Source organism: Allobosea sp. 10L422 (assembly GCF_056395345.1).
In genome coordinates, this window is the sequence record NZ_JBFTJI010000009.1 from 56,571 (window position 1) to 111,024 (window position 54,454).

The window sequence follows — 54,454 nt, forward strand, 5'->3', positions numbered from 1 at the left end:
GGCTGCTCGGCCGGTGCCGCCTCGTAATCCGCCTCGATCCGGGCGACGGCTTCGTCGAGCGCCAGGCGCTCGCGCATGATCTCGGCCTCGCTCAGCGGCGGGTCGAGGCCGCGCAGCTGCGCGACGAGGGCCGTCCGCGCCCGGTCGTAGATGGAGCGGCGCGTCTCGGCGGAGTTGTCGGGCAGCCCGGCGACGGCACGCGCCAGGATCGGGTAGAAATCGGCCATTGGCCTCACTTGTCGCTGATGACGGGCCGCGTCAACCCTCGAAGGGCAAGGTCACCCTTCGAACGGATTGTGGACGAGGATCGTGTCGTCGCGCTCCGGGCTCGTCGAAAGCACGGCGACGGTGGCGCCGATCAGCTCCTCGATGCGGCGGACATATTTGATCGCCTGCGCCGGCAGATCGGCCCAGGAGCGGGCGTTGGCGGTCGAGCCATGCCAGCCTTCGATGGTCTCGTAGATCGGCTCGACGCGGGCCTGGTCGGCCTGGCCGGCGGGCAGGTGTTCGAGGATCTGCCCGTCGAGCTTGTAGCCGACGCAGACCTTGATCTCTTTGAAGCCGTCGAGAATGTCGAGCTTGGTGAGGGCAATGCCGTCGATGCCGGAGGTCTTGACCGTCTGGCGGACGAGGCACGCGTCGAACCAGCCGCAGCGGCGCTTGCGGCCGGTGACGACGCCGAATTCCTTGCCCTTCTGGCCGATCAGCTCGCCGATCTCGTCGAAGAGCTCGGTCGGGAAGGGGCCTTCGCCGACGCGGGTGGTGTAGGCCTTGGCGATGCCGAGCACGTAGCCGACGGCGGAGGGGCCGAGGCCCGAGCCGGTCGCAGCCTGGCCGGCGACGATGTTCGACGAGGTGACGAAGGGGTAGGTGCCGTGGTCGACGTCGAGCAGCGCGCCCTGCGCGCCTTCGAACAGGATGCGCTTGCCGGCGCGGCGCTGCGCATCGAGCAGCGCCCAGACCGTGTCGGCATAGGGCAGCACCTCGGTGGCGATCGCCTTGAGCTGGGTCAACAGCTCCTTGGCGTCGACCTCGCCGATGCCGAGGCCGCGGCGCAGCGCGTTGTGGTGGGCCAGCAGCCGCTCGATCTTGGCTTCGAGCAGGGCAGGGTCCTTGAGGTCGATGACGCGGATGGCGCGGCGGCCGACCTTGTCCTCATAGGCCGGGCCGATGCCGCGCTTGGTCGTGCCGATCTTCATGCCGGCATTCGAGGTCTCGCGGAAATGGTCGAGCTCGCGATGCAGCGGCAGGATCAGCGTGGCGTTGTCGGCGATGCGAAGGTTATCCGGCGAGATCGCGACGCCCTGGGCGCGCAGCCGGCCGATCTCCTCGACGAGATGCCAGGGATCGACCACGACGCCGTTGCCGATGACAGAGAGCTTGCCCGGACGGACGATGCCGGAGGGCAGCAGCGAGAGCTTGTAGGTGACGCCGTCGATGACGAGGGTATGGCCGGCATTATGGCCGCCCTGGAACCTGACCACGACATCGGCCTGGCTGGAAAGCCAGTCGACGATCTTTCCCTTGCCCTCGTCGCCCCACTGGGCGCCGACCACCACAACATTCGCCATGAGCGAGGTTTCCCTGCTTGTTCCGCGTTGACCGCGCAAGCACCCACGGAAATGCAAAACCCCGGCGCAAGGCCGGGGTTCGGGGCAGGTCCTTGCAAGCCCTCATGGGCCAATGTGGTCCGCAGGTCAAGGTTTCATGGCGCGGGAGCCTTGATCCTGCGGGACAAAACACCGGAGCATGGCGGGTCTGCAGCATCTGCGCAGTAATGCTGCCGCAATCGGGCGTAAGGGCTATGCAGCGGATCGGGACATCGCGCCCAGCCTGCTTCCCGATGCCGCAGGAGAGGGGAATTCATCGATCATGACCAAGCTCGACGACTGGCTCGGCCAGCACCATGCCGCGTTCACGGCGATCCGCCGCGACATCCACGCCCATCCCGAACTCGGCCTGGAAGAGGTGCGCACCGCCAAGCTGGTCGCGGACAAGCTGCGCGAATGGGGCGTCGAGGTCACGGAGGCTGTCGGCAAGACCGGTGTCGTCGGCGTCATCCGCGGCAACCAGCCGGGCGAACGCGCCATCGGCCTGCGCGCCGACATGGACTGCCTGGCGCTGGAGGAGACCACCAACCTTCCCTATTCCTCGCGCAACCACGGCCGGATGCATGCCTGCGGCCATGACGGGCACACCACGATGCTGCTTGCGGCCGCGCAGTACCTCGCCGAGAACCGGGACTTCGCCGGCACCGTCAACCTGATCTTCCAGCCGGCCGAGGAAGGCCGCGGCGGCGCCAACGCCATGCTGGCGGATGGCCTGTTCGACCGCTTCCCCTGCGACGCGATCTACGGGCTGCACAATACGCCGGGCATGCCGGCCTGCAGCTTCGGCACGACGGTCGGCCCGTTCCTCGCGGCGGCGGATTCGTGGAAGGTCACTTTCCACGGCGTCGGCGGTCATGGCGGCTCGCAGCCGCACCGCTCCACCGACATCACCTATGCGCAGGCGCATTTCGTGCTCGGCCTGCAGGGCATCATCGGCCGCAATGTCGCTCCGCTCGACACGGCGGTGATCAGCGTCGGCTACATCCATGGCGGCGACGTCAACGCCTCGAACGTCATCCCCTCCGAGCTCATCATCGGCGGCACGGCCCGCACCTATTCGCAGGACGTGCGCGACACGGTCGAGCAGCGCATCGCCGAGCTTGCGGCTGCGACGGCCCAGGCCTGGGGCTGCAGGGCGGAAGCCCATTACCATCGCGGCACGAGCCCGCTGGTCAACGAGGCCGAGCAGGTTCGGGTCGCGGTTGCGGCGGCTTCCGCCGCCGTCGGCGCCGAGCATGTCAACGGCCAGCTGCGGCCGGGCACGGGCGGCGAGGATTTCGCCGAGATGATGCTGGTGCGGCCGGGCGCCTTCATGCGCATCGGTAACGGCGTCAATCCCGACGGCTCCTTCGTCGGCCTGCACACGCCGCTCTACGACTTCAACGACGCGATCATCCCGGACGGCGTGCGCTACTGGGTCGGCCTCGTCGATCAGGAACTCGGCCAGGGCCTGCGGGCGATCGCGGCGGAGTAAGACATCACTGCGGCCGGCGTCGGAGATGCCGGCCGCATCTTTGACGGGGTGCCCGTCGTTTCCGGCGCTTGCGCTGCCGGTGGAACGGACCTAGGCGACGGGCTCAGCAGCGGAGCCATGCGATGAAGACCCTTGCCATCTCGACCCTGACGATCTGCGGCATCGAGGAACTGCCGGGCAACAGCGCCCGCGAGGTGACGCATGTGCTCTCGGTGCTCGATCCCGACCGCGCCGAGATCGAGGCCTTCGGCACCTATGGCGAGCATCATCGCGTGACGCTGCGCTTCCACGACATCATCGATCCGCGACCCGGGATGATCATGCCGGAGCCGGGGCATGTCGATGAGGTTCTTCGCTTCGGCGAGGGCTTGCAGGAAACGGCGGCGGCCCGCGTGAAGGGGCATCTGCTGGTCCACTGCCATATGGGCATTTCGCGCTCCACGGCGGCGATGCTGACGTTGATGGCCCAGGCCGATCCCGCCGAGGGCGAGGACGCACTGTTCGAAAGGCTGCGCCATATCCGCCCGCAGGCCTGGCCGAACTCGGTGATGATCGGATTCGCCGACGAGCAGCTCGGCCGGAGCGGGCGCCTGACCGAGGCGCTCCGTCGGCACTATTCCCATCAGCTCAAGGTCCAGCCGAAATACCGGACCTGGATGGCCGATCTCGGCCGGGGGCGGGAAGTGGAGATGGCGGTCTAGGACGGCGCCCTGATGCTCGGGCTTGCCCCGAGCATCACTTGCGGCAGGATGCTCCTGCGCTCGCTGCGGCCTGAGCTTCTCGGGTCTGCGCCTCGCTTCGCCAGGGAACGACGCCTGGGGGACCAGCTCACTTCGGCAGCGGCTGCTCGTCGTAGGAGAGCTCGCGGTCGCCCGGCCATTTGATGCGGTAGGCGAGCTTGAGCTCCTTCTCGGCGCCGGGGGCGAGGTCGAAGGTCCAGGACGAAACGCCGCGGCGGTCGCCGACCTGCTTCTCGGTCGGCGGCGTCGTCTGGGCGGCGATGGTCTCGACCGCGATGGCGGTGCTCTCCGAGTAGGGGATGCGCCCGAGCACCGTCACCTTCACCGGCCTCGCATGCAGGCTCTTCACCACCGTGCGGAACTCGCGCTGATCGGTGCGGCTCTGGCCGAGCCAGGCCGGCTCGTTCTCGCGGCGTTTCACCGGGGCATAGCTCACCTTGATCCGGTCGTCGGCGCCGAAGCCGAGCTCGAGCCGGTCGCCCGGCGCCACCAGCCCGAACTGGCCCATGCCGACATAGCTGCCGTCGCGATGCAGCGCGACGCGGCCGGGCAGGAGCGGGGCCTCCTCGTCATGGACGAAGCCGGCTTCCAGATAGGCCTTCTGCTCAAGCTCGGGCACGGTGCGGGCGGCGAGCGTCGCCTCCGCCTTGCGCTGGGTAAGGACCACGGTCTTCGGCGAGCCATCCTGCGGGATCGAGGCGCGGCCGGGCACCTGGAAGTTGGCCTGATAGGCGCCGGCCTCGATCGCCGCGACCTCGACCTCGGCCGGGCGCACCGGTGCGGGGGCCGGAGTGATGGCGCGCTGCGACTGTGCGGCCAGCGCCTCCGCCTCGGCCTTGGCGCGCGCGGCGGCCATTCCAGCAGGCGCCGCGCCGACACGCGCGCGGCTTTCATAGATGGCGGGTAGCTCGAAGAAGGCGACCTGCATCGGCGAGAGATCGGGCGCGCGGGTGCCGCCGGCCGAACGCGTGGTCGAGAGCGTGAGCGCTACATCGTCCCATGCCTCGCCGCTGCGCTGGCGGATCTCGGCGCGGCGCGTCAGGGCGATCTCGGGTTTTTCGGCCGTCGTGGTCAGCCGCGCTTCGTAGGTCGGCGTCCAGTTCGCACCGGTGACGCGGTAGCTCACGGTGAATTCGGCTGCAACCGGCTGCGGCGCCTCGACTGCGATGGCGACATCGCGCTTCGGCGCGCCGGGGCGGCCAGCCTGTGGGCGGGCGCGTTCGAGCGAGGCAATCTCGGCCTCGACGTCGGAAAGGCGATTGCGCACGCCGCGCAACTCGTCCTGGACCTTGACCAACGCGGTGCCGATCGCCTCGAACACGGCCGGCCAGTCGTTGACCGGCAGGGCCTTGCCGTCGGGGCCGAGCTTGTCGGGGCCGGTCTGGGCGAAGCGCTCGATGGTGGCGCGCTTGGCCTCGATCGCGGCGATCTGGCTCTCGAACTTGCCCTTGTCGTCGCGCAGCGCCTTGAGCTTGTCCTCCAGCACTATATCGAGGACCGGCTTGGCCTCGCCCGGCGTGGTGCGGACATCGACGGCGCCGACCGAGAAGGCGCCGCTGCCCTTGCCCTCGATGCGGATCGAGGCGGGGTCGATCGTCGCCGGCAGGCCGCGCAGGACGACCTGCGAGACGCCCTGCAGCAACTCCGCCTTGCCAAGCCGCGTCACCACGGCGCCGTCTGGATAGATCGTGACCCGGTCGATCCGGCTTGCGAGCTCGGTCTCGGCCGCGCTGGCGAGGCTCGGAGCAAGAAACAGGGCGGCGGCAATATAATTCTTCACGACATCATCCCCCGGAATCGCAGTCACGCGGCCACGATGAGCGCTGCCGAATCCGGCGCGCCCAAGGCCGAATTTGGCCGGAATGCGGATAGGAAGCGAGAGCGGATCGAGCGTCCTGCATTTGCAGGATCATGGGCCAGGGCGGCGAACGCCGCCGGGCTCCCCCGCGGGCGACAGCCTCTGCCGCAGATTACCAAAATGTAATTTCGATATATCTTGATTTGAGATATATCGCGATATAGTTTGTGTGGGCATGAAACACACAGACAGAGACGGTCACGACCGTCATCCCGACGCCCTCCGCGATAGGCGCGAGCATCGTCGGGGCGACCACCACGATCATCATCATGAACATGAGCGCCGCGGCCGCAGAGGCCGGCATGGCGGCCGGATGTTCGACTATGGCGAGCTTCGCCTGCTCATCCTCGCGATGCTCTCCGAGCAGCCGCGCCATGGGTACGACCTGATGCGCGGCATCGAGGAGCGCACGGGCGGCAGCTACACGCCGAGCCCCGGCGTGATCTATCCGACGCTGCAATGGCTCGAAGACATGGGCTATGCCCGCATCGCGGATGAGACCGGAAGCCGCAAGAACTTCCTCGTCACCGCGGAAGGAGCTGCGTTTCTCGTCGCCAACCAGACGGCGCTCGACAGCCTCCTGGCCCGCGTAAGCGCGGCCGGCGCGGCAACTCCCGGAGACGGCATTCCCGAGCGCGTCACGCGCGCCACGGAAAATCTCAAGATCGCCCTGCGCCTGAGGTTGCGGCGCGGAGGGCTCGACGAGCCCGCCGCCGAAGCGATCGCCTCGGCCCTCGATGCGGCGGCGCTCGCCGTCGAGAGAAGCTGAAGGATCGGCGACGCCCGGCCCGCTGGGAAGCGCAGGGCCATCTTCGCAAGTGCGATCAGTGCGCCGACAGCTTCATCATCACGAGGCCTGAGACGATCAGCATGGCCGCTGCGATACGCATCGGCGTCAGCGCCTCGCCGAGCACGGTGACGCCGACGATGAAGGCGCCGACCGCGCCGATGCCGGTCCAGATCGTATAGGCCGTGCCGAGCGGCAGGGTGCGCATCGCCAGCGAGAGCAGGGCGAAGCTGCCGATCATGGTGACGATGGTGATCGCCGCCGGCACCGGGCGGGAAAACCCATCCGATTGCTTCATGGTGAAAGCCCAGACGACTTCGAGAATGCCGGCCGAAAACAGGTAGAGCCACGCCATAGCGGTCCCCCATGAGTTGCCGGGTCGTCCCGGCACATTGCCCAGGGTGGGGGAGGTCGTGGCCTCGCTGGCGCGTACCTAGCCATCGACCGTCGCGATGGCAAGGTTGCGAGGCGGATCGAGGGCGAGGCGGTTCAGGCGCGGCTGCGCGTGCTGGCGTGCGGCTTGATGCGGTGTTCGACGAAATTGCGCAATTCGGTGACGCGGCGCTCGGTGTCGAGCACCTCCCGGTCGAGCCCATGCGCCCAGGCGAGATCCTGCCGGGTGGCCGGCTCGGCGTCGAGCGTGCGCAAATCGTCGAGCCAGGCCTGGGTCGAGGTCTCGTCCCGCCGGAAGCCTTCCTCGATCAGGAGCGGCACCATGCGCCCGAGGATCGAGGCAACCTGCTTCAGCGGGAATTCCGGATGGTACTGCACGCCCCAGAAGGTGCCGCCATTGTGCCTGATCTCGGCCGCCTGCACCTGGCTGTAGGCGTTGGAGGCCAGGATGGTCGTGCCATGCGCCGGCAGGGCTATGGTGTCGAGATGGATCGCCGGGGCGTCGAAGGCCGATGGCCTGCTCTCGAGGAGTTTGTGGTTCCGGCCCGCCTCGGTCGGCGTGATCCGGCGGGCGAAGCCGACCTCGCGCCCCTTCGGATTGGCGGTGACGGTGCCGCCCGCCGCGACCGAGCCGATCTGGATGCCCCAGCAGGAGCCGAAGCAGGGTGTGCCGCTGGCATAGATCGCCCGCATCAGCTCGACCTGCCGCGTCACCGCCGGTTCGGCCTTGTAGATATGCAGCGCCGAGCCGGTGAGGAAGACGCCGTCATAGGATTCGAGCCCGGCGGCGTCCGGCAGGTTGGCGCCCTCATCAGCCGGGAGACAAATGTCGGAGACGATGCCGGGCGCGATCGCCGCGATCTCGGCGGCGTAGGCCTCGCCATAGGCCATGCCATAAGCCTTGCGCAGCCCTTCGCGATGCTCGTGCGTGTTGCCGTCGACGAAGAGCAGGCGGAGCGGGCGAGAGCTGGTCTGGATCATCGGGGGATTTCCGCAGGGGATGCGCAGGGCGATGGGCAGGCTTGCGCCCGATCTCATAGAAGAGGGGCCTCGCGCAAGGTTATTGCATGTGCCCATTCTCGCGACAGGGCGGAAACGTGCACCCTTCCCCGACTTGGCTGCAACGCGCCTGGACCAACGCCTATCTGCTGATGATCGGGACGACGCTGATCTGGGGCGGGAATGCCGTGGCCAGCCGTTTTGCGGTCGGCAACATCTCGCCGATGGCGCTGACCTCCTTTCGCTGGATCGGGGTCTGCCTGATCATGCCTTTCCTGCTGCGGCGGCAGATCGCCGAGCATCTGCCGCAGATCAAGGCGCACTGGCCCTACATCGCCCTGCTCGGCATCACCGGCTTCACCGTCTTCAACACCCTGATGTATGTGGCGGCCTATTCGACGACGGCGATCAATATCGGCATTCTGCAAGGCTCGATCCCGGTCTTCGTTCTACTCGGCGCATTCATCGCCTATCGCATCCCGATCGGCGTCATGCAGGCGCTCGGTGTCGCCGTCACCCTGCTCGGCGTCGTGGTCACCGCGAGCCGCGGCGATGTCCATGTGCTCGCGAATCTCCGCTTTGTCCCGGGCGACCTGCTGATGATCCTCGCCTGCGTCTTCTATGCCGGCTACACGGTCGCGGTCCGCAGCCGGCCGCCGATGCCGCAGCTCGTCTTCTTCACGGTCGCCGCGGCCTTTGCCTGTCTGTTCTCCTTGCCGCTGCTCGCGGCAGAGATCGCCATGGGCCGCTTCCACATGCCGAGCCCGACGGGCTGGGCCATCCTCGCCTTCACGGTGATCGGCCCCTCGATCCTCTCGCAACTGTCCTTCATGCGGGCGATCGAGTTGATCGGGCCGGGGCGGGCCGGTGTCTTCGTCAATCTCGTGCCGGTCTTCGCGCCGATCCTCGCCGTGCTTCTCCTCGGGGAGCCCTTCGGGGTCTATCACGCGGTCGCGCTCGCGCTGGTGCTCGGCGGCATCTTCATCGCCGAGCGGCTGGGGCGGTAGACGAGCCCTTTCGTCTGCAACCGCCGTCATTCTCGGGCGAGGCGAAGCGCAGACCCGAATCTCTCGCAGGACAGGGCGCTTCTATGCCGGAGATGCCCGGGTCAAGCCCGGGCATGACGCCCCGAAATCTGCGGCCTCAGCGCAATGCCGAGACTGCGAGCCGCGCGACAGCCGCATGGGCCGCATCGCGTTCCTTCGCGTCGGCGCGCGAGCCGGCGAGGTAAACGACAATGACGAAGCGGCGCCCGTCCGGCAGCGTGGCGACGCCGATATCGTTGCTGGCGTGGTTGATGCCATCCGTGGTGAGGCCGAGCCCGGTGCGATGGGCGAGGCGCGAGCCCGCCGGCAGACCCGCCTTGATCCTCTCGGCGCCGATCTTCATTTCGGAAGCGATCTTCTCGATGAAGGCGGTATGGGCGGGGTCGCGCAGCCAGGTGCCCTTGGCGAAACCCTCCAGGAAGAGCGCGCTCGCCTCGGGCGTCGCGGCGTCGCGCTTGTCCTTCAGCGCCTTCGAGAGCGCGGCGATGCGGACTTCCGGCCTGAGCGCCTTGAGCTCGGCGCGGAAGCGCTTCTCGTCGACGGTCTCACCCCAGGCAAAGCCGCGCAGACCGTAGATCTCGGGCTGGAACTGGCGCTCGTAGCGGTCGATGGACAGGCCGGTGATGCCGCCGTCGCGCAGCATCTTCGTCACCACCTGCGGCCCGCCGATCTCGCGCATCAGCAGGTCGGCGGCGGTGTTGTCGCTCTCGCCGGCGGCGAGGCGAACGAGCTCGCTCAGCGGATAGTCGTTGCGCTCGCCCTTGAAGGCCTTGGCGAGCGGGCTGCGGAACAGCGAGAAATCCTGGCGCGTCACGGTAATCGGCTGGTCGAGCCTGAACTTGCCGGCCTCGACCTGCTGCAGCACCGCGACGGCGAGCGGCAGCTTGAACACGCTCTGCAGCGGGAAGGTCTCGGAGCCGCGATAGGACCATTGCTTGCGATCCTTGAGATCGATCAGCGCGACACCGAGCCGACCTTTCGCCTGCCCTTCGATCGCGGCGATCTCCTTGTCGAGCCTGGCTTTGTCCCAATCGGCGAGGGCGGGGAAAGCGGTGAGGCAGGCGAGAGCAGCGGCGGCGAGACGAAGGCAGGCAGGCATGGGGCGGTCCCTTGATGGCGAGGCCATCAGAGGGGAGGGACATTGCGGCAGCCTTGCGGCGGCAGGTTGGCTCAATCCGTCAGCCGCAGCGGGGCCTATCGAAAGAAAAAACATGCCGCCGCGGTTCCGATCGCGTGCGGCATTCGTCTTTGAATATGGATGCCGTGCCGGCGCCTTCACTGGCCGGGAATGGTGTCCGGCAAATGGAGGTTTGCGATATGGCGAAGAACGACGTCTCGCGCCGGGCCGTGCTGGCGGCGGGCTTTGCTGGCAGCCTCACCCTATCCATGCCCTCTCGCGCCCGGGACAAAGGAACTGCCATGGAAACCAAGACATCCGCAGCGGGCGACAGCATCGCGCTCGTCAACGTCTTCACCGTGCAGCCCGCCGACCAGCCGCGGCTTGCGGAGATCTTGCGCGAAGGCACGGACGACTTCTTCAGCAAGCAGCCGGGGTCGCTCTCGTCCTCGGTTCTGGTCGGTCGGGACGGCCGACGGGTCGTGAATTATTCGCGCTGGCGCAGCGCCGACGATATCGCGGCGTTCCGGGAAACCGAGTATTTCAAGGCCTATGTCGGACGGATCGGCTCCCTGGCCACCGTCGAGACGATGTTATGCGACATCGGATTTTCCCATGGCTGACAGAGTGGCGGGCGGTGCCGTGCGGAGCGTATTGAGCGAGACGATCGCGCGGCTGCGGCCGCGCCTTCACCGCTATTGCGCCCGGATGATGGGTTCGGCGGTCGAAGGAGAGGATGTCGTCCAGGACGCGCTCCTGAAAGCTGCCGAAGCCTGGAGCGACGCTGCCCCCGTCGAAAACCCGGATGGCTGGCTGTTCCGCATCGCGCATAACGCCGCGCTCGATGCGCTCCGGCGCCGTGCCCGCCGCACGGAACTGGAAAGCGAGGATCAGGAAGACATGGTTTCGCCTCGGCAGACCGGCTTCGATCCGCTCGCGACCCGGGCCGGCCTGCAGACGCTCGCGCGCCTGCCGGTCGCGCAACGCAGCGCCGTCACGCTGCGCGACGTGCTCGATTTCTCGGTCGACGAGATCGCGCAGCTTCTGGAACTGAGCCCGCCCGCGGTCAAAGGCCTGCTGCAGCGCGGGCGGCAGCGGCTCGCGGAGATCGCGCACGAGCCGGGAGACACACGGGCGCCGCAGCTCGCGCCGGCCGAGCGCGTGCGGCTGGAGAGTTATGTCGCCCGGTTCAACGCGCATGATTTCCACGCGGTTCGCGCGATGCTGGCGGAGGATGTCCGGCTCGATCTCGTCAACCGGCTGCAACTGAGCGGCCGTGAGGAGGTGGCGCCCTATTTCGGGCGTTACGACACCGCCACGCACTGGCGCTGCGCAGCCGGGGTCGTGGACGGAAAACCGGCCGTGCTGATGCTCGACGCACAGGATGTCGACGGGCGGCCGCTCTATTTCGTGACGCTGGAATGGCGCGGCGACGAGATCGTCGCGATCCGGGATTTCCTGTTCGCGCGCTATGTGCTGGAGAGTGCGGAAATCGTGGTGTCGGCGGGCTGAACGGGCGCTTCCTCGTCGCAGAGCGTAAGCTCCACCGGGCAGTCCTCGATGCCGAAGCATTCCGGCAGGAGCTGCTTCAGCCGCTCGCGCAGGGCGTCGAGGGACTCGGCTTCGGTGACGATGCCGAGCTCGCCGGTGTCCATGGCGTACCAGAGGCCCGCCGCCTCGTCGCGGCGGACCTCGAAACGGATCGGCGCCAGCGCCGCCCCCGAGCGGGAGGCGACGATGGCCCGCAGCGGATTGAGCACGATCAGAACCGCAGGCGCCGGGCGCGCTTGACCATCGGGATCTCGTGGATCTTGTCGAGCAGCTCGTCCGAGATCGGCTCGTCGACGGCGACATAGCAGATCGCGTCGCCGCCCGGCTTGTCGCGGCCGAGCGCGAAGGTCGCGACGTTGACGCCGGCGGCGCCCAAGAGCGAGCCGAACTGACCGATGAAACCCGGCTTGTCGTCGTTGCGGACATAGAGCATGTGCGGCGCGAACTCGGCGTCAACCGCGATGTCGCGGATCTCGACGATGCGCGGCTTGCCGTCATGGAAGACCGTGCCGGAAGCGTGGCGCGGCATATCCTCGGCCTCGACGACGATGCGGATGACGCTTTCGAGGTTGCCGGCGACCTCGCGGGTCAGTTCCTCGACGACGATGCCCTTCTCCTTGGCGATCAGCGCGGCGTTGACCATGTTGATCTCGGGCAGGAAGGGCCTGAGCACGCCAGTGATCGCGGCAGCCGAGATCGCCTTGAGGTTGAGCGCGGCGACCGCGCCCTCATACTCGATGCGGATGCCCTTGACCGGCGCCTCGGTGAGCTGGCCGAGGAAGGAGCCGAGCTTCTCGGCGAGATCGACGAAGGGCTTGATGCGCGGCGCTTCCTCGGCCGAGATCGACGGGAAGTTGACCGCGTTGGTGATCGCGCCCTTGAGCAGATAGTCGCTCATCTGCTCGGCCACCTGCAGGGCGACATTCTCCTGCGCTTCATTGGTGCTCGCGCCGAGATGCGGCGTGCAGACGACGTTCTCCAGCCCGAAGAGCGGGTTCGTCTCGGCCGGCTCCTGCGAGAACACGTCGAAGGCGGCGCCGGCGACATGGCCGGACTTGATGAGATCGGCCAGCGCCTGCTCGTCGACGAGGCCGCCGCGGGCGCAGTTGATGATGCGCACGCCCTTCCTGGTCTTCGCCAGCGCCTCGGCCGAGAGGATGTTCTTGGTCTTCTCGGTCATCGGCACGTGCAGCGTGATGAAGTCCGAGCGCTTCAGCAGGTCTTCCAGCTCGACCTTCTCGACACCCAGCGCGACGGCGCGTTCGGCCGAGAGATAGGGGTCGTAGGCGATGACGCGCATCTTCAGGCCGATGGCGCGCTCGGCGACGATCGAGCCGATATTGCCGGCGCCGATCAGGCCGAGCGTCTTCGCGGTGATCTCGACGCCCATGAAGCGGTTCTTCTCCCACTTGCCGCCCTGCGTGGAGGCGTCCGCCGAGGGGATCTGGCGGGCGAGCGCGAACATCATGGCGATGGCGTGCTCGGCGGTGGTGATCGAATTGCCGAAGGGCGTGTTCATCACGATGATGCCGCGCGCCGTCGCGGCGGGGATCTCGACATTGTCGACGCCGATGCCGGCGCGGCCGATCACCTTGAGGTTCTTGGCCTGCTCCAGCAGCTTGGCGGTCGCCTTGGTGGCCGAGCGGATGGCAAGGCCGTCATACTCGCCGATCACGGCGGCGAGCTTGTCCTTGTCCTTGCCGAGGGCGGGATCGAAGGTCACGTCGATGCCGCGGTCCTTGAAGATCTGGACGGCGGCGGGGGAGAGGGCGTCGGAAATCAGGACTTTAGGTGCGGGCATGGGAGGCTCCGGCTGGCGCCGCGCTGCACGAGGAGCGGTCTGGCGCTGAGAAGGGAAGGGGCGTCATGGCCGGGCTTGACCCGGCCATCTCGGGACGCGAAGGCGCGGGGCGGCGCCTCTTCTTGAAAGAGATGGTCGGGTCAAGCCCGACCATGACGGCCTGCTCAGGCCGCCTTCTTGCCCAGCCCCGCCTTGGCCTCGGCGAAGGCGTAGGTGATCCAGGGCAGCAGCGCCTTGACGTCGCGCGACTGCACGGTCGCGCCGCACCAGATGCGCAGGCCCGGAGGGGCGTCGCGGTAATGGCCGAGATCGTAGCCGGCGCCGGCCTTCTCGATGATCGAGACGACCTGCTTGGCGAAGGCGGCCTGCGCATCGGCCGGCAGCGCCGTCACGGCCGGGTCGGTGAACTTCAGGCACACTGATGTGTTGGAGCGCGTCTTCGGTTTCACGGCCAGGAAGTCGATCCAGTCGTTCTCGCGCACGAATTTGGCGATGACGCGGGCGTTGCCGTCGGCGCGCTTCACCAGGCCGTCGAGCCCGCCGACCTTCTGCGCCCAAACCAGCGCGTCGATATAGTCCTCGACCGCGAGCATGGAGGGGGTGTTGATGGTCTCGCCGGTGAAGATGCCCTCGATCAGCTTGCCGCCCGAGGTCATGCGGAAGATCTTCGGCAGCGGCCAGGCCGGCTTGTAGCTTTCGAGCCGGGCGACGGCGCGGGGCGAGAGCACGATCATGCCATGCGCGGCCTCGCCGCCGAGCACCTTCTGCCAGGAGAAGGTGACGACATCGAGCTTTGGCCAGTCGAGGCGCTGGGCGAAGGCGGCGGAGGTGGCGTCGCAGATGGTCAGCCCCTCGCGGTCATCCGCGATCCAGTTGGCGTCGACGACGCGCACGCCGGAGGTGGTGCCGTTCCAGGTGAAGACGACGTCGCGGTTCTTGGTGTCGACCTTCTTGAGGTTCGGCAATTCGCCATAGGGGGCGTCGAAGGTGCGGACGTCGGCGAGCTTGAGCTGCTTGACGACATCGGTGACCCAGCCGGCGCCGAAGCTCTCCCAGCTCACCATGTCGACGCCGCGGGCGCCCAACAAAGACCAGAGCGCCATCTCGACGGCGCCAGTATCGGAGGCCGGCACGATGCCGATGCGGTAATCGGCGGGAACATCAAGCACCTCGCGCGTCAGGTCGATCGCGCGCTTGAGCTTGTCCTTGCCGATCTTGGCGCGATGCGAGCGGCCGAGCGGGGCGTCGGAGAGGTTCTTGAGGGCCCAGCCGGGGCGCTTGGCGCAGGGGCCGGACGAGAAATTAGGCACGCGCGGACGCACGGCCGGAGCAGTATTCGCCATCGATGTCTCCATCCTTACAGATGGGCGCGCCCCGTTGGGGGGGCGTGTCCCGTCGATGGGGGTAGGATGGGAGGGCGGGGGGAGTCAAGCGGGCCCGAAAATAGTTGTAGCGCGAACTTTCAAATGACAGCGTGCGAACGATCAAATGGCAACAGAACGCTTTTTCGTCACCGCAACGCTGAAGCCGCAATTGCGACAAACGTGTGCAAGGTTGGGATGGCCAAGGCGACTGCGCCGAGCCCGTACATTGTAGCCGTCACGGCGCGCGAGTGAGGTCGCTCGTATGCAAAATCCTGAAAGCGGAGATAGACGATCTTCTCGGCAAAGCCCGCTGCGGCCGCCTTTTCAAGCGACATCCAATACCCCCGCTCGGCAGGGATCGCTCTCCAGATCAAGTGTACGATTGCGTCGGTGTTAGGATAGCCCAGAATGCCGGTTCGAAAGCGCCCTACATATTCGTCGTCTGCCTCAGTACTCCTGGTATAGCGGTCGACCTCAACGCCCTCCGGGATGATGATCTGGGCAGCTTCGGTGTCGCTGGACTGATCCACCAAATCGACTCCTGCTGTCTCCCAGAGCTCAGCTATGAAATTGTGCAAGAGATCGTATCGCTCCTGCCCATAGCTGGGCCTGGCGAGCCGGGGTTCGTCGCTCCAATCGTCTACTGGGCCACCGTGAACGGGTAAGCTCTTCGCCCAATAGACGTCGACCAGACGGCGAAACTCTCGCTCTAGGCGGCTTCCTACCAGAAAGCGCTGCTCGCTTTCGAGCCACTGCTGAGGCGACTCGTACCGCCTCACAATCTCCGGGCAACGCATCGCGAACACGATCGAACCGATGCCCAGCAGCGATAACCCGATGTATGTCAGGTGCAAGCGCGGGATTGGCAGAAAGCCGAGAAGCGGCGCGGGATGAGCGCCGCCCTTTGCACCGTCGAGCAGTATGGCATGCACCAAGGACGCGAACTCGTCATTCACGAGGATGAATGAGCCGATGATTGGAGCGAGGGCGGTCAATCGCACCAAATTCGAGCGACCGACGGTACGAAGCATTGCCCAGCTGGGGACCGCGCTAAAATAACTCTCACGGAGTCCCAATAATCACCTCCCGCACTCGCTTCGTCCGTCCGCCACCGCCCGCCTGGTAGCTCAGCTCGACCGTGTCGATCGAGGCCCAGGAGGACAGCTCGCGCACCTCGGGCACGTCGCTCAACGAGAGGATGAGGCGGCCTTTAAGCCGCTGTAAAGCGGCGCTGAGCCGCTCCAAATTGGCCGAGAACGAATAATCCACGGCTATAAACGTGCTCCGTGTCCTAGTACGTTGGATATATCGACCAAGCCTTGGGTGGAATATCCGCGTTCTCGGGCGAAATTCCCGACAAAACTCAGAAAAATTGCGATATATGGATTTCCGCTGTTTCAAAGCGGAGATCTCTGTGACGTTTCTTCAGCTAGCTTATCTTCTGATCGCATCCTCATACGTTTTGGCTGCGATTGCGCTTTATGCCGGGCATTGAGATTGCTCGCCGGCTTCAGATCATGCTCAGCAAGGCCTGCGTACAGCTCTCCTGTGAACTCGAAGGCTGCAACGCCAAGGTGCTGACCGCGGGGGCGGCGTTCTGGAAGAGTCTCCTAGCCAATGCCGTGCTGAAGCCGGTGGGGCGCGGGGAACCCCTCTCCCGAATGGGAGAGGGGCAGGGGTGAGGGACCGCCGCTTATCATTGGAACGCAACGGCGCCGCTACAGCACTCATCGGATAGCGCAGGCCCTCATCCCTGCCCTTCTCCCACACGGGAGAAGGGTTCCCCGCGCCTCGTGAGGGCCGGTTGAGGTAAGTGCGCGCGAGAGATGGGCAGGACGCGCGCCCTATCCGCCAACGGCCCTGCGAATGGCGGCAATGATGGCATCCCGGTTATCCACGACCTCGGCATTGCCGAAGCGAATGACCGTGAAGCCGTGTCGCTCGATTTCCTCCGTTCGCGCGGCATCGTAGTCCGCTTCCCAGCGATGCTGGCGACCATCGATCTCGACGATCAGCTTTCGGTCGATGCAGATGAAATCGACGGTGTAGCCGAGTAGGGGAACCTGTCGGCGGAACTTGAGGCCGTCGAGTTGGCGGTTTCGCAGGAGCGACCACAGGACTTCCTCCGGCTCGGTTGCGTGCCGGCGAAGCTGCCTGGCGAATTGGCGCCGTTCGGTTGTCATCGAGCGGAAGCTGAACACATTCGCCTCGACGATCAATGGCGGTCCCTCACCCCTGCCCCTCTCACTGATCTCGGGCTTGCCCGAGATCAGCACTCAAAGTGTCGAAGTCGGCAACAGCCGACTTCGATGCGGGAGAGGGGTTCCCCGCGGTTCCTTCGCGAAGACTTATCCCCGCCCGCGCAAACCGCGCCTATTMTCGGCCCACCTCGTCCCCGAGGGGCAGCCATCCGGAGGTATGCCGTTGGCGGGGCGGGGGCGGCGCCTGCGGGTGGGGTTACGACCCACTCCCGGGAGGCTTCGGGGCACCGCCCTGGGGATACTACGATCCCTGTGCGAGGAGCTCGCTGGAAGGCTCGGCCCGGTGACGGACGGCACGGCAGGGACGCGACGACCCGATGAGGGGAACTGGCGTCCGAGCCCGCCGATCCCTAGCAGCCCAGCCGTATAAGCGCGGCCCGGAGTCCGAAATCGCCGATGAGCGGAGCGCCACGGGGCGTGCGGAAGGTGGCTCAATCCTTCCGCGCCGCATCCTGGCTCAACGGAAGCGGCCCGATACCTCGCGCCTCGCGGCGCTCCGCTGCCCCTCATTCGAACCCGCCGCGTGGAAGCGCGAGCGGGATAAACCCATGCGTCATTCTCGGGCGGAGCGGAGCGCAGACCCGAGAATCTCGGGCAGGAGAGGCGCCAGAGCCTCCTTCGGGAAGAGATGCTCGGGTCAAAGCCCGAGCATGACGCAGAGAGGGCTTTTGGTCGAGGAGAAGGGAAGTCCCGCCCGTTCAATCCCCCGTCATCGTCATCTCGGCATCGACAGCCTTCATCTTCGGGTGAGCGGCGCAGAAGGCCCTGATCTTTTCCGCAACGGCGGCGGAGTATTCGCTCTTCCGATGGGCTCCGGACTTCAGATAGTCGGCGCAGCTCAGCTCCCGGTCGGTAATCCCGGCAGTGGCCGGGGCGGCCAGAGCGGCGAGGATGAGGAGGCCGGCGAAGGCGGCGAGCAAAACGCGGGAAAGGCGGGGCATGGTCTGGTCCTGAACGGGCAGCCGCATCACAGGCCTGCCTCCAGCGGCGCTCCTGCCTTGCGTCGCGCCCGCTTGCAAATGCGATTGTCGCGGCCCCGATGCGCGGGCAGGGCAGTGCGGCCGCGGGATCGTTGGCCGGAGGGGGAAGGCGGGGCCGGCATTTCGTGATAGGCAGCGGCTCATCCCGCTAGAGCATGTCCGGCGAACAGGGTTCGCCTCCAAAGCTCCAGCCTTTCGCTATGTCGCAATTCCGGACGCAAAACCGCTTCGCACTTTTGCTGGAATTGCTTGGAGGTAACGAGACCATGGCCAAGAAGACCCCCGAACAGCTCGCCCGTGAATTCGAGGGCCGCAAGGCCAAGGGGCTGGCCAAGGGCGGGGCGGCGTTCTGGCCCAACATCCTCGCCAATGCCGTGCTGAAGCTCACCGCGGCACGGGCCGCGATCACGCCGGAGGCGCTGATCGAGATGATCGAGCGCGAAAGCGAGACGCTGGACGTCTCGGTGAAGGCCGGCGCGACCGAGGCCGTCGCGCGGCTGAAGCAGGCCGTCGCCAAGGGGGCGTGAGGCGCCGCCTAGATCGCCGCGCGTCCTACCGGACGCGAAGTGGCGATCTAACTCTTTGTTCAAGCATCGGATTTGTCCGAAAAGTGGATTCCACTTTTCGGTCCGATGCTCTAGCCCGGCTCGCCGGCGATGACGCCCTTGCGCAGCAGGAAGCAGCCATAGGGGCGGGGGTCGCCGACCTGCACCACGGCGAAGGCGCGCCGCGCCGCCTCATAGAAGGCGAAGCGCTCGATGCCGGCGAGCGGTTCGGTGCGGCCGAGAGCCGCATCGATCTCGGCCTGCACAGCGCGCTGGACATCGGGGATCGCTGCGGCATCGCCGACGACTTCCATGCGCCTGACAGGCTCACGCTCGAAATCGTCGATCGGCAGCACCGAGAGGATGGCGCGGGCGGCGCGCTGCATCGTCAGCCCGGGCAGGCGGATCAGCCGGCCGCTGGTGGTGGCGCTGGCGATAGTTTCGGCCGGGTGGTTGGCGTCGACCAAAGCGAGGTCGTCGCCATGGCCCATGGCGGCGAGCACCCAGAGCAGATCGGCGGAGAGGACGGGATCGAGCGATTTCAGCATGACGGGCGGCGGCCTCTGTCGGTGAGATAGATGCGGGCGGCGTTGCCGCCGAAAAGCGCGGCGCGCTCGGATTCGCTGAGCGCGGCGGTGAGGCGCTCGGCCGCGGCGTGCCATTGGCCATAGGAGGAGCGAAGTGTCGCGACCGGCCAGTCGCTGCCCCAGAGCAGCCGTTGCGGGCCAAAACAGGCGAGAAGCTGTGACACTGCCGGCTCCAGCGTCGCGTCGGTCCAGCCCGGCCCGGCTTCGGTGACGAGGCCGGAGAGCTTGCAGGCGGTATTCGGCCGGGCGGCGAGCGCAGCGATGCCGTCGCGCCAGTCGGAGAGGTCGGCGCCGGTGAGATCGGGCTTGGCGCCGTGGTCGACGATGACGGGCAGTTCCGTCTCGCGGTCGAGGAGAGTCAGCAACGCCGGGATCTGCGGCGGCTTCACCAGGGCATCGAAGACGAGGCCTTGCGCCTTCATCGCCGCGAAGGCGGGGGCGAGGTCGGGTCGAGCGAGCCAGTGCGGATCGGGGATGTCCTGCACCATCGCGCGCAGACCGACCAGCAGCGGGTCGGCGGCGAGTGCGGCGATGCGGGCGGGGGCATCGGGCGCTTCGAAATCGGCCCAGCCCACTACCCCGGCGACGAAGGGCGTGGCGGCGGCGAGATCGAGCAGGAAGCGCGTCTCGGCCTCGGTCGGCGCGGCCTGGAGGAGGATGGTGGACGCGATGTCCTGTTCGGCGAGATGCGGGGCGAGGTCGGCAGGCCCGAAGTCGCGATAGAGGGGCTTGAGCGCGGGCGTCAGCCAGCCATAATCGCCACGGGCGAGCCGCCAGAAATGCTGGTGCGAATCGATGCGGGGCGGGCTCTTCACGGGCGGCTCTCGCGGGCGGGCTCGGCACCGGGCAGCGCCGGCGTGGCGCTACTATGTGCACGCCAACATGTTAGCTTGCAACCGGCTCGAAAGCGGATTAGCGTCCAGCCCGATCGCGGGTGGCGGAAGCGCCGCTTCAGGACATCCCGCGCGAAGGCAAGCCCGCAAAGGGCGGCATTTATAGTCCGTGGGAGGACGCCGATGACCGACAGCATTCTCAAGCCGACCCGACGCGTCCTTCTGAGCGGTGCCGCTGCCGCGCTCGCCTCGCCGCTCGTGCTGCGGAAGGCGCAGGCGCAAGGAGCGTTCGACTGGAAGAAGTTCTCGGGACAGTCGATCGACGTGCTGCTGGTCAAGAACCCGCGCTCCGAGCTGATGCAGGCGGCGGAGAAGGAGTTCACCGAGCTCACCGGCATCAAGGTCTCGTCCGAGCAGGTGCCGGAGCAGCAGCAGCGCCAGAAGGCGGTGATCGAATTCGCCTCGGGCAAGCCGAGCTTCGACGTCAGCGGCATCTCGCTGCACGTCCAGAAGCGCATGGCGGCCAAGGGCAAGTGGTTCGAGAACCTCGAGCCCTACATCAAGAACGCCGCGCTGACCGCGCCGGATTTCGACTTTGCCGATTTCGGCGCCGGCCCGGTCGCCTATGCGCGGCAGGCGGACGGGGCGCTCGATACGCTCCCGTTCTTCGTCGACTACTGGATGATCTACTACAACAAGGAGCTCTTCGACGCGAAGAGCGTCGCCTATCCGAAGACGATGGACGAGATGTTCACGGCGGCGCAGAAGCTGCATGACCCGGCGAAGGGCGTTGCCGGCTTCGTCTCGCGCGGCCTGAAGAACGCCAACATCCCGGTCTGGACCTCGCTGATGCTCGGTCAGGGCATGGAGACGGTCTCGCCGGAGGGCAAGCTGCTCACCGACACGCCCGAGGCGATCTGGGCGGCCGAGCTCTACAAGAAGCTCAACAAGGAGACCGGCCCGGTCGGGCAGGTCGGCTTCAACTGGAACGAGTGCCAGACCACCTTCATGCAGGGCCGCGCCGCGATGTGGCTCGACGGCATCGGGTTCGCCACGCCGCTGGAGGATCCGTCGAAATCCCGCATCGTCGGCAAGGTCGGCTATGGCGTGACGCCGCCGGGGCCGAAGGCGCATTATGCCGGCATGTTCGCCGACGGCATGGGCATCTCGCGCGGCTCCTCCAAGAAGGAGGCGGCCTGGCTCTACCTCCAGTACATGACCAACAAGAAGAACCAGATCGCCATGCTCAAGGCCGGCGCCGGTGCGCCCGGTCGCTCCTCGGCCTATCTCGACACCGAGACGATGCAGCAGTCGAAATTCGGCAAGCAGTATTTCGAATGCCTGCTGGCCTCGGCCAAGATCGCGCGGGCCGGCCTGCCGCAGATCGTGCCGGTCACCGAGTTCCGGGACGTGTTCGGCGTGGCGCTGACCAATGCGATCGGCGGGGCGGATGTCGCGGCCGAGCTCAAGAAGGCGACCGAGACCTTCGCGCCGGTGCTCGCCAAGAGCGAGCAGGCCTGAGGAAGACAAGCGTCATGGCCGGGCTTGACCCGGCCATCTCGTGACAAATGCGCACTCTCGAAGAGATGCTCGGGCCGAGCCCGAGCATGACGGTTCCAGACGCATGACCAGCACGTCCCTGCCAGCAAGTCTCGCCAGTGCCGCGCCTCCAGCTGCCGCGGAATCACACGATTTCACGCCGCGCTATTGGCTGTTCTCGCTGCCGGCGGTGCTGGTGATTGCGGCTGTCATCGTCTTCCCCTGGCTGTTCACGCTCTTCATGTCCGGCCAGGACTGGAAGATCGGCGGCGGGGTCGAGTTCGTCGGCCTGGGCAACTTCGCCGAGCTGGCGAAAGATGCGCGCTTCATCGAGTCGATGGGGCATACACTCTACTTCACGGTGCTGGCGGTGGTGCTGCCGATCGTGTTCGGCACCGCGGCGGCGCTGGTCTTCCACCGCGAATTCCCGTTCCGCGGGTTGCTGCGCACCATCTTCGTCATGCCGATGATGGCGACGCCGGTGGCGGTCGCGCTGGTCTGGACGATGATGTTCCATCCGCAGCTCGGCGTGCTCAACTACCTGCTCTCGCTCGTCGGCGTCGGCCCCTCGGGCTGGGTCTACGATCCGGCGACGGTGATCCCGACGCTGGTCATGGTCGAGGTCTGGCACTGGACGCCGCTGGTGATGCTGATCGTGCTCGGCGGCCTCGCCGGGCTGCCGCGCGAGCCCTATGAATCCGCGCTGATCGACGGCGCCAATGACTGGCACATGTTCCGCCACATCACGCTGCCACTGGTCTGGCCCTTCATCATGGTGGCGATCGTGATCCGCACCATCGACGCGCTGAAGGCCTTCGACACCATCTTCGTGATCACGCAGGGCGGGCCCGGCACGGCGTCGGAAACGCTGAACATCTTCCTCTATCTGCAGGCCTTCCAGTTCTACAAGATCGGCTACGCTTCGGCCGTCGTGGTGATCTTCTTCATCATCATCATCATGCTTTCGCTGCTGCTGCTCTATGCGCGGCAGAAGTCGAAGTGGAACGCGTGATGAACCGCTTCGCCAAAAAGTTCGGCTTCTGGGCATCGGTCTTCGTGCTGGTCTCGCCGGCTGTGCTGGTCTTCCTCTGGATGATCTCGCTGTCGCTGAAGAACGAGCTCGACAACACCGCCTTCCCGCCGATCTTCATCCCGAACCCGCCGACGCTGAAGAACTATGTCGACGTCTTCGCGCAGAACAATTTCGGGCTCTATCTCTGGAACTCGATCCTGGTGACAGGCGGGGCGGTTCTGCTCGGGCTTCTCGTCGGCGTGCCCGCCGGCTACGGCATCGCGCGCGGCAAGGCGCATAAATTCGCGATCCTGATCCTGGTCGCGCGCATGACGCCGGCGCTGTCCTATCTCATCCCGCTCTTCCTGCTGTTTCAGATCACGGGATTGGTGGGCTCCATCACGGCGCTGGTCATCACCCATCTCGTGATCACCATCCCGATCATCGTCTGGATCATGATCGGGTATTTCGAGAACGTGCCGATGGAGCTGGAGGATGCCTCGCGCATCGACGGCGCCACGACCTGGCAGGCCTTCCGCCATGTCGCACTGCCGCTGGCGAAGCCGGGTATCGTCGTCGGCGGCATCCTCGCCTTCATCTTCTCCTGGAACAATTTCATCTTCTCGGTCGTGCTCGGTGGCAAGGCGAGCCGGACGCTGCCCTCGGCCGTCTACAACTCGCTGACCTTCGAGCAGATCTCCTGGGGACCGCTGGCGGCGGCGGCGCTGCTGGTGACGCTGCCGGTGCTGCTGGTCACCGTGATCGCACAGCGCCAGATCGTCGCCGGGCTCTCGGCCGGAGGCCTCAAGGACGGCTAGATCGCCGCGCGTCCTGTCGGGCGCGAAATGGCGACCGAGCTCATTGTTCGAGCATCGGATCTCTCCAAAAAGTGGATTCCACTTTTCGGTCCGATGCTCCAGCAAAACCAATGCGGGGCGCTTGCGGGCGCTTCTGTCTTCATACTAACATGTCAGCTAACATTCAGCCTTGAAAGCTCCCTCACATGGCCACCGACAAGACCCGCTTCGGCCTCTCCTGCGCGATCACGACCCCGATGCGGGAGGGCGGCAGCGTCGACCTGCCGCGTCTCACCCATCACGCTCGTCACGTCCTGGCTGCAGGCTGCGACTCGGTCACGCTGTTCGGCACGACAGGCGAGGGGGCGGCGCTCGGGCTGCCGGCACGGACGGCAATGATGGGCGCGCTGATCGGGGCGGGGATCGATCCTGCCAAGCAGATCTATGCCGGCATCGCGGCTGCCTCGTTGCATGAGGCGGTCGAGCAGGCGCAGCTGGCGCTCGATGCCGGAGCAAAGGGCCTGCTCGTCGCGCCGCCCTTCTACTTCAAGGGCGTCAGCGATGACGGGCTCTATGTCTGGTTCTCGCAGTTCTTCGAGAAGCTGGGGCCTTCGGCGCGCAATGTCGTGCTCTATCACATCCCGTCGGTGACGGCCGTCGATATCAGCGTCGGGCTGGTGCAGCGGCTGAAGACGGCGTTCCCCGGCCTCGTCATCGGCGTGAAGGATTCGTCCGGCAGCTATGCCAACACCGAAGCGCTGCTGAAGGCGCATGGCGAACTCGCCATCCTGGTCGGCGACGAGCGCCAGCTCGCCAAGGCCGTGCGCAACGGCGCTGAGGGTACGATCTGCGGCGTCGCCAATCTGGTGCCGGAGCTGCTCCGCCCGATGGTCTATGAGGGCAAGGACAGTCCGGTGGTGAATGCGCTGGTCGACGAGATCTGCTCCTATCCGGTGCTGGCGGCGGTGAAGGCGCTCACCGGCCATATCCATGGCGATCCGGGCTATGGCGCGATGCGTCCGCCGCTGGAAGCGCTGGACGAAGCGACCCGCAAGCGGCTCTTTGCGGCCTTCGATTCGATCAAGCAGGCAAAGGCTGCCTGACAGGGATGCCGGAAGGAGGGATCGTGAGCGAGCCGGAGCATGAACCGCGCGAGGGCGAACCGCTGAAGCTGAGGGAGCGCGCCTATGCCTCCTTCACCGAGCGATTGCTGGCGCGCGAGATCAAGCCCGGCCAGTTCGTGACCCAGCGCGAGCTCGTCGCGATGACGGGCTTTCCGCTCGGCGCCATCCGCGAGCTCGTGCCGCGGCTGGAGGCGGAGGGCCTGATCAAGACCGTGCCGCAGCGCGGCATGCAGGTCGCCCATGTCGATCTCAACCTGATCCGCAACGCCTTCCAGTTCCGGCTCTTCCTGGAGAAGGAGGCGACGGCGCTCTACACCCAGAACGCGACGGACGCGGAGATCGCCGAGCAGCGCGCCCGCCACGAGGCGATCATCGCCCGGGCGGAAGCCGGCGGCGACGAGCGCCTGATCGAGGATGCCGAGGACGTCGACCGGCTGATGCACGAAGCCATCATCGACCATCTCGACAACGACATCGTCAGCCAGGCCTTCCGCGTGACCTGGCTGAAGATCAGGCTGATCCGGCAATATGAGACGCGCATCCAGAACCACATCCTCGTGCCGGTGATGCAGGACCATCTCAAGATCATCGCTGCGATCGAGAGCCGCGACCCGGAACGCGCCGCGGACGAAATGAGCATCCATATCGGCAACGCCCGCGCGAGGGCCATGCAGTACTGACACCACCAATCATCACGAGCCGGAAGAACCGGCCGCTTCCCGGAGGGAACAGGCAATGAAGAAGCAGACGAGGCGCGAATTCATGGCCGCTGCGGCGGCGGGGATGGCTGCGATCGCGGCGCCCAACATCCTGAGGGCGCAGGCGCTGGTGCTGCGTTGGGCCGACGGCCAGCCGGCGAGCCATCCCTCGCCGCAGAGCGCGGTTAAGGCGGCGGCCGAAATCAAGGAGAAGACCGGCGGACGCATCGACGTCCAGTCCTTCCCGAACGGGCAGCTCGGCTCCTCCCGCGACATGGTCGAATCCGTTGCGAGCGGCGCCCTGACGATGGTGACCGAGGGCGCCGCGCAGCTCGGCCAGTTCGTGCCGCAGCTCTCGATCATCGAGGCGCCCTATATCTGGAAGGACTCCGCGCATATGACGCGGGCGCTGAAATCGCCGCTGATCGACGAACTCAACAAGGCGCTGATCGAGAAGCGCGGCATGCGGATGATCGGCGTCAACTATTACGGCGTCCGCCATCTCACCAGCGGCAAGAAGCCGATCAACTCGGTCGAGGACATGAAGGGCTTCAAGCTGCGCGTGCCGGAGGTCGACACCTTCCGCGCCATGGCGGAAGCCTGGGGCGCGCGGCCGACGCCGCTGAATTTCTCCGAGCTTTATCTCGCGCTCTCCCAAGGGGCGGTCGACGGTCAGGAAAACCCGCTGCCGACCATCGCCTCGGCCAAGCTGGCGGAGGTGCAGAAATACCTCGTGCTGACCGCGCATATCATCACGCCGCGGCTGGTGATCGTGAACGAGGGCGCCTGGCAGAAGATCCCGCAAGCCGATCGCGACATCGTCGTGGCCGCCGTCGACAAGGCCGCGATCTGGCAGGACAACGAGATCCTGGAGCAGGAAAAGGGCCTGGCCGACAGCATGGCCAAGGGCGGCATGACAGTGACGAAGCCCGACAACGAGGCCTTCCGCAAGCCGGTCCTGGCGAGCGTGCCGGCCAAGTTCGAGAGCAAATGGGGCAAGGGCCTCTGGGATCGCATCCAGGGGCTGTGAAAGTGTCTGTTCCCTGCATTCCCACGCTGTCATTCCGGGGCGCTGCGTAGCAGCGAGCCCGGAATCCATGAACACCGGTTTCGATCGGTTGAGCGCGGCATTCGTCCGCTTCATCCGGCGATCATTGTGTTCATGGGTTCCGGGCTCAGGCCTTCGGCCTGCCCCGGAATGACGGTTGCGATGTCAGATCCAAGATAGCGAAAGCATCCGCATGACGCTCTGGCCCAGGCTGTTCGACAGGACGATGGAGGTGGTCGCTGCGCTCCTCCTCGTCGCGCTGCTGGTGACGGTGACGCTCGGCATCGTCACGCGGGCGCTCGGCGAGCCGCTGATCTGGACCGACGAGGTCTCACGCTTCCTGATGCTTTGGGTCGCGGTGACCGGGTGGATTCTGGCCAGCCGACGCCGCGCGCATATCCGCATCCGCTTCTTCCACGACATGCTGCCCGCGCGCGGATGGCGCTCGGCCGAGGCGATCATGCAACTCGCCATGATCGTCTTCGGCCTGCTGATCGCCTGGTACGGCGTGCATCTGGTCGAGGCCAACCACGATCTCGAGGCGACGACAGTGCCGCTGTCGATGGGGCTGCTCTACGCGCCGATGGTGCTCGCCGGGATCGTGACGGCGCTGCAGGGGGTCGGCGAATTCGTCGGCAGCCTGCGAAACTGGCGGACCTCGCCTTACGAGCCGGTGGCGGCGACGCTGCAGGAGCCGGCGGAATGAGCGCGCTGATCTTCAAGATCACGGCCGTCTGGCTGCTCTCGATCCTCGCCGGCTTTCCGCTTTTCGCCTCGATGGGGCTCGCCGCCTTCGCCTTCGTGCTGATCGGCGATCTCTCTGCCTCGATCGTGCCGCAGAAGATGGCGCAGGCGATGAATTCCTTCCCGATCGTCGCGGCGCCGCTCTTCATCCTGATGGGCAACATCCTCGCCGCGGCGCGCATCACCGACCGCATCGTCGCCTTCGCGACCTCGGTGATCGGCTGGCTGCGCGGCGGCTATGCCCATGCCTCGATCCTGACCAGCATGATCTTCGCCGGCATGGTCGGCTCGGCGGTGGCCGATGCGGCGGGCTCGGGCGCGATCGAGATCCGGGCGATGCGCAAGGCCGGCTATCGGCCGGAGACGGCGGCGGCGATCACGGCCGCCGCCGCGACGATCGGCCCGATCATCCCTCCCTCGCTGCCGATGGTGATCTATGGCGTCACAGCCGATGTCTCGATCGGGCGCCTCTTCATCGGCGGCGTCGTTCCCGGCGTGCTGATGGGGCTGTCGCTGATGGTGATGGTCGCGATGATCGCCGGGCGGCAGGGCTTCCGGAAGGAGAAGTTCGCGGGCTTCCGCGAGATCGGCCGAACCTTCGTCAGCGGCTTCTTCGCGCTGATGACGCCGCCGCTGATCCTGGGCGGCATGTTCTCCGGCATCTTCACGCCGACGGAGGCGGCCGCGGTCGCCTGTCTCTATGCGCTCTTCCTCGGATTCTTCGTCTACCGCACGTTGGAGGTGAAGCAGCTCTGGCCGATCCTGATCGACACGGTCGAGACCATGGGGCTCGTCGCCGTGCTGGTGATGGCGGCCGGCGCGCTCGGCTGGTGCATGTCGATCTCGCGCGTGCCGCAGACGCTGACGCCGCTGATCGTCGAGACGATCCAGCATCCGCTCGTCTTCCTGCTCGTCTGCAATCTCATCCTGCTCGTCGTCGGCTGCTTCATGGAGGCGCTGGCTGCGATGCTGATCCTGATCCCGATCCTGGTGCCGGCGGCGAACAGCTTCGGCATCGATCCGGTGCAGTTCGGCATCATCATGATCCTGAACCTGATCCTGGGCACGATTCATCCGCCGATCGGCGTGGTGCTCTTCGTGGTGACGCGCATCGCCAATGTCTCCTTCGAGACGATGTCGAAGGCGATCCTGCCCTGGCTGGTGCCGCTGCTGGTCGTGCTCGCGGCGATCACGCTGTGGCCGCCGCTGACGACCTGGCTGCCGAACCACATGATGGGGCCGTGAGGGAAGCCGCGATCGTTCCGTCGTCCCTCGTCACGAGGGGGCCCGAAGGGCCGTCTCGACGGCTGGTCCAGATGGATCGGGAGCCTCGCGAAGCATCCTTCGAGACACGCCCTGCGAAGCGCGCCTCGGGATGAGGCCTGAAAGGAAGAGCTCGGAAGCCTTCAGCTCTCCGGCTCGCCGCCATGGTCGAGATAACGCGCGACGGGGATCACGATCTCCTCGTCCAGCTTGCCGATCGCGGCTTCGTCCTTATCCGCGTAGGGGATCGCCTTCAGCACATAGCGGATGGCGTTGAGCCTTGCGCGCAGCTTGTCGTTGCTGCGCACGACATGCCAGGGCGCAGCGTCGGTCGAGGTCCTGCCGAGCATCTCGTCGAAGGCGCGGGAATAGTCGTCGAAGCGCGGGATGGCCTCGAAGTCGATCGGCGAAAGCTTCCAGCGCTTGAGCGGATCGTGCCAGCGCGCATGCAGCCGGGTCATCTGCATCTCCCGGCCGATGGTCAGGAAGAGCTTGATGAGGCGGATGCCGTCCCGCGCCAGCATGCCCTCGAAGACGGGGGCCTCGTGCAGAAAGCTCTCGGTTTCCGCGGGTTTGCAGAAGCCCATGACGTGCTCGACACCGGCCCGGTTGTACCAGGAGCGGTCGAAGAAGACGAGCTCACCGGATGTCGGCATCTCGCTGGCATAGCGCTGGAAATACCACTGGCCCTTCTCGGTGTCGGAGGGCTTCGGCAGCGCGACGGTGCGCGCCTGGCGTGGATTGAGATGCTGGGTGAAGCGGCCGATCGTGCCGCCCTTGCCGGCGCCGTCGCGGCCCTCAAAAACGATGACGATGCGCTCGCCCTGCCTGGAGGCCCAACGCGTCAGCTTTTGCAGCTCGATCTGAAGCGGCTCGAGCTCACGATTGTAGCGCTTGCGCTTCATGCGCTTGCCGTATGGGTAGTCCCCGCTGTGATAGGCGGCGTCGATGATGGCTTCCGGCAGCGTGTCGGCCTCGATGTCGAAGCCCCCGGGTTTGGAGGCGGCCTTCGCCGGTTTGCCGTTCTTGCCGGCAGGCGGCGCGATCGACCCGTTGGGGTTTGAACCTGAGATTTTCTTTGCCATCGCGGCCTCCCCTTCAGGCGAAGCGTAGCCGGCTGATGCGTGGAAGGGAATTGACGCCTCTTCTCGTTCCGCTCAGGAAGGGTTGGCCGGCCGGAACCGGCCGGCTCCGAGCGCTCCATGGTCGACATTGCCACTACCTCTCCCGCGACGATGCGGTCCATGATCGAGGCGCTCGGCGCCCCCGTCGTACTGCTTGACGAACAGGGCATCGCGCAGGCCCTCAGCCCTGCGATGCACGCGCTCGTTCCGGGGCTCGAGGTCGGAAAGTTCCTGGCGCTGGTGCTGCGCGACCCCGATCTCAACGATGCGATCGAGCAAGTTGCGCATAAGGGCGGACGCGACACCGTCGAGCTGGTCGAACGTGTGCCGTTCGAGCGCGCCTTCCGCATCCATGTCGCGGCGCTGGGCGGCGGGCGGCGCCGGCCGACGCTGCTCACTTTCCAGGACCTCAGCGAGCAGAGGGTGATCGAGCGCATGCGCGTCGATTTCGTCGCCAATGCCAGCCATGAGCTGCGCACGCCACTCGCTTCTCTGCTCGGCTTCGTCGAGACGCTGCAGGGGCCGGCGCGCAACGACGAGCGGGCGCGCGAGCGCTTTCTCGGCATCATGCGCGAGCAGGGGCTGCGCATGGCGCGCCTCGTCGACGATCTCCTCTCGCTCTCGCGCATCGAGCAGCGCGCGCATGTGGCGCCGGACACACCGGTCGATCTTGCCGGGATCGCGCGTGAAATCGTCGACTCGCTGACGTTGATGGGGCGCGAGCGCGAGGTCACGCTGACGCTCACCACGCCGCGCGAGCCGCTGCTGGTCCCTGGCGACCGCGACGAATTGCTGCGGCTGATGGAGAACCTTGTCGAGAACGCCATCAAATATGGCAAGCAGGGCGGCGAGGTGAAGATTGCCGTCGAGGCGGGCGAGGACGAAGCCGGCTTCTATGTTCGTGACGACGGGCCGGGGATTGCGCCGGAGCATCTGCCGCGCCTGACGGAGCGCTTCTACCGCGTCGACACCGCCGCGAGCCGGGAAGCGGGCGGCACGGGCCTGGGGCTGGCGATCGTCAAGCACATCGTTCTGCGTCATCGCGGCAGGCTCACGATCGAAAGCAAGCCGGGCGAGGGGGCGACCTTCAAGGCGATCCTGCCGCGCTTCGAGGCCCGGCGTTGAGGCGGCTGAAACGCCGCCTCAACGCTTTGTGACAGTTTTCATGACGTCATGTCATCCGGCCGTCATATAGGAAGTGTTCTGACAGGGGCGCTGTAAACAGCGACCTAGAGAGGACATCTCCATGCGCAAGATTCTCGTTCTGGCGGCCGTGGCCGCCGGGATTGCCGGTTCCGCCCAGGCTGCCGACATCACCGGCGCCGGCGCGACCTTCCCCTTCCCGATCTATTCGAAGTGGGCCGAGGCCTACAAGAAGGACACCGGCACGGGCCTCAACTACCAGTCGATCGGCTCGGGCGGCGGTATCCGCCAGATCAAGGCCAAGACCGTCGCTTTCGGCGCGACCGACGCCCCGCTCAAGGGCGAGGACCTGACCAAGGACGGCCTGATCCAGTTCCCGACCGTGATGGGCGGCGTCGTGCCGGCCGTGAACATCGCCGGCGTCGAGCCGGGCAAGCTCAAGCTCTCGGGCGAGATCATTGCGCAGATCTATCTGGGCGACATCAAGAAGTGGAACGACCCGAAGATCGTCGCGCTCAACGCCGGCGTCACCCTGCCGGATGCCAACATCAACCCGGTCTACCGTTCCGACGGCTCGGGCACGACCTTCGTCTTCACCGACTACCTCTCCAAGGTTTCGGCTGACTGGAAAGCCAAGATCGGCGCCAACCAGTCGGTCCAGTGGCCGGTCGGCATCGGCGGCAAGGGCAATGAGGGCGTCTCCGCCTCGGTCAAGCAGGTCGCCAACTCGATCGGCTATGTCGAATACGCCTATGCCAAGCAGAACAAGCTTGCCCACGCCCTGGTGAAGAACGCCGACGGCAACTTCCCGGCTCCCGAGGAGAAGGCCTTCCAGGCTGCCGCCGCCAACGCCAACTGGCAGGAGCAGCCGGGCTTCGGCATCTCGCTCAACAACCAGAAGGGCGCGGATGCCTGGCCGATCACTTCGGCGACGTTCATCCTGGTCCATGCCAAGCCGGAGAAGCCGGAAGAGGTGCAGGCCGCGATGAAGTTCTTCGACTGGGCCTACAAGAACGGCGACAAGCTGGCGAGCGAGCTCGACTACGTCGCCCTGCCGTCGAATGTGAAGGATCAGGTCCGCAGCGCCTGGAAGGGCGTGACCGACACCGCCGGCAAGCCGATCTTTTGATCGCTGCCAACTGACAAGGCGAGGCGGGCCAGTCCCGCCTTGCCGCTCTCTTCAAGCCCTCATCCTGAGGGGCGGCCCCAGCTGGCCCTCCCGCAGGATGCTCCTCAGGATGAGGGCTGGGATTGATCGGGACGGGTGACCGGCCATGGCAATCCCGGCAACGAGACCGGAGCCCCCGCGGATGACCGCAGCAACCGATATGACGAACGTTCCCGGCGCAAGGCCGGTCGTCCGCAAGGCGCCGAAGGCGGGGTTCGACCTCTTCTTCCGCAATGCGAGCTTCGCCGCGGCGCTGCTCGTGCTGGTGCTGCTCGCCGGTATCATGATCTCGATGATCATCGGCGGCTGGCCGGCCTTCCGCGAGTTCGGCCTCGGCTTCATCACCTCCAGCGTCTGGGATACGCAGAACGAGCAGTACGGCGCCTGGCCGGCGATCGTCGGCACGCTCTCGACGGCCCTGATTGCGCTGGTGATCGGCGTGCCGCTCTCGCTCGGCATCGCGGTCTACCTGACCCAGCTGGCGCCGGGCTGGTTCAAGAAGCCGGTCGCCACCGCGATCGAGCTGCTCGCTGCGGTGCCCTCGATCATCTACGGCATGTGGGGCCTGTTCGTCTTCGTGCCGCTCTTCGCGGCCTATGTGCAGATCCCGCTCTCGAACCTCGTCGAGGGCATTCCGATCGTCGGCACCGTCCTCTACTCCCGCTCCCCTTCGGGTCTCGGTATCTTCACGGCCGGCATCATCCTCGCCTTCATGATCGTGCCCTTCATTGCCTCGATCACCCGCGACATGCTGGAGCAGATCCCCTCCGTCCTGCGCGAGAGCGCCTATGGCATCGGCGCCACGACCTGGGAGGTCGTGCGCCATGTGCTGGTGCCGCAGGCCGGCGTCTCGATCATCGGCGCGATCATGCTCGGCCTCGGCCGCGCCCTCGGCGAGACGATGGCCGTCACCTTCGTCGTCGGCAACGCCAACCGCCTGTCGGCCTCGATCCTCGATCCCGGCTCGACCATCGCCTCGCGCATCGCCAACGAGTTCAACGAGGCGATGGGCCTGCAGCTCAACTCGCTGATCGCGCTGGGCTGCATCCTGTTCTTCGTCACCTTCGTCGTCCTCGTCATCGCGCGGCTCCTGGTCGCCCGGGTGAAGCGCTACTGAGGTCCTGAGAGATGAGCATGACGACCGCTTCCACGCCGCGCGAACTGCCCCACACCCCCTGGGGGCGCGTGCGCCAGTCCCGCCGCACAGCCGACCGGCTGATGAAGATCATCGCCACGGGCTTCACCTTCTGCGCCATCTTCGTGCTGTTCTGGATTCTCGGCATGCTGCTGGTGAAGGGCATCGGCGGGCTCTCGCTCGCGACCTTCACAGAAGTCACGCCGGGCCCCGGCTCGCAGGGCGGCGGCCTCGCCAACGCCATCGTCGGCTCGGTGGTGCTGACCTTTCTCGGGATCGCGGTAGCGACCCCGGTCGGCGTGCTCGCCGGCACCTGGCTTGCCGAATACGGCAAGGGCTCGAAGCTCGCGAACCTGATCCGCTTCATCAACGACATCCTGCTGTCGGCACCGTCGATCCTGATCGGTCTGTTCGTCTATGTGATCCTGGTCGAGCCCTTCCGCGGCTATTCCGGCTGGGCCGGCGGCGTCGCGCTCGGCATCATCGCGATCCCGGTCATCGTGCGCACCACCGAGGACATGCTGAACCTCGTGCCCGGCCCGCTGCGCGAAGCCGGCTCGGCCCTCGGCGCCCCGCCGTCGGTCGTCATCACCTCGGTGACCTGGCGCGCCGCCAAGGCCGGCATGGTGACCGGTATCCTGCTGGCTCTCGCCCGTATCGCCGGCGAGACCGCGCCGCTGATCTTCACCGCGCTGAACAACAATTTCTGGTTCTCGCCGACCTTGGTCGGCGGCGTCTCGAACCTGCCCGTCACCATCTACCAGTTCGCCTCCGCTCCCTATGAGAACTGGCAGCAACTGGCCTGGGCGGGATCGCTGATCATCACGGTCTCGATCCTGCTGCTCTCGATCATTGCCCGCCGCTTTGTCGCCGGCGGCAAATAAGACTTGAATCCAACCCGGTCGCGTCCGACCTTGAGGACCATGTCGATGCTTTCGACCCTTGAACTCTCCCCGCAGACGCTCGATGCCGAGGCGCCCGTCCGGATCGCGGTGAAGAACCTCGATTTCTACTACGGCGAGCACAAGGCGCTGAAGAACATCAATCTCGATTTCCGCGACCGGCACGTCACCGCGCTGATCGGCCCGTCGGGCTGCGGCAAGTCGACCCTGCTGCGCATCTTCAACCGGATCTACTCGCTCTATCCGGAGCAGAAGGCCACCGGCGAGATCATGCTCGACGGGCGCAACATCATCTCGAACGATGTCGATGTGAACGAGCTGCGCTCGCGCGTCGGCATGGTGTTCCAGAAGCCGACGCCGTTCCCGATGTCGATCTACGACAACGTCGCCTTCGGCATCCGCCTCTACGAGAAGCCGCCGAAGTCCGAGCTCGACGACCGCGTCGAAGGCGCTCTGCGCCGCGCCGCGCTCTGGGACGAGGTCAAGGACAAGCTGAAGAGCTCCGGCATGGGTCTCTCCGGCGGCCAGCAGCAGCGCCTGTGCATCGCGCGCACCATCGCGCAGAAGCCTGAAGTGATCCTGTTCGACGAGCCGACCTCGGCGCTCGACCCGATCTCGACCGGCAAGATCGAGGATCTGCTGGAGCAGCTGAAGAGCGACTTCACCATCGCCATCGTCACGCACAACATGCAGCAGGCGGCCCGCATCTCGCAGTATACCGCCTTCATGTATCTGGGCGAGGTCGTCGAATTCGCGCCGACCAACACCATCTTCATGAACCCTGCCAAGAAGCAGACGCAGGACTACGTCACCGGCCGGTTCGGCTGAAGACCGGTTTCAAACCAGCAGCCCTCATCCTGAGGAGCCGCGCGAGCGGCGTCTCGAAGGATGGTCCAGGAGGCTCCGGAACCAACCGGAGCATCCTTCGAGACGCAAGCTTCGCTTGCTCCTGAGGATGAGGGCTGAGGGTCGAGCATGCCGACCTGAAAACGACGACGCTGCACCGGCGCTAATGATCTAGAGGACACGCCGCCCATGACCGACCACATCGTCCGCTCCTACGATACCGATCTCGAAGGCATCCGCCGCAGCCTCGCCGAAATGGGCGGCATGGCCGAGCGCATGCTCGGCGATTCGACCGTGGCGCTGGTGCGCCGGGACACCGGCCTTGCCCAGAAGATCATCACGGCCGACCAGCGCCTCGACAACCTCCAGCGGGACGTCGAGGAAAAGGCGGTACTGACCATCGCCCGGCGCCAGCCGCTCGCCAACGACCTGCGCGAGCTGATTTCGGCGATCCGCATCGCCGCCGATATCGAGCGCGTCGGCGATCTCGCCAAGAACATCGCCAAGCGCGCCGTCGCCATCGCCGGCCAGTTCCAGCCGCCGCACCGCGCCGTGGTCGGGCTCGAGCACATCAGCCGCCTGGTGCAGGCGCAGCTCAAGGACGTTCTCGACGCCTACGCTGCCGGCAACGAGCAGAAGGCGCTCGACGTCTGGCGCCGCGACGACGAGATCGATGCGCTCTACACCTCGCTGTTCCGCGAGCTCCTGACCTATATGATGGAGGATCCGCGCAACATCACCTTCTGCACGCATCTCCTGTTCTGCGCGAAGAACATCGAGCGCATCGGCGACCACACCACCAACATCGCCGAGACGATTCACTATCTCATCACCGGCGACTCGCTCGACGTGAACCGGCCGAAGCTCGACACGACCAATATCGAGGTCGAGGCGATCACCGGGAACTGAAGTAGATCATCATGGCCGCACGCATCCTGATCGTCGAGGACGAGGAGCCGCTAACCCTGCTGCTGCGCTACAATCTCGAGGCCGAGGGTTTCGAGGTCGACAGCGTCGCGCGCGGGGATGACGCCGAACTGCATCTGCGCGACCACACGCCTGATCTCGTGCTGCTCGACTGGATGCTGCCGGGCCTTTCTGGCATCGAACTCTGCCGCCGCTTGCGTTCGCGGCGCGACACCGAACGCGTGCCGATCATCATGCTGACGGCGCGCGGCGAGGAGACCGAACGCGTGCGCGGGCTCGCGACTGGCGCGGACGATTATGTGGTGAAGCCCTTTTCGCTGCCCGAGCTGATCGCGCGCATACAGGCGCTGCTGCGCCGCGCCAAGCCGGGCCATGTCGCGGGGCTGCTCGCCGCCGGGGATCTGGAACTTGACCGCACGACGCGGCGCGTCCGCCGTGCCGGCAGCGAGCTGCATCTCGGCCCGACTGAGTTCCGGCTGCTCGAGTTCTTGATGCAGGCGCCCGGCCGCGTCTATTCGCGCGCCCAGCTTCTCGACGCCGTCTGGGGCCGCGACGTCTATATCGATGAGCGCACCGTCGACGTTCATGTGGGCCGGCTGCGCAAGGCGATCACGCCGGCCAATACCAAGGATCCGCTGCGGACAGTCCGCGGCGCCGGTTACGCCTTCGACGAAACCTTTGCGCGCAGCTGAGCGGCGCTGCAGCTCTGCTCTTCATCGCAACTTGCCGTGAACCTTGCCCGCACGCTCGCGTTGATCGTGAAAATCAACGCGAGCCAGAGGAGGTCGCCGTGAGCAAGATGCCGCCCATCCCGCCGGCCAATCGAAGCGACAAGGGTCCGGGCGAGCCGGATCATGCCGAGCGCGATCTGCGCAGCGCCAGAGGTGGCGAGCGCCGACCGAGCCAGCCTGATCAGCAGGGCCAGCAGGGCAATACCCGCATCAACACGACCCATCAGGGTCTGCAGCAGGATCGTTGAAGAGGTTGCCGAATGTCGACCTCGACCAAGGCGCCGCAGACCATCCGGCACGGCGACCCGGCTCATCCCATGAGAACGCGAAGAAGCCGCCGGACATCCGCAAACCACCTGCCGATGACAACCGGCGGCACGCTCGCGTTTCGGGTGGCGGCGGCGAACTTGTCAGCCACCACTCGCATGATCCGGCGCGCAAGGGAGGCAGGGCGCCATGAGAACCGGCCTTCAGGTTGATCCTGAAGGGTGACGGCAGGCGCTTCAGCCCTCTCGGTGGAAGAGGCGGCGCAAGCTGTGCTTGGCCGCTTCCAGAGTCCTGCGGCGCTCGGCCGGCAGTTTCCGGCCGGCACGGTTGATGTAGAAGGTGAGCATCGACATCGCCGAGCGATAGGGGCCCGATTTGCGCCGGCGGCTGTGCTCGGCCGACCGCTTCAGCGAGCGCGCGATCTGGCGCGGATCGCCACGCGTGAACACGGCTTTCTCGAAATCGAGCGCGTTGCTCCGGCTGGTGATATCGGCCGACCATCTGTGCTTGTGGACGAGCATGGCGTCCTCCTGTCGGTCAGGCGTTTGGTCCGCCCTCGATGTCGCCGGCCCAGGTCAATGCGGTCTCGTACTCCTCCGGCTTGAAGGTGCGAACAGTCACGAAGGGGATCGCCGGATTGAGCAGGTCGACGAAGGCGGCAAGCCAGCCCCTGTCGGTGATCACCGCCTCACGCGGGAAGCGTTGCAGCTCCCACAGCTTGCCTAGGCTGTAGCGCGCATCCTTCCAGGCGGCAGCCAAGGTCATATCGGTGAAATCGGTAAGGTCGGCGAGGATGCCGACTTTCTCGTGTCGTGCGAGCTTCGCGTCGATATCGGCCATGATCCCGTCGAGATCGTCGCTGGTCAGCGTCTGCGACAGGCGGTAGGCGCCGACATGGTCCGGGGCGGGCAGGATCGTTAACATGACTCCTCCTTGATCCAGACAACGCGGGGCAAGAGCGGAAGTTTCGCGCGATGATCAGGCGGCTGAGGATCCACGGGTGGCGGCATCGAACCGCGCGGCTTCGGAGCGTAGCCAGCCGACGAATTCATCGAGGCCGGGGCGTTGCGGCTGGCCCAACGGGCGGATGAGCCAGCAGCCCGTCGCGCTGGTGAAGCCGAGTCCGAGCGGGTTGACGAGCGCGCCCGAGGCCAACTCGTCCGCCACGTAACAGCGCGGCGTCAGCGCGACCCCCAACCCCGCCACGGCGGCGCTGATGATGACGGAATAGTAGCCGTAGCGCACAGTATGCTCAGGCACCGCGCCSCGCAGGYCRTGSGTCTCGGTGAAYTCGGCCCAGAAGGTCGGCATCTGGAAGTGCTGCAGCAGCGTCATCTTCTGAATGTCGGCGGGGCGGCGAAAGCCCCCCATGCGCTCGACGAGGCCGGGCGCGGCGACGAGGGCGACATCGCGGCCGAAAAGATAGTGGGCCTCCCTGTCGGGCCAGGGGGGAACGCCGTGAGAGATCTCGATATCCGGCTCCTCGGTCTCGCTCTCGCTCACATAGTTGGTGAACTGGACGTCGACACCGGGATGCGCCGCCGCGAAGGCGGGAAAGCGGGCCATCAGCCAGCGCTCACCGGCGATCGCGATCATGTGCAGGCGGATCGGCCGGGCAATGGCGCTGCGCTCGGCGAGGCGCCTGGCGCCTCGCTCCATCTGCTCCAGCGCGGCTTCGGCATAGGGCAGATAAATCGCTCCGGCCTCGGTGAGCTTGAGGCCGAGCGGGCTACGGTCGAACAGCACGGTGCCGAGATGGTGCTCCAGCGACAGGATCTGCTTCGAGACGGCGCTCTGGGTCAGGTTGACGACCAGCGCGGCGCGGGCGGTCGATCCCAGCCGCGCAACCGTGGTGAAGGCCCGCAGCGCGGTCGATGACGGAGGAGCCCGGCCGGCGGCCATGGGGTATTCCTTTTTAGACTATCTCTGCGGAGATCGTTTCGTTTGCCGGGCTTTCGGTCAAGAGGTCATTCTTCCCTAACGGGAGGAGCCAGCATCATGAACCAGACGACCCGCCTGTGGGGCGGACGCTTCCGCAAGCCGCCGGATCCGCGGCTGATGAAGCTGTCAAGCGCGGCCGGCGAGCACGCGAGGCTGGTGCCGCAGGATGTCGCGGGCGGCAAGGCGCATGCGGCCGAACTGGCGCGCGCCGGGCTGCTGACGGTGCAGGAGCTCGACACCATCCTGACCGCGCTCGATGCGATCGCGCAGGATACGGTCGAGGGGCGGATCTCTCCCGGCCCGCAGGACGAGGACGTTCACACCTTCATCGAGCGCATCCTGACTGAGCGGATCGGCTCGACCGGCGCCAAGTTGCGTGCCGGACGCTCGCGCAACGACCAGGCCGCCAACAACCTCAAGCTCTATCTGCGGGCCAAGTCGCGATCGCTGGCGGGCATGCTGGCCGAGCTGTTGACCGCGATCGCCGACCAGGCCGAGCTGCATGCGGCCTCGGTCAGCCCCGGCTTCACGCATCTCCAGAGCGCGCAGCCGGTGACCTTCGGCCATTGGCTGATGGCGCATGGCCAGGTGCTGATGCGCGACGCCTCGCGCCTGACCGACTGGGAGAAGCGCTCCGGCCAATCTCCGCTCGGGGCGGCGGCGCTTGCCGGTTCCGCGATCACGCTCAATCCCGAACTCAGCGCCAAGGCGCTCGGCTATGACGGGCCGTTCGAGAACTCGGTCGACGCGGTCGGCGCGCGCGACCATGTCGCGGAGTTCCTGTTCGTCGCGGCCATGCTGACGACCAACCTGTCGCGTCTCGCCGAGGAGGTGACGCTCTGGGCCTCCAGGCAATTCGCCTGGGTGACGTTGGACGACGCCTTCGCCACCGGTTCCTCGATCATGCCGCAGAAGAAGAACCCGGACATCGCGGAAATCTCGCGCGGCCGGGCGGCACGGCTGACCGGCGACCTCGTCGCCATGCTCGGGGCGTTGAAGGGGCTGCCGCTTTCCTATAACCGCGATCTCGCCGAGGACAAGCGCGCCGCCTTCGACGCCGTCGACGTGCTGGAAGAGGTGCTGCCGGCCTTCGCCGGGCTGATCGCCAGCATGAGCGCCGATGCCAGGACGATGCGCGCGCAGGCCGGTTCCGGCTTTGCGCTGGCGACCGAGGTGGCTGACTATCTCGCCCGCAACGGCGTGCCTTTCGCCGAGGCGCATGAGATCACGGGGGCGCTGGTGCGCTATTGCGAGGAATTGGGCCGGGAGCTGGAGTCGCTCGACGCTGTCGATCTCAGGGCGGTCGATCCGCGCCTCGATGCCGGCGTGCTCGACCATCTGACGCTCGATGCCGCGGTCGCTGCGCGCAGCGGCCATGGCGGCACGGCGCCCGACCGCGTGCGCGAGCAGATCGACCGCTTCCGCGGCAAGCTCGCCGCCCTCGAAACCTGGAGCCGGGAGACGGGCCGATGAGCGCCGCCACTTCGCCGATCAGCAGCCGCGATCTCGCCCAGGTCTCGCATCTCAGGATCGTGCCGCGGCGTTTCTACGGGCGCTGGGTCGCCTCGGCGATCATCCTCGCCATCCTCGCCTGGCTGGTGATGGCCTTCGTCGAGGGCGACATCGCCTGGCCGGTGGTCCGGCAGTTCTTCACCGCGCCCGCCATCATCGCCGGCCTCGGCAACACGCTGATCATGACGGTCTGTGCGATGACGCTCGGCGTCGTGCTCGGCGTGATCTTCGCCATCATGTACATGTCGCCGAACCCGGTGCTGCGCAGCGTGGCGCTGTTCTATATCTGGTTCTTCCGCGGCACGCCGCTGCTGCTGCAGCTCCTGATCTGGTTCAATCTGGCGCTGGTCTTCCCGACCATCGGCATCCCCGGCCTGTTCTCCTGGCGCACCATCGACATCATCGGGCCGTTCATGGCGACGCTGCTCGGGCTCGGCATGAACCAGGGCGCCTATACGGCGGAGGTGGTGCGCGGCGGCATCCTCTCCGTCGACCAGGGGCAGACCGAGGCCGCCAAGGCGATCGGCATGACCCGGCTGACGACGCTGCGCCGGATCGTGCTGCCGCAGGCGATGCGCGTCATCATCCCGCCGGTCGGCAACGAGGTGATCAGCATGGTCAAGCTGACCTCGGTGGCGAGCGTGATCCAGTACGCCGAGATCCTGCGCAATGCGCAGACGATCTACTATGCCAATGCCCGGGTCATCGAGCTGCTGATCGTCGCTGCCGGCTGGTATCTGCTCGTGGTGACGCTGCTGCAGATCGGACAGTATTTCCTCGAACGTCACTTCTCGAAGGGGCGGGGAGGGCGGCGCACCAAGCGCGCGGCGGTGCAGGAGCAATCGGCATGAACGCGACGGCGAACACGGCCATGAGCGACAACGCGATCGTCACGATCGCGAACGTCAGCAAGTTCTTCGGCGAGTTGAAGGCGCTGAACGACGTCTCGCTCTCGATCGAGCCCGGCATGGTCCAGTGCATCATCGGGCCGTCGGGATCGGGCAAATCGACGCTGCTGCGCTGCATCAACCAGCTCGAGAAGATCGATCAGGGCGCGATCCGCGTCGATGGCGAGCTGATCGGCTATCGCCGCGTCGGCGACGAGCTGCACGAGCTGAACGATGTCGAGATCGCGCGCCAGCGCCTCGTCACCGGCATGGTCTTCCAGCGCTTCAACCTGTTCAACCACATGACCGCGCTGCAGAACATCATCGAGGGGCCGCTGACCGTGCTGAAGCGGCCGCGCAAGGAGATCGTCGCCGAAGCGACGGCGCTGCTGGAGCGGGTCGGGCTCGCCGAGAAGCGCGATTCCTATCCGAGCGAGCTTTCGGGCGGGCAGCAGCAGCGCATCGCCATCGCCCGCGCCCTGGCGATGAAGCCGAAGCTGATGCTGTTCGACGAGCCGACCTCGGCGCTCGACCCCGAGCTCGTCGGCGAGGTGCTGGGCGTGATGCGCGATCTCGCGGCCTCCGGCATGACCATGATCGTGGTCACGCATGAACTCGGCTTCGCCCGCGAGGTGGCAGGCGACGTCGTCTTCATGGACAAGGGCGAGATCGTCGAGCAGGGTCCGCCACAGACCGTTCTCGTCGCGCCCAAGCAGGCGCGCACGCGCGACTTCATCGCCGCCGTCCTGAAGTGACGGCTGCGGAAACAGTTCACTAGAGGGAGAGACCCATGCTTCGTTTGACCATTGCCGCGGCCCTGCTCGCCGGCACCGCGCTCGCCGCGCAGGCCCAGGCCCTGCCGGACCGCATCAAGACCGCCGGCAAGATCGTGATTGCGACCCAGCCGAACTATCCGCCGATCGCCTACAAGGACGTGGCGACCAACCAGCTCGCCGGCTTCGACATCGAGCTGGGCGAGGCCATCGCCAAGGAGCTCGGCGTCAAGGTCGAGTGGCAGGAGACCGCCTTCGCCCAGATGCTGCCCTCGCTGCAGACCGGCCGCGTCGATGCGGTGATGGCTGGGATGAGCGACCTGCCGGCGCGGCGCGAAAGCGCCGATTTCGTCGATTACATGGATTCCGGCGCGCAATTCTACACGGTCACGGCCTTCAAGGACACGATCAAGACCCCGGAAGACCTTTGCGGCAAGAGCGTCGGCGCCAGCCGCTCGACCAACTGGCCGCGCCAGATCGGCGAGTGGAGCGAGGCGAACTGCGTCGCCAAGGGCAAGCCGGCGATCAACGTGGTCGGCACCGAAGGCTCGGTCGACGCCCGCACCCAGCTCAAGACGCAGCGCCTGCAGGGCGGCGTCCAGGGCAGCGAAACGATGAGCCATTTCCAGAAGCTCGAGCCCAACACCTATATCCCGCTGGGCAAGCCCTTCACCCACTCGCTCGCCGGCATTCCCTTCGCCAAGACGGCTGAGGGCACGCAGCTGCGCGACGCCGTCAAGGCGGCGCTGGACCGCCTGCAGGCGAACGGCACCTATGACGCGCTGATCCAGAAGTACGGTCTGCCCGACAACGCGATCAAGCCGATCACGGTCAACAAGGGCGAGTAAGCCGCCTTTTGATCGGGGGCGCAGCAGCTCTGGCGATCTCGACGACAATCATCCCGGCCGGGTCCGCCCGCGCCGGGATTTTCGTATCGGCCGCCCCGCCGGCTCATCCTCGCCTGGCATCGGATGGGCTTGCCCGGGCGGCCGCGCTGCCGTAACCCGGTCAGGTCTATCCTGGATCGCTCCCCGCACGCCGCCATGTCAGCCTCGATCACCGACCGTTACGCCGCCCTGGTCGAGGCGGGCGCCATCGAGCGCGATCCGGCGCAGGTGGCGGCGGTGAAGAAGCTGGAGGCGCTGACGGAGACGCTTGCCGCCCGCCGCCTCGCCCGCAAGGGCAGCGCGCTGGGGTGGCTCTTCGGCAAGAAGCCGGATACTGCGCAGGCGCCGAAGGGGCTCTATATCTGGGGCTCGGTCGGCCGCGGCAAGACCATGCTGATGGACATGTTCTTCGAGGCCGCGCCGGTGAAGCGCAAGCGCCGGGTGCATTTCCACGAATTCCTCGCCGACGTTCACGTTCGCATCAACGCCTACCGACAGAAGATCAAGAGCGGCGAGGTCAAGGATTCCGATCCGATCGCGCCGGTTGCCGCCGATCTCGCTGATGACGCCTATCTGCTCTGCTTCGACGAGTTCACGGTCACCGACATTGCCGATGCGATGATCCTCGGGCGCCTGTTCACGGCGCTGTTCGCAGCCGGGATCGTCGTGGTCGCGACATCGAATGTCGAGCCGTCGCGGCTCTATGAGGGCGGCCTCAACCGGGCGCTCTTCCTACCGTTCATCGCGCTGCTGCAGACCAAGGTCGAGGTGCTCAAACTCGATTCGCGCACGGATTTCCGGCTGGAGAAGCTCGGCGGCGCGCCGGTCTACCATGTGCCCGCCGATGCGAAGGCCAGGGCCGCCCTCGATGCGGCCTTCAAGGCGCTCTCGGGCGTGGCGCAAGGGCACCGGACGGCGCTCCCCGTGCAAGGCCACGAGCTTGTCCTGCCGCAGGCGGCGGGTGGCGTAGCCCGGGCGGGTTTCGGCGATCTGTGCAGTCAGGCCTATGGCGCCTCCGACTACATCGCGCTGGCGCAGCGCTTCCACACGCTGGTACTCGACGATATTCCGATCCTCAATTTCGATCGGCGCAACGAGGCCAAGCGCTTCATCATCCTGATCGACACGCTCTATGAGCACCATGTGAAGCTCGTCGCTTCGGCAGCGGCCGAGCCGCATGAACTCTACCATGCGAGGCAGGGGCGCGAGGCCTTCGAGTTCGACCGCACGGTCTCGCGGCTGATCGAGATGCGCTCGGAGGATTATCTGGCCCTCCCGCATGGCAGGCCGGACTCGGCGGCGAGCGGCGACACCACCGGGCTGGTAGAGACCTGAACATGCCCCAGCGCGAACCGAGCGAGACCCGCATCCTTTCGGTCGCCAGCGAGCATCTGCGCAAGTTCGGGCTGAAGCGCTTCACCGTCGTCGCCGTGGCGGAAGAGGCGGGCATGACCCATGCCAATGTCTACCGCTACTTTCCCTCCCGCGTGGCGCTGATCGATGCCGTCGTCGATGTCTGGCTGAAGGCGACCGAGCGCAGACTCGCCGACGTCGCCGACGGCCCCGACCCGGCCGACGACAAGCTCGAACGGCTGATCCTGGCGCTGGCCAAGGCCAATCGCGACCTGTTGCAGGAGGACCCGCATCTCTTTGCGGCGCTGTCGCTTGCGGTCGCCAAGCGTCATGCCATCAGCCGGCGCAACCGCACGCGGGTGAGGGCCCTGTTCGAGCGCGTCGTCGACGAGGGGGTCGCGACGGGCGTCTTCGAGCCGCGGGACCGCGAGCGCGCCGTCGCCTTCGTCATCGACGCGACGAACCGCTTCATTCACCCCGCCTCGCTGGCGCTGGAAGCCGACGTGCCGCAGGCCTCGGTGGATACGCGGCTGTCCACCCTGATCCGGGTGATCCTGCGGGTGCTCGGCAGCGGGATCGTGTGAATAATTTTGTTACGAATTACAATATAAGTAAGTTGTAACTTATGGTCTTTGTCCCAAATGGAACCGAGTGCGCGAAGCCTTCTCCGATAAGTCTTTGAAAAATCGAGCTTGGCGCTGCGCTACCGTCCGGTCTGCCTGCAATGCCCGAGAAAAGCCGCTTTTTGGGCAAGGGTTGCGGCAAAAGCCCGGTTTGGGCCAAAGGAACGCACGCTTCGGCCGGCCCGCCGGCCAGTCGCAGAGCCAAGGCATTGTGGATGTCGAAGCCGGCAGCGGCCGGTCTCGATGGTAGCGCCAGAAACAAAAGGACTAGGCAATGGCCCGTAAGAAGATCGCCCTCATCGGCTCCGGCCAGATCGGTGGCACGCTCGCCCACCTCGCCGGCCTCAAGGAACTGGGGGACGTCGTCCTGTTCGACATCGCCGAGGGCATCCCGCAGGGCAAGGGCCTCGATATCGCCGAGTCCGCTCCAGTCGACGGCTTCGACGCCGGCTACAAGGGCACGAACTCCTATGAGGACATCAAGGGCGCCGACGTCGTGATCGTCACCGCCGGCGTGCCGCGCAAGCCCGGCATGAGCCGCGACGACCTGATCGGCATCAACCTCAAGGTGATGAAGTCGGTCGGCGAGGGCATCAAGCAGTACGCGCCGAAGGCCTTCGTGATCTGCATCACCAACCCCCTCGACGCCATGGTCTGGGCGCTCCAGAAGTTCTCGGGCATCAAGCCGAACATGATCTGCGGCATGGCCGGCGTGCTCGACTCCGCCCGCTTCCGCCACTTCCTCGCCGAGGAGTTCCAGGTTTCGGTCAAGGACGTCTCGGCCTTCGTGCTCGGCGGCCATGGCGACGACATGGTGCCGCTGGTCCGCTACTCCGGCGTCGCCGGCATCCCGCTGCCGGACCTCGTCAAGATGAAGTGGACGACGCAGGAGAAGCTGGACGCCATCGTCGAGCGCACCCGCAAGGGCGGCGGCGAGATCGTCAACCTGCTCAAGACCGGCTCGGCCTTCTATGCGCCGGCGGCTTCCGCCATCGCGATGGCGGAGAGCTACCTCAAGGATCAGAAGCGCGTCCTGCCGGCCGCGGCCTATCTCAAGGGCCAGTACGGCGTGAAGGACATGTTCGTCGGCGTGCCGGTGGTCATCGGCGCCAAGGGTGTCGAACGGGTCGTGAAGATCCGCCTCAATGGCGCCGAGAAGGAGATGCTGGCGAAGTCGGTCGCCTCGGTGCAGGGCCTGGTCGACGCCTGCAAGGGCGTCGACGCGTCGCTGGCCGGCTAAGGCGAGCGATGCGCCGGGCGCAGGCACATAGGCAGCAGACTATCGGGGGACGGCTGCGGCCGTCACCCGAGGTGCAGCACCTTCTTGACCATGTGGGTGAAGGAGCCGCGGCTCTTCTTGCGCTCGACGTCGGCCTGGCTCCGGAGCCAGGTCATCTGGACGACGCGCCGCTCGCCGACGAAGGATGTGTGCCCGTGCCAGGAGTTGTCCGCGCGACGGAACGCGAAGAGCGAGCCGGTGACCGGGCTGATCTCCTCCTTCATGTTCTCGAAGTCGGTGCCGTTGTAGAGCACCCGCAGGCGTCCGGCGGGCGAGTCCTGCCAGGCGTCGTTGAGGTAGACCAGCAGGGTCGCGATCTTCGATTCGCTGTCGGTGTGGATGCGTCCATCCTTCGCGGCGGAGACCTTGCGGATCGTGATCATCTTCGGCTTGTCGACGAGGTCGATGTCGAGCTTCTCGGAGACGATCTCGGACATCTCCCGGCCCTTCATCTCTTCGAGGAGTTTCGCGAAGGCGCCATGCCGGTCGAGATCTTCCTCGGGATGGTAGCCCGATTCACGGATGTCGGGGAAATCGCTGCGCAAGCTGTCGACAGCGCCCGGCAAGATGACGTTGCCGGCGACCAAGTAGTTGTAGGGTTCTCGCTCGGTGCGCGCGGAGCGAACGGAATCGATGTTGATGCAGGAATACGACATCGGCATAGGTTGATCCTCCAGTCAGATCTTCAGTCTGATTGTTCCGTCCTATCATCGAAATCCTCGGCCACGCAATCGGCCGCGAGAGGCGCTCGCGCCGGGGTTTCGCCGTCTTCGATCCGATGGGGTACGGTGCCCGGTTCCGGCCCTTCATTTTCCAAAGCCCAGTCAGGAGCTACCGGATGAATATCCACGAATACCAGGGCAAAGCCATCCTCAAGGAGTTCGGCGCGCCCGTTTCGGCCGGCTTCCCGGCACTGTCGGTGGCGGAGGCGGTCGAGGCCGCCAAGAAGCTGCCGGGGCCGCTTTACGTGGTGAAGTCGCAGATCCACGCCGGTGGCCGCGGCAAGGGCAAGTTCAAGGAACTGCCCGCCGAAGCCAAGGGCGGCGTGCGCCTGGCCAAGTCGGTCGAAGAGGTCGAGTCCCACGCCAAGGAAATGCTCGGCAACACGCTGGTGACCGCGCAGACCGGCGAGACCGGCAAGCAGGTCAACCGCCTCTATATCGAGGACGGCTCGGACATCGAGAAGGAGTTCTACCTCTCGGCGCTGGTCGACCGCGAGACCTCGCGCGTTGCCTTCGTCATCTCGACCGAAGGCGGCATGGACATCGAGGCTGTCGCTCATGACACGCCCGAGAAGATCGAGACCTTCTCGGTCGATCCCGCGACCGGGATCATGCCGCATCACGGCCGCTCCATGGCCCGCATCCTCGGCCTCTCCGGCGACCTCGCCAAGCAGGCCGGCACCGTTCTCAGCCAGATCTATGCGGCGTTCATCGCCAAGGACATGGACATGCTGGAGATCAACCCGCTGATCGTGACGACGCAGGGCCAGATCAAGTGCCTCGACGCCAAGATCTCGTTCGACTCCAACTCGCTCTACCGCCATCCCGAGATCGTTGCCCTGCGCGACATCACGGAAGAGGATGAGAAGGAGATCGAGGCCTCGAAGTACGACCTCGCCTATATCGCGCTCGACGGCACGATCGGCTGCATGGTCAACGGCGCCGGCCTCGCCATGGCGACGCTCGACATCATCCAGCTCTATGGGGAAAGCCCGGCGAACTTCCTGGACGTTGGCGGCGGCGCCTCGGAAGAGAAGGTGACGGCGGCGTTCAAGATCATCACCGCCGATCCGAAGGTGAAGGGCATCCTGGTCAACATCTTCGGTGGCATCATGAAGTGCGACGTCATCGCGCGCGGCGTCATCGCCGCGGTGAAGGCGGTCGGCCTTCAGGTTCCGCTGGTCGTGCGCCTCGAAGGCACGAATGTCGAGGAAGGCAAGACGATCATCCGCGACTCCGGCCTCAACGTCATTCCCGCTGATGACCTCGACGACGCCGCGCAGAAGATCGTCGCCGCGGTCAAGAAGGCCTGAGGAGCAGACATGTCCATCCTGATCGACAAGAACACCAAGGTCATCACCCAGGGCTTCACCGGCAAGAACGGGACCTTCCACTCCGAGCAGGCGATCGCCTACGGCACGCAGATGGTCGGCGGCACCTCGCCGGGTAAGGGCGGCTCGGTTCATCTCGGCCTGCCCGTCTTCGACACGGTCGCCGAGGCCCGCGACAAGACCGGCGCCACCGCCTCCGTCGTCTACGTTCCGCCCCCGGGCGCCGCGGACGCGATCTGCGAGGCGATCGACGCCGAGATCCCGCTGATCATCTGCATCACCGAGGGCATCCCGGTGCTCGACATGGTCAAGGTCAAGCGCTCGCTCTCGGGCTCGAAGTCGCGGCTGATCGGGCCGAACTGCCCGGGCGTCGTCACGGCGGGCGAGTCGAAGATCGGCATCATGCCGGCCAACATCTTCAAGCCCGGCTCGGTGGGCATCGTCTCGCGGTCGGGCACGCTGACCTATGAGGCGGTGTTCCAGACCACCCGCGAGGGCCTCGGTCAGACGACCGCGGTCGGCATCGGCGGCGACCCGGTCAAGGGCACCGAGTTCATCGACATGCTCGAGATGTTCCTGGCCGACGACAAGACCGAGTCGATCGTCATGATTGGCGAGATCGGTGGCTCGGCCGAAGAGGACGCGGCCCAGTTCATCAAGGACGAGGCGAAGCGCGGCCGCAAGAAGCCGATGGTCGGCTTCATCGCCGGCCGCACGGCTCCTCCCGGCCGCCGCATGGGTCATGCCGGCGCGATCATCTCGGGCGGCAAGGGCGGCGCCGAGGACAAGATCGCGGCGATGGAAGCGGCCGGCATCCGGGTGTCGCCCTCCCCGGCGCGCCTTGGAAAGACCTTGGTCGAGGTGTTGAAGGGCTGAGCCCCTGGACCCTCGCCGGCGCACGTCATGGTCGGGCTTGACCCGACCATCTCGTCCCGGAGGAGGCGACGGCAAAACGGCATGAGATGGTCGGCTCAAGGCCGACCATGACGGCAAATTAATGGATGTCCGGGCAAGGGTTCGGACATGTCGCAAGCGGTGAAGGAAGGCAGGAGCATCATGGCTCGCCAGGATATCAACGAGGCTCTCGCACAGACCGGGTTCCTCTACGGCGGCAACGCGGCCTATATCGAGGACCTCTACGCCCGCTACGAGGCCGACCCCAAGTCGGTCGACGAGCAGTGGCAGAGCTTCTTCGGCGCGCTGCAGGACGACAAGCAGTCGGTGCTGGAGAACGCCAAGGGCGCCTCCTGGAAGAAGCCGAACTGGCCGGTCGTCGCCAATGGCGAGCTGATCTCGGCGCTCGACGGCAACTGGGCCGTGGTCGAGAAGGTCGTCTCCGACAAGCTCGGCGCCAAGGCAAAGGCCGCCGGAACGGTGCTCTCGCCGGCCGATGTCCAGCAGGCGACCCGCGATTCCGTGCGCGCGATCATGTTGATCCGCGCCTATCGCATGCGCGGCCATCTCCATGCCAAGCTCGACCCGCTTGGCATCGAGAGCCGCAACGATCGCGAAGAGCTGTCGCCGACCGCCTTCGGCTTCGGCGAGGCCGATCTCGACCGCAAGATCTTCATCGACAACGTCCTCGGCATGGAGTTCGCCACCGTCCGTGAGATGGTCGCGGTGCTGCAGCGGACCTATTGCGGCACGGTCGGCATCGAGTTCATGCACATCTCCGACCCTGAGCAGAAGGCCTGGCTGCAGGAGCGGATCGAGGGGCCGGACAAGGAGATCGCCTTCACCAAGGAAGGCAAGAAGGCGATCGTCAACAAGCTGGTCGAGACCGAGGGTTTCGAGAAGTTTCTCGACCTCAAGTTCACCGGCACCAAGCGCTTCGGTCTCGACGGCGGCGAGGCGCTCGTTCCGGCGCTGGAGCAGATCATCAAGCGCGGCGGCGCGCTCGGCGTGCGCGACATCGTCTTCGGCATGGCCCATCGCGGCCGCCTCAACGTGCTGACCCAGGTGCTCGGCAAGCCGCACCGCGCGCTCTTCCACGAGTTCAAGGGCGGTTCCTTCGCGCCTGATGACGTCGAGGGCTCGGGCGACGTGAAGTACCATCTCGGTGCCTCCAGCGACCGCGAGTTCGACGGCAACAACGTCCATGTCTCGCTGACCGCCAACCCTTCGCATCTCGAGATCGTCGACCCCGTCGTGCTCGGCAAGGTGCGCGCCAAGCAGGATCAATTCGGCGACATCGTCGAGCGTTCGAAGGTGCTGCCGCTGCTGATCCATGGCGACGCGGCCTTCGCCGGCCAGGGCGTCGTGGCGGAGTGCCTGGGTCTGTCGGGCCTGAAGGGCCATCGCACCGGCGGCTCGCTGCACTTCATCATCAACAACCAGATCGGCTTCACCACCTATCCGCGCTATTCGCGCTCCTCGCCCTATCCGTCGGATGTGGCGAAGATGGTCGAGGCGCCGGTCTTCCATGTGAACGGCGACGACCCGGAAGCGGTGGTCTTCGCCGCCAAGGTCGCGATCGAATTCCGGCAGAAATTCCACAAGCCGGTCGTGATCGACATGTTCTGCTATCGCCGCTTCGGCCATAACGAGGGCGACGAGCCGGGCTTCACCCAGCCGCTGATGTACCGCAAGATCCGCGGTCACAAGACCACGCTGGAACTCTACGCCGCCAAGCTCGAGGCCGAGGGCGTCATCAACGCCGGCGAGCTCGACGAGATGCGCGCGGCCTGGAAGGCCAAGCTCGAGGTCGAGTTCGACGCCGGGCAAGCCTTCAAGCCGAACAAGGCCGACTGGCTCGATGGTCGCTGGGCCGGCATGAAGGCGATCCGCGCCGATGAGGACGATCCGCGCCGCGGCGCCACCGGCGTGCCGGCGGCGGTGCTCAAGGAGATCACCGAGAAGATCACGGCGGTTCCGGCCGGCTTCAACGTGCATCGCACGATCCAGCGCTTCCTCGACAACCGCAAGAAGGCGGTCGAGGCGGGCGAGGGCATCGACTGGGCGACCGCCGAGGCGCTGGCCTTCGGTTCGCTGCTGCTCGACGGCAACCCGGTCCGCCTCTCCGGGCAGGATTGCGAGCGCGGCACCTTCTCGCAGCGCCACTCCGTCCTGATCGACCAGGAAACCGAGGCGCGCCACACCTCGCTGAACCATATCCGCGAGGAGCAGGCCCGCTACGAGGTCATCAACTCGATGCTCTCGGAAGAGGCGGTGCTCGGCTTCGAATACGGCTACACCCTGTCGGAGCCGAACGCGCTGACGATGTGGGAGGCGCAGTTCGGCGACTTCGCCAATGGTGCGCAGGTGGTGTTCGACCAGTTCATCTCCTCGGGCGAGCGCAAGTGGCTGCGCATGTCCGGCCTCGTCTGCCTGCTGCCGCATGGCTATGAGGGCCAGGGGCCGGAGCATTCCTCCGCCCGCCTCGAGCGCTTCCTGCAGATGTGCGCCGAGGACAACATGCAGGTCGCGAACTGCTCGACGCCGGCGAGCTACTTCCACATCCTGCGCCGTCAGCTGAAGCGCGACTTCCGCAAGCCGCTGATCCTGATGACGCCGAAGTCGCTGCTGCGCCACAAGCGCTGCGTCTCCGACCTCGGTGAACTGGCCGAAGGCTCGACCTTCCACCGCGTGCTGCATGATGACGCCGAGCGCGGCAAGTCGACCACCAAGCTGGTCAAGGACTCGAAGATCCGCCGAGTCGTGCTCTGCACCGGCAAGGTCTATTACGATCTGCTGGAGGAGCGCGAGAAGCGGGGTGTCGACGACGTCTATCTGATGCGCGTCGAGCAGCTCTATCCGTTCCCGCTGAAGACGCTGGCGCAGGAGCTCGCACGCTTCAAAGCCGCCGACGTGGTCTGGTGTCAGGAGGAGCCGAAGAATATGGGCTCCTGGACCTTCGTCGAGCCCTATCTCGAATGGGTCCTCGGCCATGCCGGCTCCAAGTCGAAGCGGCCGCGCTATGTCGGCCGCCCGGCCTCGGCCGCGACCGCGACCGGCCTGATGTCGAAGCACACCGCGCAGCTCAACGCTTTCCTCGACGAGGCCTTCGCGGCCTGATCAACCCCCGGCGACACCGCTTCGGTGTTACCGGGTTCGATGCCGCATCGGCGCCTGAAGGCCGCTCCCGGGCTTCAGCCGGTGCCGAACCGACCGCCAGAGAACGAGACAACAGAGGCCTGACATGGCGACCGAAATCCGCGTACCCACCCTCGGCGAATCCGTTTCCGAGGCCACGATCGGCAAGTGGTTCAAGAAGCCGGGCGAGGCGGTGAAGGCCGACGAGCCTCTCGTCGAGCTGGAAACCGACAAGGTGACGCTGGAGGTCAATGCCCCGGCCGCCGGCGTGCTCGGCGAGATCGTCGCCAAGGAAGGCGAGACGGTCGGCGTCAACGCGCTGCTCGGCTCGATCGCCGATGGCGGCGCTGCCGCCGCTGCGGCGCCCGCTCCGAAGGCGGAGGCCAAGCCCGCCGCTGCACCGGCCGCCGAGGCTCCGAAGGCGGCTGCGACCAAGGCTGCGGATTCCGGCCCGGCTGTGGCCCGCCTCGCCGCCGAGAGCGGCATCAACGCCTCGTCGGTCCTGGCTTCGGGCAAGGATGGCCGCGTCACCAAGGGCGACATGCTCGCAGCGATCGCGACCGGCGTCGGCGCTGCGCCTGCGGCGGCTCCCGCCCCGGTTCAGGTCCGCGCTCCGTCGGCGCCGGACGACGCCTCGCGCGAAGAGCGCGTCAAGATGACGAAGCTGCGCCAGACCATCGCGCGCCGCCTCAAGGAAGCACAGTCCAACGCCGCGATGCTGACGACCTTCAACGAGGTCGACATGACCAACGTCATGGCGCTGCGCAACCAGTACAAGGACGTGTTCGAGAAGAAGCACGGCGTGAAGCTCGGCTTCATGGGTTTCTTCGTGAAGGCCTGCGTCCAGGCGCTGAAGGAGATCCCGGCGGTGAATGCCGAGATCGACGGCACCGACATCATCTACAAGAATTACTACCACATCGGCGTCGCGGTCGGCACCGAGAAGGGCCTGGTGGTTCCGGTGGTGCGCGATGCGGACATGCTGTCGATCGCCGGTGTCGAGAAGAAGATCGGCGAGTTCGGCAAGAAGGCCCGCGACGGCCAGCTCAAGATCGAGGAGATGCAGGGCGGCACCTTCACTATCTCGAACGGCGGCGTCTACGGCTCGCTGATGTCGACTCCGATCCTGAACGCGCCGCAATCGGCGATCCTGGGCATGCACAAGATCCAGGAGCGTCCGGTCGTCGTGGGCGGCAAGATCGAGATCCGCCCGATGATGTATCTGGCTGTGAGCTACGACCACCGCATCATCGACGGCAAGGAAGCGGTGACCTTCCTCGTCCGCGTCAAGGAAGGCCTGGAAGACCCGGCGCGCCTCGTGCTGGATCTCTGAGACCGGCCAACATGATGATCCCGGCAAAGCTCGTCTCCGGCGGTCTTGCCCTGGCCGGGATCGTCAATCTGCTACCTGTCATGGGCGCAGCCGGTGTCGACTGGCTGCGCTCTCTCTATGGTTTCGAGATCACCTCGCCCGATCTTGAGATACTGCTGCGACATCGCGCGGTTCTGTTCGGGATTCTGGGCCTGCTGCTGCTTGCGGCGGTGGTCCGTCCCGGGCTGCGCGGTGCGGTGGGACTTGCTGCCGCGGCAAGCATGGCGAGCTTCATCGTGATCGCGCTGATGGTCGGTGGCTATGGACCCGCCATCACGAAGATCGTGTATGCTGACATCATTGGCCTCGCAGCCCTCGTACCAATGGGGCTGTCACGGTTTGCGCGGCTGCATCGATCGTTGGGGTGATGCGTTGTGATGTACGATCTGATCTGATCGTTCAGCCCGGGCAGGGGACGGCACATGGCTTTCGGACCCAATCCTCCATCGATCCAGCCACATCTTTGCGTCAGGGGCGGTGCTGACGCGATCGCCTTCTACGAGAAGGCTTTTGGTGCCGAATGCACCTTCAAGGCGTTGGCCGAGGACGGCGTCAGGGTGATGCATGCCAATCTCGCCCTGTTTGGCGGCGAGATCATGCTGCATGACGAGTTCCCCGAATTCGGCGGCCATGTCACGGCGCCGACGAGCCTGAAGGGCACGGGCGTCGCCATCAGCATCAACCTGCCCGCGCCGGCTGATGTCGACGCTGCCCTCGCGAAAGCCGAGGCCGCCGGCGCCGACGTGTTCATGCCGGCGAGCGACGTGTTCTGGGGCGCCCGCTATGGCCGCCTGCGCGATCCCTTCGGCCATGTCTGGGCCTTCAACGCGCCGCTATAGCCGATACCGAGCCTTTGCTTCGCCGGCCGGATTGGCCTCAGCCGGACAAGCTGTCATCCTCCTCTTCTCCAGGCTGGAGGGAGCCATGACAGCACTTCCCATGACCACTGAAATCACCGTTCTCGGCTGGAGCGTGGTGCTCCTGCTCGTGCAAGTCGTTCTACAGGCGGGCACCTCGGCCGATCTCGGACCGGGCTATCTGGTCAGCCCGCGCGACGAGCCGCGCGAACCGAATATCGTCTCGCGGCGTCTCAAGCGGGCGCTCGACAATCTGCTCGAAACCTATCCAGCCTTCGTCGCGCTGGCGCTCGCGCTCACGATCACGGGCAAGGCCGGCGGCAGCGCCGCGACGGGTGCCTGGATCTATCTCGCCGCGCGGGTCGTGTATGTCGCGCTCTACGCTGCCGGCGTCCCGGTGCTGCGCACCCTCGTCTGGGTCGCCTCGTTCGTCGGTCTCGTCATGATGCTGTCTCGCCTGTTGGGCTGAAC

57 protein-coding genes and 1 pseudogene (1 of these 58 running past the window's edge) are annotated in these 54,454 nt (G+C 66.2%); 38 read left to right on the top strand and 20 right to left on the bottom strand.

The features are described 5' to 3' along the window. Positions 1-227: the 5' portion of a histidine kinase gene (locus AC1DEZ_RS18000; protein ID WP_476780253.1), read on the bottom strand. 1,009 nt of this gene lie to the left of the window's left edge; the window shows 227 of its 1,236 coding nt (coding positions 1-227); it begins with the start codon at positions 225-227; the stop codon falls past the left edge of the window. Between the two features lie 51 nt (positions 228-278). Beyond that, positions 279-1,571 (bottom strand): adenylosuccinate synthase, encoded by a 1,293-nt coding sequence (locus tag AC1DEZ_RS18005; RefSeq protein ID WP_441510405.1) that lies wholly within the window; start codon positions 1,569-1,571, stop codon positions 279-281. Between the two features lie 301 nt (positions 1,572-1,872). On the opposite strand from AC1DEZ_RS18005, the gene AC1DEZ_RS18010 reads away from it, so the two are divergent. Together AC1DEZ_RS18010 and AC1DEZ_RS18015 are read left to right on the top strand one after the other, a co-directional pair. Then, the gene (locus tag AC1DEZ_RS18010; protein ID WP_476780254.1) at positions 1,873-3,084 is read left to right on the top strand and encodes an amidohydrolase; all 1,212 of its coding nucleotides are present in this window, start codon (positions 1,873-1,875) and stop codon (positions 3,082-3,084) included. A gap of 122 nt (positions 3,085-3,206) precedes the next feature. Next, positions 3,207-3,785 (top strand): tyrosine phosphatase family protein, encoded by a 579-nt coding sequence (locus tag AC1DEZ_RS18015; RefSeq protein WP_476780255.1) that lies wholly within the window; start codon positions 3,207-3,209, stop codon positions 3,783-3,785. A gap of 127 nt (positions 3,786-3,912) precedes the next feature. Here AC1DEZ_RS18015 and AC1DEZ_RS18020 read toward each other — a convergent pair whose 3' ends face one another. Continuing rightward, positions 3,913-5,604 (bottom strand): mucoidy inhibitor MuiA family protein, encoded by a 1,692-nt coding sequence (locus tag AC1DEZ_RS18020; RefSeq protein ID WP_476780256.1) that lies wholly within the window; start codon positions 5,602-5,604, stop codon positions 3,913-3,915. Between the two features lie 391 nt (positions 5,605-5,995). On the opposite strand from AC1DEZ_RS18020, the gene AC1DEZ_RS18025 reads away from it, so the two are divergent. After that, positions 5,996-6,451 carry a PadR family transcriptional regulator gene (locus AC1DEZ_RS18025; protein ID WP_476780257.1) on the top strand — a complete coding sequence of 152 codons (456 nt, stop codon included), beginning with the start codon at positions 5,996-5,998 and terminating at the stop codon, positions 6,449-6,451. 55 nt (positions 6,452-6,506) lie between these two features. Here the strand turns inward: AC1DEZ_RS18025 and AC1DEZ_RS18030 are convergent, their stop codons facing one another. Together AC1DEZ_RS18030 and AC1DEZ_RS18035 are read right to left on the bottom strand one after the other, a co-directional pair. Further along, on the bottom strand, positions 6,507-6,824 hold the full coding sequence (locus tag AC1DEZ_RS18030; protein WP_441510400.1) for a DMT family transporter: 318 nt from the start codon (positions 6,822-6,824) through the stop codon (positions 6,507-6,509). A 134-nt stretch (positions 6,825-6,958) separates the two neighbouring features. After that, positions 6,959-7,843: a type 1 glutamine amidotransferase gene (locus tag AC1DEZ_RS18035; RefSeq protein WP_476780258.1), complete on the bottom strand. Its 885-nt coding sequence runs from the start codon at positions 7,841-7,843 to the stop codon at positions 6,959-6,961. 116 nt (positions 7,844-7,959) lie between these two features. Here AC1DEZ_RS18035 and AC1DEZ_RS18040 point away from each other — a divergent pair, with 116 nt between their 5' ends. Next, entirely contained in the window at positions 7,960-8,868 is a 909-nt protein-coding gene (locus tag AC1DEZ_RS18040; protein WP_441510398.1) for a DMT family transporter, read from the top strand. A gap of 136 nt (positions 8,869-9,004) precedes the next feature. On the opposite strand, the gene bla is transcribed toward AC1DEZ_RS18040, so the two are convergent. Beyond that, the gene (bla, locus tag AC1DEZ_RS18045) at positions 9,005-10,006 is read right to left on the bottom strand and encodes a class A beta-lactamase (protein WP_476780259.1); all 1,002 of its coding nucleotides are present in this window, start codon (positions 10,004-10,006) and stop codon (positions 9,005-9,007) included. 218 nt (positions 10,007-10,224) lie between these two features. Between bla and AC1DEZ_RS18050 the strand changes: the two genes are divergently transcribed. Continuing rightward, on the top strand, positions 10,225-10,647 hold the full coding sequence (locus AC1DEZ_RS18050; protein WP_476780260.1) for an antibiotic biosynthesis monooxygenase family protein: 423 nt from the start codon (positions 10,225-10,227) through the stop codon (positions 10,645-10,647). Further along, positions 10,640-11,536 carry a sigma-70 family RNA polymerase sigma factor gene (locus AC1DEZ_RS18055; RefSeq protein WP_476780261.1) on the top strand — a complete coding sequence of 299 codons (897 nt, stop codon included), beginning with the start codon at positions 10,640-10,642 and terminating at the stop codon, positions 11,534-11,536. The genes AC1DEZ_RS18050 and AC1DEZ_RS18055 overlap by 8 nt, the downstream gene beginning before the upstream one ends. Here the strand turns inward: AC1DEZ_RS18055 and AC1DEZ_RS18060 are convergent. The 7 genes from AC1DEZ_RS18060 to AC1DEZ_RS18090 all read right to left on the bottom strand — a co-directional run bounded on the left by AC1DEZ_RS18060 (position 11,494) and on the right by AC1DEZ_RS18090 (position 17,942). After that, on the bottom strand, positions 11,494-11,784 hold the full coding sequence (locus AC1DEZ_RS18060) for a DUF1902 domain-containing protein (RefSeq protein ID WP_476780262.1): 291 nt from the start codon (positions 11,782-11,784) through the stop codon (positions 11,494-11,496). The two genes, AC1DEZ_RS18055 and AC1DEZ_RS18060, sit on opposite strands and share 43 nt — an antisense overlap. A gap of 2 nt (positions 11,785-11,786) precedes the next feature. Next, positions 11,787-13,376 (bottom strand): phosphoglycerate dehydrogenase, encoded by a 1,590-nt coding sequence (serA, locus tag AC1DEZ_RS18065; protein WP_476780263.1) that lies wholly within the window; start codon positions 13,374-13,376, stop codon positions 11,787-11,789. A gap of 164 nt (positions 13,377-13,540) precedes the next feature. Further along, positions 13,541-14,719, bottom strand: a complete 1,179-nt coding sequence (locus tag AC1DEZ_RS18070) for a phosphoserine transaminase (RefSeq protein ID WP_476780264.1) — start codon at positions 14,717-14,719, stop codon at positions 13,541-13,543. Positions 14,720-14,886: 167 nt separating this feature from the next. Beyond that, entirely contained in the window at positions 14,887-15,771 is an 885-nt protein-coding gene (locus tag AC1DEZ_RS18075; RefSeq protein WP_476780265.1) for a hypothetical protein, read from the bottom strand. Between the two features lie 31 nt (positions 15,772-15,802). Further along, positions 15,803-16,009 (bottom strand): hypothetical protein, encoded by a 207-nt coding sequence (locus AC1DEZ_RS18080; RefSeq protein ID WP_476780266.1) that lies wholly within the window; start codon positions 16,007-16,009, stop codon positions 15,803-15,805. Positions 16,010-16,584: 575 nt separating this feature from the next. Beyond that, on the bottom strand, positions 16,585-16,959 hold the full coding sequence (locus AC1DEZ_RS18085) for an endonuclease domain-containing protein (protein ID WP_476780267.1): 375 nt from the start codon (positions 16,957-16,959) through the stop codon (positions 16,585-16,587). A gap of 740 nt (positions 16,960-17,699) precedes the next feature. Continuing rightward, positions 17,700-17,942: a hypothetical protein gene (locus tag AC1DEZ_RS18090; RefSeq protein ID WP_476780268.1), complete on the bottom strand. Its 243-nt coding sequence runs from the start codon at positions 17,940-17,942 to the stop codon at positions 17,700-17,702. Positions 17,943-18,247: 305 nt separating this feature from the next. On the opposite strand from AC1DEZ_RS18090, the gene AC1DEZ_RS18095 reads away from it, so the two are divergent. Continuing rightward, the gene (locus AC1DEZ_RS18095; protein WP_476780269.1) at positions 18,248-18,508 is read left to right on the top strand and encodes a hypothetical protein; all 261 of its coding nucleotides are present in this window, start codon (positions 18,248-18,250) and stop codon (positions 18,506-18,508) included. Positions 18,509-18,618: 110 nt separating this feature from the next. On the opposite strand, the gene AC1DEZ_RS18100 is transcribed toward AC1DEZ_RS18095, so the two are convergent. Then, positions 18,619-19,074: an RbsD/FucU family protein gene (locus AC1DEZ_RS18100; RefSeq protein WP_476780270.1), complete on the bottom strand. Its 456-nt coding sequence runs from the start codon at positions 19,072-19,074 to the stop codon at positions 18,619-18,621. Further along, the gene (locus tag AC1DEZ_RS18105) at positions 19,068-19,928 is read right to left on the bottom strand and encodes an amidohydrolase family protein (RefSeq protein WP_476780271.1); all 861 of its coding nucleotides are present in this window, start codon (positions 19,926-19,928) and stop codon (positions 19,068-19,070) included. Before AC1DEZ_RS18105 ends, AC1DEZ_RS18100 begins: the two co-directional genes overlap by 7 nt. A gap of 201 nt (positions 19,929-20,129) precedes the next feature. Between AC1DEZ_RS18105 and AC1DEZ_RS18110 the strand changes: the two genes are divergently transcribed. The 8 genes from AC1DEZ_RS18110 (at position 20,130) to AC1DEZ_RS18145 (ending at position 28,153) form a co-directional block, all read left to right on the top strand. Next, a complete protein-coding gene (locus tag AC1DEZ_RS18110) occupies positions 20,130-21,467 on the top strand; it encodes an ABC transporter substrate-binding protein (RefSeq protein ID WP_476780272.1) in 1,338 nt (445 codons plus the stop codon). Positions 21,468-21,570: 103 nt separating this feature from the next. Continuing rightward, a complete protein-coding gene (locus AC1DEZ_RS18115; RefSeq protein ID WP_476780273.1) occupies positions 21,571-22,497 on the top strand; it encodes a carbohydrate ABC transporter permease in 927 nt (308 codons plus the stop codon). Continuing rightward, a complete protein-coding gene (locus AC1DEZ_RS18120; protein WP_476780274.1) occupies positions 22,497-23,315 on the top strand; it encodes a carbohydrate ABC transporter permease in 819 nt (272 codons plus the stop codon). Before AC1DEZ_RS18115 ends, AC1DEZ_RS18120 begins: the two co-directional genes overlap by 1 nt. Positions 23,316-23,500: 185 nt before the next feature. Continuing rightward, entirely contained in the window at positions 23,501-24,397 is an 897-nt protein-coding gene (locus AC1DEZ_RS18125; RefSeq protein WP_441510383.1) for a dihydrodipicolinate synthase family protein, read from the top strand. A gap of 23 nt (positions 24,398-24,420) precedes the next feature. Further along, positions 24,421-25,098 (top strand): GntR family transcriptional regulator, encoded by a 678-nt coding sequence (locus AC1DEZ_RS18130; protein WP_476780275.1) that lies wholly within the window; start codon positions 24,421-24,423, stop codon positions 25,096-25,098. A gap of 55 nt (positions 25,099-25,153) precedes the next feature. Then, the gene (locus tag AC1DEZ_RS18135; protein ID WP_476780276.1) at positions 25,154-26,146 is read left to right on the top strand and encodes a sialic acid TRAP transporter substrate-binding protein SiaP; all 993 of its coding nucleotides are present in this window, start codon (positions 25,154-25,156) and stop codon (positions 26,144-26,146) included. A gap of 211 nt (positions 26,147-26,357) precedes the next feature. Then, positions 26,358-26,870: a TRAP transporter small permease gene (locus AC1DEZ_RS18140; RefSeq protein WP_476780277.1), complete on the top strand. Its 513-nt coding sequence runs from the start codon at positions 26,358-26,360 to the stop codon at positions 26,868-26,870. Beyond that, entirely contained in the window at positions 26,867-28,153 is a 1,287-nt protein-coding gene (locus tag AC1DEZ_RS18145) for a TRAP transporter large permease (protein WP_476780278.1), read from the top strand. Before AC1DEZ_RS18140 ends, AC1DEZ_RS18145 begins: the two co-directional genes overlap by 4 nt. A 161-nt stretch (positions 28,154-28,314) precedes the next feature. Here AC1DEZ_RS18145 and ppk2 read toward each other — a convergent pair whose 3' ends face one another. After that, a complete protein-coding gene (gene ppk2 / locus AC1DEZ_RS18150) occupies positions 28,315-29,256 on the bottom strand; it encodes a polyphosphate kinase 2 (protein ID WP_476780279.1) in 942 nt (313 codons plus the stop codon). Between the two features lie 117 nt (positions 29,257-29,373). On the opposite strand from ppk2, the gene AC1DEZ_RS18155 reads away from it, so the two are divergent. From AC1DEZ_RS18155 to AC1DEZ_RS18195, 9 genes and pseudogenes are all read left to right on the top strand, one after another. Further along, positions 29,374-30,420 (top strand): ATP-binding protein, encoded by a 1,047-nt coding sequence (locus tag AC1DEZ_RS18155; RefSeq protein ID WP_441510377.1) that lies wholly within the window; start codon positions 29,374-29,376, stop codon positions 30,418-30,420. A gap of 121 nt (positions 30,421-30,541) precedes the next feature. Next, positions 30,542-31,567 (top strand): phosphate ABC transporter substrate-binding protein PstS, encoded by a 1,026-nt coding sequence (gene pstS, locus AC1DEZ_RS18160; RefSeq protein WP_441510376.1) that lies wholly within the window; start codon positions 30,542-30,544, stop codon positions 31,565-31,567. 181 nt (positions 31,568-31,748) lie between these two features. Further along, positions 31,749-32,723: a phosphate ABC transporter permease subunit PstC gene (pstC, locus tag AC1DEZ_RS18165; protein ID WP_476780280.1), complete on the top strand. Its 975-nt coding sequence runs from the start codon at positions 31,749-31,751 to the stop codon at positions 32,721-32,723. 17 nt (positions 32,724-32,740) lie between these two features. Further along, positions 32,741-33,625 (top strand): phosphate ABC transporter permease PstA, encoded by an 885-nt coding sequence (gene pstA, locus AC1DEZ_RS18170; protein WP_441510374.1) that lies wholly within the window; start codon positions 32,741-32,743, stop codon positions 33,623-33,625. Between the two features lie 39 nt (positions 33,626-33,664). After that, the gene (pstB, locus tag AC1DEZ_RS18175; protein WP_441510373.1) at positions 33,665-34,471 is read left to right on the top strand and encodes a phosphate ABC transporter ATP-binding protein PstB; all 807 of its coding nucleotides are present in this window, start codon (positions 33,665-33,667) and stop codon (positions 34,469-34,471) included. Between the two features lie 207 nt (positions 34,472-34,678). Beyond that, positions 34,679-35,398: a phosphate signaling complex protein PhoU gene (gene phoU, locus AC1DEZ_RS18180; protein ID WP_441510372.1), complete on the top strand. Its 720-nt coding sequence runs from the start codon at positions 34,679-34,681 to the stop codon at positions 35,396-35,398. Positions 35,399-35,409: 11 nt separating this feature from the next. Continuing rightward, positions 35,410-36,108 (top strand): phosphate regulon transcriptional regulator PhoB, encoded by a 699-nt coding sequence (gene phoB, locus AC1DEZ_RS18185; protein ID WP_265050013.1) that lies wholly within the window; start codon positions 35,410-35,412, stop codon positions 36,106-36,108. A gap of 107 nt (positions 36,109-36,215) precedes the next feature. Further along, positions 36,216-36,395: a hypothetical protein gene (locus AC1DEZ_RS18190; RefSeq protein ID WP_441510710.1), complete on the top strand. Its 180-nt coding sequence runs from the start codon at positions 36,216-36,218 to the stop codon at positions 36,393-36,395. Positions 36,396-36,407: 12 nt separating this feature from the next. Next, a pseudogene (locus AC1DEZ_RS18195) lies at positions 36,408-36,607 on the top strand (hypothetical protein). Positions 36,608-36,650: 43 nt separating this feature from the next. On the opposite strand, the gene AC1DEZ_RS18200 reads toward AC1DEZ_RS18195, so the two are convergent. Genes AC1DEZ_RS18200 through AC1DEZ_RS18210 form a run of 3 tightly spaced genes read right to left on the bottom strand, consistent with a single transcriptional unit; the run spans position 36,651 to position 38,316 of the window. After that, entirely contained in the window at positions 36,651-36,935 is a 285-nt protein-coding gene (locus AC1DEZ_RS18200; RefSeq protein WP_476780281.1) for a DUF3175 domain-containing protein, read from the bottom strand. A 16-nt stretch (positions 36,936-36,951) separates the two neighbouring features. Then, complete coding sequence (locus tag AC1DEZ_RS18205) at positions 36,952-37,338, bottom strand: SpoIIAA family protein (protein WP_441510370.1); 387 nt, start codon at positions 37,336-37,338, stop codon at positions 36,952-36,954. Positions 37,339-37,392: 54 nt separating this feature from the next. Next, on the bottom strand, positions 37,393-38,316 hold the full coding sequence (locus AC1DEZ_RS18210; RefSeq protein WP_476780282.1) for a LysR family transcriptional regulator: 924 nt from the start codon (positions 38,314-38,316) through the stop codon (positions 37,393-37,395). A gap of 96 nt (positions 38,317-38,412) precedes the next feature. Here AC1DEZ_RS18210 and argH point away from each other — a divergent pair, with 96 nt between their 5' ends. The 7 genes from argH (at position 38,413) to mdh (ending at position 45,630) form a co-directional block, all read left to right on the top strand. Beyond that, entirely contained in the window at positions 38,413-39,828 is a 1,416-nt protein-coding gene (gene argH, locus AC1DEZ_RS18215) for an argininosuccinate lyase (RefSeq protein WP_476780283.1), read from the top strand. Continuing rightward, complete coding sequence (locus AC1DEZ_RS18220; RefSeq protein ID WP_476780284.1) at positions 39,825-40,718, top strand: amino acid ABC transporter permease; 894 nt, start codon at positions 39,825-39,827, stop codon at positions 40,716-40,718. The genes argH and AC1DEZ_RS18220 overlap by 4 nt, the downstream gene beginning before the upstream one ends. Next, positions 40,715-41,509 carry an amino acid ABC transporter ATP-binding protein gene (locus tag AC1DEZ_RS18225; RefSeq protein WP_441510366.1) on the top strand — a complete coding sequence of 265 codons (795 nt, stop codon included), beginning with the start codon at positions 40,715-40,717 and terminating at the stop codon, positions 41,507-41,509. The genes AC1DEZ_RS18220 and AC1DEZ_RS18225 overlap by 4 nt, the downstream gene beginning before the upstream one ends. A gap of 35 nt (positions 41,510-41,544) precedes the next feature. Beyond that, positions 41,545-42,375, top strand: a complete 831-nt coding sequence (locus tag AC1DEZ_RS18230; RefSeq protein ID WP_476780285.1) for an ABC transporter substrate-binding protein — start codon at positions 41,545-41,547, stop codon at positions 42,373-42,375. 195 nt (positions 42,376-42,570) lie between these two features. Next, complete coding sequence (gene zapE / locus AC1DEZ_RS18235; protein WP_476780286.1) at positions 42,571-43,749, top strand: cell division protein ZapE; 1,179 nt, start codon at positions 42,571-42,573, stop codon at positions 43,747-43,749. Between the two features lie 2 nt (positions 43,750-43,751). Continuing rightward, a complete protein-coding gene (locus AC1DEZ_RS18240; protein WP_441510363.1) occupies positions 43,752-44,351 on the top strand; it encodes a TetR/AcrR family transcriptional regulator in 600 nt (199 codons plus the stop codon). A gap of 313 nt (positions 44,352-44,664) precedes the next feature. After that, complete coding sequence (mdh, locus tag AC1DEZ_RS18245; RefSeq protein ID WP_441472987.1) at positions 44,665-45,630, top strand: malate dehydrogenase; 966 nt, start codon at positions 44,665-44,667, stop codon at positions 45,628-45,630. Between the two features lie 62 nt (positions 45,631-45,692). Here the strand turns inward: mdh and AC1DEZ_RS18250 are convergent, their stop codons facing one another. Beyond that, the gene (locus tag AC1DEZ_RS18250) at positions 45,693-46,331 is read right to left on the bottom strand and encodes a 2OG-Fe(II) oxygenase (RefSeq protein WP_441510362.1); all 639 of its coding nucleotides are present in this window, start codon (positions 46,329-46,331) and stop codon (positions 45,693-45,695) included. Positions 46,332-46,507: 176 nt separating this feature from the next. Between AC1DEZ_RS18250 and sucC the strand changes: the two genes are divergently transcribed. The 7 genes from sucC to AC1DEZ_RS18285 all read left to right on the top strand — a co-directional run bounded on the left by sucC (position 46,508) and on the right by AC1DEZ_RS18285 (position 54,452). Continuing rightward, complete coding sequence (gene sucC / locus AC1DEZ_RS18255; RefSeq protein WP_476780287.1) at positions 46,508-47,704, top strand: ADP-forming succinate--CoA ligase subunit beta; 1,197 nt, start codon at positions 46,508-46,510, stop codon at positions 47,702-47,704. A 9-nt stretch (positions 47,705-47,713) separates the two neighbouring features. Then, positions 47,714-48,598, top strand: coding sequence for a succinate--CoA ligase subunit alpha (gene sucD, locus AC1DEZ_RS18260; protein WP_441510360.1), 885 nt, complete (start codon positions 47,714-47,716; stop codon positions 48,596-48,598). Between the two features lie 180 nt (positions 48,599-48,778). Beyond that, positions 48,779-51,736 (top strand): 2-oxoglutarate dehydrogenase E1 component, encoded by a 2,958-nt coding sequence (locus AC1DEZ_RS18265; RefSeq protein WP_441510359.1) that lies wholly within the window; start codon positions 48,779-48,781, stop codon positions 51,734-51,736. A 124-nt stretch (positions 51,737-51,860) separates the two neighbouring features. Continuing rightward, a complete protein-coding gene (gene odhB, locus AC1DEZ_RS18270; protein ID WP_476780288.1) occupies positions 51,861-53,087 on the top strand; it encodes a 2-oxoglutarate dehydrogenase complex dihydrolipoyllysine-residue succinyltransferase in 1,227 nt (408 codons plus the stop codon). A gap of 11 nt (positions 53,088-53,098) precedes the next feature. Further along, positions 53,099-53,494 carry a hypothetical protein gene (locus AC1DEZ_RS18275; RefSeq protein ID WP_476780289.1) on the top strand — a complete coding sequence of 132 codons (396 nt, stop codon included), beginning with the start codon at positions 53,099-53,101 and terminating at the stop codon, positions 53,492-53,494. A gap of 54 nt (positions 53,495-53,548) precedes the next feature. Then, positions 53,549-53,965 (top strand): VOC family protein, encoded by a 417-nt coding sequence (locus tag AC1DEZ_RS18280; protein ID WP_476780290.1) that lies wholly within the window; start codon positions 53,549-53,551, stop codon positions 53,963-53,965. An 85-nt stretch (positions 53,966-54,050) separates the two neighbouring features. Continuing rightward, positions 54,051-54,452 (top strand): MAPEG family protein, encoded by a 402-nt coding sequence (locus AC1DEZ_RS18285; protein WP_476780291.1) that lies wholly within the window; start codon positions 54,051-54,053, stop codon positions 54,450-54,452. The last annotated feature ends 2 nt before the right edge of the window (positions 54,453-54,454 follow it).

Excerpts from the sequence above, each read along its gene's own strand:
- AC1DEZ_RS18120 (WP_476780274.1), top strand. The coding sequence starts at position 22,497 with ATGAACCGCTTCGCCAAAAAGTTCGGCTTCTGGGCATCGGTCTTCGTG.
- AC1DEZ_RS18005 (WP_441510405.1), bottom strand. The coding sequence starts at position 1,571 with ATGGCGAATGTTGTGGTGGTCGGCGCCCAGTGGGGCGACGAGGGCAAG.
- AC1DEZ_RS18135 (WP_476780276.1), top strand. The coding sequence starts at position 25,154 with ATGAAGAAGCAGACGAGGCGCGAATTCATGGCCGCTGCGGCGGCGGGG.
- AC1DEZ_RS18015 (WP_476780255.1), top strand. The coding sequence starts at position 3,207 with ATGAAGACCCTTGCCATCTCGACCCTGACGATCTGCGGCATCGAGGAA.
- AC1DEZ_RS18190 (WP_441510710.1), top strand. The coding sequence starts at position 36,216 with ATGCCGCCCATCCCGCCGGCCAATCGAAGCGACAAGGGTCCGGGCGAG.
- phoB (WP_265050013.1), top strand. The coding sequence starts at position 35,410 with ATGGCCGCACGCATCCTGATCGTCGAGGACGAGGAGCCGCTAACCCTG.
- AC1DEZ_RS18050 (WP_476780260.1), top strand. The coding sequence starts at position 10,225 with ATGGCGAAGAACGACGTCTCGCGCCGGGCCGTGCTGGCGGCGGGCTTT.
- AC1DEZ_RS18095 (WP_476780269.1), top strand. The coding sequence starts at position 18,248 with ATGGCCAAGAAGACCCCCGAACAGCTCGCCCGTGAATTCGAGGGCCGC.
- AC1DEZ_RS18115 (WP_476780273.1), top strand. The coding sequence starts at position 21,571 with ATGACCAGCACGTCCCTGCCAGCAAGTCTCGCCAGTGCCGCGCCTCCA.
- bla (WP_476780259.1), bottom strand. The coding sequence starts at position 10,006 with ATGCCTGCCTGCCTTCGTCTCGCCGCCGCTGCTCTCGCCTGCCTCACC.
- ppk2 (WP_476780279.1), bottom strand. The coding sequence starts at position 29,256 with ATGGCAAAGAAAATCTCAGGTTCAAACCCCAACGGGTCGATCGCGCCG.
- AC1DEZ_RS18275 (WP_476780289.1), top strand. The coding sequence starts at position 53,099 with ATGATGATCCCGGCAAAGCTCGTCTCCGGCGGTCTTGCCCTGGCCGGG.
- AC1DEZ_RS18100 (WP_476780270.1), bottom strand. The coding sequence starts at position 19,074 with ATGCTGAAATCGCTCGATCCCGTCCTCTCCGCCGATCTGCTCTGGGTG.
- AC1DEZ_RS18035 (WP_476780258.1), bottom strand. The coding sequence starts at position 7,843 with ATGATCCAGACCAGCTCTCGCCCGCTCCGCCTGCTCTTCGTCGACGGC.
- serA (WP_476780263.1), bottom strand. The coding sequence starts at position 13,376 with ATGCCCGCACCTAAAGTCCTGATTTCCGACGCCCTCTCCCCCGCCGCC.
- pstC (WP_476780280.1), top strand. The coding sequence starts at position 31,749 with ATGACCGCAGCAACCGATATGACGAACGTTCCCGGCGCAAGGCCGGTC.
- odhB (WP_476780288.1), top strand. The coding sequence starts at position 51,861 with ATGGCGACCGAAATCCGCGTACCCACCCTCGGCGAATCCGTTTCCGAG.
- AC1DEZ_RS18240 (WP_441510363.1), top strand. The coding sequence starts at position 43,752 with ATGCCCCAGCGCGAACCGAGCGAGACCCGCATCCTTTCGGTCGCCAGC.
- AC1DEZ_RS18145 (WP_476780278.1), top strand. The coding sequence starts at position 26,867 with ATGAGCGCGCTGATCTTCAAGATCACGGCCGTCTGGCTGCTCTCGATC.
- sucC (WP_476780287.1), top strand. The coding sequence starts at position 46,508 with ATGAATATCCACGAATACCAGGGCAAAGCCATCCTCAAGGAGTTCGGC.
- AC1DEZ_RS18220 (WP_476780284.1), top strand. The coding sequence starts at position 39,825 with ATGAGCGCCGCCACTTCGCCGATCAGCAGCCGCGATCTCGCCCAGGTC.
- AC1DEZ_RS18285 (WP_476780291.1), top strand. The coding sequence starts at position 54,051 with ATGACAGCACTTCCCATGACCACTGAAATCACCGTTCTCGGCTGGAGC.
- mdh (WP_441472987.1), top strand. The coding sequence starts at position 44,665 with ATGGCCCGTAAGAAGATCGCCCTCATCGGCTCCGGCCAGATCGGTGGC.
- AC1DEZ_RS18225 (WP_441510366.1), top strand. The coding sequence starts at position 40,715 with ATGAACGCGACGGCGAACACGGCCATGAGCGACAACGCGATCGTCACG.
- argH (WP_476780283.1), top strand. The coding sequence starts at position 38,413 with ATGAACCAGACGACCCGCCTGTGGGGCGGACGCTTCCGCAAGCCGCCG.
- AC1DEZ_RS18025 (WP_476780257.1), top strand. The coding sequence starts at position 5,996 with ATGTTCGACTATGGCGAGCTTCGCCTGCTCATCCTCGCGATGCTCTCC.
- AC1DEZ_RS18090 (WP_476780268.1), bottom strand. The coding sequence starts at position 17,942 with ATGCCCCGCCTTTCCCGCGTTTTGCTCGCCGCCTTCGCCGGCCTCCTC.
- AC1DEZ_RS18125 (WP_441510383.1), top strand. The coding sequence starts at position 23,501 with ATGGCCACCGACAAGACCCGCTTCGGCCTCTCCTGCGCGATCACGACC.
- AC1DEZ_RS18155 (WP_441510377.1), top strand. The coding sequence starts at position 29,374 with ATGGTCGACATTGCCACTACCTCTCCCGCGACGATGCGGTCCATGATC.
- AC1DEZ_RS18030 (WP_441510400.1), bottom strand. The coding sequence starts at position 6,824 with ATGGCGTGGCTCTACCTGTTTTCGGCCGGCATTCTCGAAGTCGTCTGG.
- AC1DEZ_RS18055 (WP_476780261.1), top strand. The coding sequence starts at position 10,640 with ATGGCTGACAGAGTGGCGGGCGGTGCCGTGCGGAGCGTATTGAGCGAG.
- AC1DEZ_RS18265 (WP_441510359.1), top strand. The coding sequence starts at position 48,779 with ATGGCTCGCCAGGATATCAACGAGGCTCTCGCACAGACCGGGTTCCTC.
- sucD (WP_441510360.1), top strand. The coding sequence starts at position 47,714 with ATGTCCATCCTGATCGACAAGAACACCAAGGTCATCACCCAGGGCTTC.
- AC1DEZ_RS18205 (WP_441510370.1), bottom strand. The coding sequence starts at position 37,338 with ATGTTAACGATCCTGCCCGCCCCGGACCATGTCGGCGCCTACCGCCTG.
- zapE (WP_476780286.1), top strand. The coding sequence starts at position 42,571 with ATGTCAGCCTCGATCACCGACCGTTACGCCGCCCTGGTCGAGGCGGGC.
- pstA (WP_441510374.1), top strand. The coding sequence starts at position 32,741 with ATGACGACCGCTTCCACGCCGCGCGAACTGCCCCACACCCCCTGGGGG.
- phoU (WP_441510372.1), top strand. The coding sequence starts at position 34,679 with ATGACCGACCACATCGTCCGCTCCTACGATACCGATCTCGAAGGCATC.
- AC1DEZ_RS18250 (WP_441510362.1), bottom strand. The coding sequence starts at position 46,331 with ATGCCGATGTCGTATTCCTGCATCAACATCGATTCCGTTCGCTCCGCG.
- AC1DEZ_RS18010 (WP_476780254.1), top strand. The coding sequence starts at position 1,873 with ATGACCAAGCTCGACGACTGGCTCGGCCAGCACCATGCCGCGTTCACG.
- AC1DEZ_RS18230 (WP_476780285.1), top strand. The coding sequence starts at position 41,545 with ATGCTTCGTTTGACCATTGCCGCGGCCCTGCTCGCCGGCACCGCGCTC.
- pstS (WP_441510376.1), top strand. The coding sequence starts at position 30,542 with ATGCGCAAGATTCTCGTTCTGGCGGCCGTGGCCGCCGGGATTGCCGGT.
- AC1DEZ_RS18140 (WP_476780277.1), top strand. The coding sequence starts at position 26,358 with ATGACGCTCTGGCCCAGGCTGTTCGACAGGACGATGGAGGTGGTCGCT.
- AC1DEZ_RS18110 (WP_476780272.1), top strand. The coding sequence starts at position 20,130 with ATGACCGACAGCATTCTCAAGCCGACCCGACGCGTCCTTCTGAGCGGT.
- AC1DEZ_RS18200 (WP_476780281.1), bottom strand. The coding sequence starts at position 36,935 with ATGCTCGTCCACAAGCACAGATGGTCGGCCGATATCACCAGCCGGAGC.
- AC1DEZ_RS18075 (WP_476780265.1), bottom strand. The coding sequence starts at position 15,771 with ATGCTTCGTACCGTCGGTCGCTCGAATTTGGTGCGATTGACCGCCCTC.
- AC1DEZ_RS18070 (WP_476780264.1), bottom strand. The coding sequence starts at position 14,719 with ATGGCGAATACTGCTCCGGCCGTGCGTCCGCGCGTGCCTAATTTCTCG.
- pstB (WP_441510373.1), top strand. The coding sequence starts at position 33,665 with ATGTCGATGCTTTCGACCCTTGAACTCTCCCCGCAGACGCTCGATGCC.
- AC1DEZ_RS18280 (WP_476780290.1), top strand. The coding sequence starts at position 53,549 with ATGGCTTTCGGACCCAATCCTCCATCGATCCAGCCACATCTTTGCGTC.